A 56,975-nucleotide genomic window follows, 5' to 3' on the forward strand; every position below is an offset into this window, starting at 1 on the left:
TGAATCGGCCTGGTCTTCGTTCCGACTGCTATTCCTGTCCGGCGACTGCCGGGAGGGATGATTCGTGGTCAGCGTAGTATGCGTTCTCGACCTCGAGGGGAGTTCGCAGTCCGAGCTCGCCGTGGAGGCGTGAGTTGTTCCACCACCACACATACTCGAGGGTGGCGAGTTCGACTTGCTCGACGGTCCGCCAGGGGCCCTGGCGGCGGATCAGCTCGGTCTTGTAGAGCCCGTTCACGGCCTCGGCGAGAGCGTTGTCGTAGGAGTCACCGACCGTCCCGGTTGACGGTGTCGCGCCGAGCTCCATGATCCGCTCGGTGTAGACGAGCGACATGTAGTTCGATCCGTGGTCCGAGTGATGCGTCAGCCGATCGAGAGGACCGTCTGCATCCCAGGCGGCCATGTTCAGCGCCTGCAGCGGCAACACGTCTGCCTTCAACGTCGCCGCGACATTCCAGCCGACGATCCGCCGCGAGAACACGTCCGTCACGAACGCGACATACGCGAACCCGGACCAGGTGGCGACGTAGGTGATGTCCGCGACCCAGAGCCTGCGCGGGCCGTCGGCGATGAAGCGGCGCTGCACGAGGTCCTTCGGTCGGGAACCGGCCGGATCGGATCTCGTGGTGAACGTCTTCGCGGAGCGTTTCACGCCGGTCACCCCGGCGATCTTCATCAGCCGGGCCGTCTGATCACGGCCGATGTCCCAGCCCTGCCGGCGTAGGAGGGCGTGCATCTTGCGGCGACCGTAGACACCGTAGTTCTCCGCGTGCAGGCGGCGGAGCTCCGGGACGAGGAGATCCGCCCGCAGAGCGCGCGCCGAGCGGACACGGGTCTTCGCAGCGCGGTAGCCGCGGGAGGTGAGGAACCCCTCAACCGTGCCCCGAAGGACACGGCAGATGAGCTCGACCCCGAAACGATCACGGTGCATATCGATGAACCGGATCATCGCGTCGAGGGCCGGTCGAGCTCCTTCGCGAAAAACACGGACGCGGCTTTGAGAATCTCGTTCGCCTTCCGCAGTTCCGCGTTCTCGCGGCGCAGCCGGGCGTTCTCCTCGACCACGTCACCCGCGGTCGCGGAAGGGCTGCCGCCGACGATCTCGCGATGTGACCACGTGCGCAACGTCTCGGCGCTCATGCCCAGCAGACCCGCGACATGACGGACCGCGGTCATCCGGTTCGGGTGGTCGGGGCGGGCTTCATCAAGCATCCGCAGCGCACGGGCGCGGAACTCAGCATCGTACTTCTTGGGCATCAGTTCCATCCTTGGTCAACATCGGAACGAAACCCAGGCCGATTCACGGTTTCCTGCCCGGGACCGTACGCGATCGAGGGGGTAGCCGTTGAGCCTCCGAAATCCTGTGTTGTTACGGCCGAAGCCGAGGACTTTTCCCTGTTCATACTGCGGTTCTATCCACACAGCGGCAGGGCTGCACTATTGCACGCGTCCGAGAACTGATGTTGCACGGGTGTTGCACGAAGGATCCCGGAAACGACAAAACCCCCGGAAGACCGGGGGTTTCTGTTGTGCGCGATACTGGGATCGAACCAGTGACCTCTTCCGTGTCAGGGAAGCGCGCTACCGCTGCGCCAATCGCGCCTGTTCAGGCTATTCAGTTGAGAAGAGCGAGGTGGCGACGGGATTCGAACCCGTGTAAACGGCTTTGCAGGCCGGTGCCTAGCCTCTCGGCCACGCCACCATGTGGATTCGAACCCACATGCGGAAGCCCCCGAAGGGGCTCCTGCACTGGAGCGGATGACGAGACTCGAACTCGCGACCCCAACCTTGGCAAGGTTGTGCGCTACCAACTGCGCTACATCCGCGTTTTGTGTTTCCCCGGTGTCCCGGGCACTTGAAATACATTAGCCGAGGTTTGAGGCTTCGCCAAACCGGGGCCCGTTCTCGGGCGTGTCCGGCGGGATCCCGGAGGGGCGACGGCAACCGGGCGTCCTCCGGGATCGGCCTGTCTCGACCTCGACTCAGTCGACGAGCGCCCCTGCCGACAGATTCGCGATCGCACCCGTCATCGAGGACGCGCGGTCGGAGGCGGCGAACGCAAGATACTCCGCCACCTCATCCAGCAGTGGCAGACGGCCGAGCAGCGTCGTCCCGGCGAGCCCCCCGACCCAATCCCCCATCGGAACGCCCCCGGCCGCCGCGATGCGGCCGAACATCTCCCGGGTGTACGAGGTCTCCATCGCATCGGAGATGGCATTCGGACGCACGCACACGACGCGCACGCCCACGGGCCCGAGCTCACCCGCCAGCGCGCGCGAGAATCCCTCGAGCCCCGCGGACTGCGCCGCGTTGCCGATCAGCCCGCGTCCCGTGAGGCGGGCGCCCGGCGTGGAGATCGTCAGGATCACTCCACCGCCCTGCGCGATCATGTGGCGCGACACGGCCTTGGCCGTCACGAAGTTGGTCTGCAGGTAGCCCACGACGGGGCGCAGATAGTCCTCCAGCGATGTCTCGCCGATGGGCAGGCCCTGCACGTGGTCGAAGCCGACAGCGTTGAGCGCGACGTCGATGCGCCCGGCCTCCGCGACGACGTCATCGGCATGGCGGTCGACGGCGGCCTGGTCCATCGCATCGACGACGGTGACGGAGACCTCTCCCCCCTCGCTCCTGGCCGCGACTGCCGCGGCCTCGAGGCGAGGGAGCGACCGACCGGTCAGGAAGAGCCTCGCTCCCTCACGGGCGAACACTCGCGCGGCCGCCGCGCCGATCGACCCGCCACCGCCGTGGATCACTGCGACCTTGTTCTCGAGCAGCATGATGCCGCCTCCTCTCCTGTCCTGTTGTGCAACTTTAGAATTGCACAACAGGACAGGGTGCTGCAACCATTGAATTGCAGTAAGCGGATCTACAGTCCCTCGGCGATCTCCTTGATCGCGGCCAACCGGTGTTCCCATTGCCGCCCGATCGCATCGAGCCGTCGCGCGGTCGCACTGAGCTCCTCACCGACGACGCGGTATCGGACCTCGCGCCCCACGCGGACGGGCTCGACCAGAGCGACCTCCGCGAGAACAGTCAGGTGCTTGGCGATGGCCTGCCGCGACACGGGGAACCTCTCGGCAAGAGCGGACGCCGACGCGTCGCCTTCGCCGAGTGCGGCGAGAATGCTCCATCGCGTCTCGTCGCCGAGCGCGGCGAAGACGGGAACGAGGGTCGATGTCATGCGACACCCCCGAACAGGGCGATGAGCTTGTCGAGCTCGGCATCCCACCCGCGACGATGGCTGTCGACGTTCGCCAGCGGATCCGAGGTCTTCTCGAACCCCGACTCCACGACGGTGAGTCGCGTGCCTTCTCCCTCGGGGGCGAGGGTGAAGCGAAAGACGGTCGAGTTCTCCTCATCGAGCTCGACCGGCAGCCGGTCGAGGGCGTTGTCGTTGCTCCAGCGGTAGGTCACCGATCGAGGCGGGTCGATCGCCTCGACCCGGATCGGGACGGCACCATGCCCGTCGAACGTCATCGTCCCGACACCCGCTCCGTCGAGAACGGTGCGCCCGAACCAGAGCGAGAGATGCTCCGGTTCGGTGATCGCGCGCCACACCTTCTCCGCGGGCGCAGCGATCGAGATGCTTCGAGTGACGGTGAAGGCTCGGTCGTCCGCGATCGATGCCTCATTGCGTGTCATGCTCGTCATAGACGTGCCTCCCGTGGCCCTCCGGAGAGCCTGCGATACCCTCCTGCAACCCAGAGGTTACATCAGGAGTGTGGATCCGATCACGATGCCGGGTCCGCCGTGCGAGTCGACAAGCACCGGAACGACGAAAGCCCCTGGGTCTCCCAGGGGCTTTCTATGGTGGGCGATGCCGGACTCGAACCGACGACCTCTTCCGTGTGAAGGAAGCGCGCTACCAACTGCGCCAATCGCCCATCTGTGGTTTTCACGTGCCCTGAGGCACAGGTAAAGAGCATACCCGATCCCATGAGCACACGAGGACAGCGCCGGTCGGCCGGGCGTGGCGCACCGACCCCGGTCACCGATGTCGGAGGGCCCGGATACCGTCGGCCTCGTGAGCAGCACAGACGTGATCGAAGAGCTGGACGAGATGCAGCGGCGTGCCGTCGAGCATGGCGAGGGACCGCTCGTCGTCGCCACCGGCGCGGGGACCGGCAAGACGCGCGTGCTCACCAGCAGGGTGGCACGGCTGATCGATACGGGCGTGCCCCCGGAGCGGATCCTGCTTCTCACGTTCACCCGGCGCGCAGCCGCCGCGATGACCGCGCGTGCGGCGGCGATGGTCGGCGACACGGCGCTCGCCCAGCGCATCGCGGGAGGGACGTTCCACGCCGTGGCGCACCGCGTCGTCGCCGAGTACGCGCAGCATCTGGGCCTGGCGGACGTCTCTGTGCTGGCCCCCGACGACGTCGTCGACCTGATCGATCTGCTGCGTAGCGAGCACGGGCTGGACGGCACCGACCGGCGGATGCCTACGAGCAGGGCGATGGCCGACATCGCCTCCCGGGCCGTGAGCCTGGAGAAGCCGGGACGCGAGGTGATATCCGAGCAGTTCCCCTGGGCGCTCGGACACGCCGACGAGATCATGGGGCTGCTCCGCGCCTATGCGCAGCGCAAGCGCGCCCGCGGCCTTCTCGACCTCGACGACCTCCTGGTGGCGTGGCGCGCGCTCGTCCGCGACTCCCATGTGGGTGCGAGGCTGCGCACGCGCTGGGACTGGGTGCTCGTGGACGAATACCAGGACGTGAACCGCGTGCAGGCGGACATCGTGCACGGACTCGCTCCCGACGGGCGCGGCCTGACCGTCGTGGGTGACGATGCCCAGGCGATCTACGGCTTCCGCGGCGCCGCGGCCGGCCAGCTCCAGGAGGTGCTCGAGCGTCATCCCGACGCCGAACTCATTCGCCTCGAGCGGAACTTCCGCTCGACGCAGCCGATCCTCGACCTCGCGAACGCCACCCGGCCGGAGGACTTCCCGATCCGGCTCGTCGCGGATCGTGCGGGAACCGCGCCGCGCCCCGAACTCGTCCGATGCGAGAACGCCGACGACGAGGCCCGCGCCGTCGCAGATCGGATCCTGGCCGTCCATGCCGACGGGGTGCCCTTGCGGGAGCAGGCCGTGCTGATGCGCACCGGATCGCACAGTGCGATGCTCGAGGTCGAGCTCAAGGTCCGCGACATCCCGTTCGTCAAGTTCGGGGGCATCGGCTACCTCGAGACCGCCCACGTCCGAGACCTGCTCGCGGCATTCCGTGTGGTGCTCAATCCGGGTGACGAGATCGCCTGGTACCGCCTGCTCACCCGGCACCGGGGCCTCGGCAAGGTGAGCGCGCGGCGGCTCGCAGGCATCCTCGCGGATCAGGGCATCGCAGGAGGGTCCGAGGCGATCGCCGCCGCACCCCCGACCGCCCGCGTCGGGCTCGCGACCACGCTCTCACTGCTCGGCGTCGTCGATGCCCAGTCCCCCGTGCCGGATCTGGTGGAGGCCTGCCATGACGCCGTCTCGGCGCTGCTGGAGCAGCACTACCCCGACTGGCAGCGCAGAGCGTCCGATGTCCAGGAGATCGCCGAAGCCGCGGGGCGTCAGAGCGACCTCCGCACGTTCGTCGGCGAGCAGGCGATCGATCCGGTGACGCGGACAGGTGACTGGGCCGCGCAGCCGCATCTGGACGAGGACTGGGTGACGCTTTCCACGGTCCACTCGGCCAAGGGCCTGGAGTGGTCGCACGTGCACCTGCTTCGCGCCACGGACGGCGCGATGCCATCGGACATGGCCCTCACCTCGCCTGCCGGCCTGGAGGAGGAGCGGCGCCTGTTCTACGTCGGGCTCACCCGCGCACGCGACACGCTGAGCGTCTATGCACCGGCGACGCTGCCGACGCACCCGACGGCGTTCACCGCACGGCATGTGCAGACCAAGCCGAGCAGATTCCTGACGAGTGCGGCGCTCTCATTCATGACGGTGCTCGATTCGAGGATCCCCGAGCCGGGTCCGACGGCGGCCGCTCCCGGTCCTCGCGTGAGTCTGGGAGAGCTGGACGCCCTGTTCGCGTGACGCCCGGGGCGCGGCTGTTCAAGGCAGTGTCTGCACTGTCTGGCGGGCGATCTCGAGTTCCTCGTTCGTCGGCACCACCAGCACCGTCACTCGGGACGCATCCGTCGAGATGACGCGGATCCCCGCCCCGGACGCCTCGTTGCGCACCGGGTCGATCTCGACGCCCGCGAAGCCCAGCGTCGCCATCGCCTCCCGGCGGACCAGCGCGTTGTTCTCGCCCACCCCGGCGGTGAACGAGATGACGTCGACGCCGCCGAGCTGGGCGATGTACGCCCCCGCGTACCCGCGCAGACGGTGGATGTACACCTCGAACGCAAGGGCCGCGTGCTCGTCGCCCGACGCGGCGCGAGCGAGGACGTCGCGCATGTCCGAGACGCCCGCGAGCCCCTTGAGCCCGCTACGGGCATTGAGCAGCTCGTCGAGGTCGTGGGTCGTCATGTCGGCCCGACGGGCCAGCGTGAACAGCACGGAGGGGTCGATGTCGCCCGAGCGCGTGCCCATCACGAGCCCTTCCAGGGGCGTCATGCCCATCGACGTCTCCACCGAGCGTCCTCCGCGCACCGCGGTCACCGAGGCGCCGTTGCCGAGGTGGAACACGATCTGGCGCAGGTCGTCCCGCTCACCGCCGACGAACGCCGCGGCCGCCTCGGACACGTACTTGTGCGAGGTCCCGTGGAAGCCGTACCGGCGGATCCGGTGCGCCTCGGCGAGCTCGCGGTCGATCGCGTAGGTGTACGCGGCCGGCGCGAGGGTCTGGTGGAAAGCCGTGTCGAACACTGCGACATGCGGCACGTCCGGGAAGGCGGCCTTCGCCGCGCGGATGCCCTGGAGCGCGCCGGGATTGTGCAGCGGAGCGAGCGCGGAGAGCTCGTCGATGTTGATCTCCACGAGCGGGGTGATGAGCGTCGGCTCGAAGAAGCGCGCGCCGCCGTGCACTACCCTGTGCCCGAGCGCCGCGGGAGGGGCTTTCTCGAGGGACGGCCCGTGCGCCTCGAACGCGTCCAGCATCACCTGGAAGCCGGCGGTGTGGTCGGGGATCGGCAGAATCCGCTCGGTCTCGTGTCCTTGAGCATCGACATGGACCGCTCGACCCTCCGGCTGGCCGATGCGCTCGACCAGCCCCGAAGCCAGGGCGACACCGCCGGCGACGTCGACGAGCTGGTACTTGAAGGACGAGGATCCGCTGTTGATGACCAGGACGATGCTCACGAGGCGCTTCCCTGCTGGGCCTGGATCGCGGTGATCGCGATCGTGTTGACGATGTCCTCGACGAGAGCGCCGCGGGAGAGGTCGTTGATGGGCTTGTTGAGCCCTTGCAGCACCGGCCCCATCGCCACCGCGCCAGCGGATCGCTGCACGGCCTTGTACGTGTTGTTGCCGGTGTTCAGATCCGGGAACACGAACACGGTGGCCCGGCCGGCCACCGATGACCCGGGAAGCTTCGCCCTGGCGACCGCCGCGTCGGCCGCGGCATCGTACTGGATCGGTCCCTCCACGGGCAGCTCCGGCGCACGTTCACGCACCAAGTCGGTCGCGGCGCGCACCTTCTCGACTTCGGCGCCGGATCCGGAGTCCCCCGTCGAGTACGAGAGCATCGCGACCCGGGGCTCGATGCCGAACGCGGTCGCCGTCGCGGCCGAGGAGATCGCGATGTCGGCGAGCTGCTCGCTGGTCGGATCCGGGATCACCGCGCAGTCACCATAGACCAGGACGCGGTCCGCGAGAGCCATCAGGAAGACCGAGGACACCACGGAGACCCCGGGCCGCGTCTTGATGATCTCGAACGCGGGGCGGATCGTGTGCGCGGTGGTGTGCGCGGCACCGGACACCATGCCGTCGGCGAGGCCCAGGTGCACCATGAGGGTGCCGAAATAGGAGACGTCGGTGACGGTGTCGGCCGCCTGGGCGACGGTGACGCCCTTGTGCGCACGCAGCCGCGCGTACTCCTCCGCGAACCGCGGCACGAGCTCGGGATCCGTCGGCGACACGATACGCGCCGCGTCCAGGTCGACTCCGAGCTCCCTGGCGCGAGCCCGCACCGCCGCCTCCTCACCGAGGATCACCAGGTCTGCGATCCCACCGGCGAGGACCGCACCCGCAGCCCGGAGCACGCGATCGTCGCCCCCCTCCGGGAGCACGATCGTGCGGCGCTCGGTGCGCGCCCGGTCGAACAGCTCGTACTGGAACATCAGCGGCGTCACGACATCCGAGCGCGCGACGCCCAGCCGCGCGATGAGAGCCGGCACGTCGACGTTCTGCTCGAACATCGCCAGCGCCCGGCCCACCCTGTGCGGCGCGTCCACCGAGAGGCGGCCCGGCGCATTCATGATGCGCACGGTGGTGTCGTAGGTGCCGTGATCCGTCGCGATGATGGGCACCCGCGGCCCCAGCCCGTCGAGCAGGCGTTCGATCGGCTCTGGCAGCGCGAACGGCCCGTTCAGCACGATCGCGGCGATCGACGGGAAGGTTCCCGCCGCCTGCGCCAGCAGGGTGGCCAGCAGTACCTCCTCGCGATCGGCAGGCACCACGACCACCGACGACTCGATGAGCCGTGGCAGCACGTTCACCATGGACATGCCCGCGATCACCACGTCCAGTACCTCACGGTCGAGGAGCTCCTCATCACCGCGGACCATTCGCCCGTCCAGTGCCGTGCGCACACCGCGCACGGAGGGCGCAACGAGCGAGCGATCCTCCGGGATCACCCACACCGGCACCTCCTCGGCGCTCGGCGGCCGCTCCCTCAGCACCGCCGCGACGGCGGCCGCGATCTGATCGCGCTGCGCACCGTCGGCGCGGTTGACGACGATCGCGGAGAGCACGGCCCGCTCCTGTGCCAGCTCGGCCATGCCGAGCCTGGCGAGCTGGCCCACCTGCGCGGGTGTGCGCGCCTCGGTGACGCCGAGGCGCTCGCCGTGCCCCGCGGTGTCCCTTCCGCCCAGCACGAGCAGCACCGGCGCCCCGAGATTCGCCGCGATCCGCGCGTTGACCCCGAGTTCCGCGGGAGCCGCCACATCGGTGTAGTCGCTGCCCAGGATCACGACAGCGTCGCACTGCGCCTCCACGGCCCGATAACGCTGCAGGATCCGCCCGAGGGCCGCATCGGGGTCGGCGTGGAGCTCGTCATAGCCGACGCCGATGCACTCGGCCGCATCGAGCCCGACCTCGGTGCGGCTCAGCAGCATCTCCAGCACGTCGTCGGAGCCGTCGCTTGCACGGCTGACCGGACGGAACACGCCCACTCGGGCAGCGGCTCTGCTCAGCGCGTCGATCACACCCAGCGCGACAAGCGACTTGCCGGAGTGACCTTCGATGGACGTGATGAGGATGCTCTTCGCCACGCCCTCAGCCTACGTGCCCGCTCCCTCGCCGCCGCTCATGGCTTCTCGCTGAACGCGGCGAAGAGGCGATCCCGGAAAGCGTCCATGCGCCAGATCGGAGAGCCGTCACGCGGCTGAAGGCCGCGCGTCCACCCCCAGCCGTCGATCGCCGCGAACACCGCGGGGTCGCGGGCGATGACGCTGATCGGCACGTCGTGCGAGGCGTCGGCGCCGCTCACGATCGCGGCGGGCTGGTGATCGCCGAGGACGATGACCACGAGGTTCGGATCGTCGACGTTCTCGAGGAACGAAAGCAGGGATCCGAGCGAGTACTGCACCGACTGCCCGTAGAAGCGCTGGACCGTCTCCGCGCTCTGCCAGACCGTTCCTGCGGATTCGCTCTGACCCGGCTGCGGTTCGTAGACGGAGCCGTCGCCGATCTGCTCCCAGGGCACCAGTTGCGGCAGTGGCGCCCACGGGGTGTGCGACGACACCAGGTCGATCTCGGCCATCACGGGATCATGCGGACCCGTGAGCTCCGTGTCGGCGAAGTGCTTGAGTGTGAACTGGTCGGGAATGCGCGCGTAGCCGAAGCCAGGGCCGCGGTAACCGACGTCCGTCGCGTCGACCAGCGAGTCGTATCGATAGAAGGACGACCCGGTGCGCCAGGCCTCGGTGTCCGAGGGCACGTCGGACACCGTCCGCCACCCGGCTTCACCGAACGCCCGCGCCAAGGACAGGCGGTCGCTGGCGACGAGCTGATCGTATGCCTGCTGCGTCGGCGTCCACACGCCGGTTTGCAGGGTGCCGTGCGCGAGCCAGCTCAGCCCGCCGTAGGTGGGCGATGTGAGCCAGGCGCTTTGCGCAGCGTACCCGTCGGCGACCAGGGAGGCGTTCCCGGCCCGGAGCACATCCGTCACGCCGTCGGCGATCCCCGCGCCTTCCAGCGCGACCCGGCCGTAGCTCTCGACGAACGCGACCACGATGTCCTTGCCCCGGAGTCCGCTGAGCAGGCGAGACGAGGGCATGGCCGCGAACGGATCCTCCGCGATGGCATGCGCGACCGCCGCCTGCTCCGCGAGCACGCGCTCGGTGCGCGACACCGCGGTCGCGACGGAGCCGACCGAGGCGGCGGAGGCGAGGGGATCGCCGGTCGGCGGCGGCGCCACGACCCCTGCGACCAGCCACACCACCGCGAGTCCCGCGATCACGACTCGTCCCGCGGCACGTCGCTGCACCACTTCCGAGACGCGGAGGGAGGCCCAGGCCAGCAGCATCGCGCACGCGAGGGCCGCGCAGAGGAGGCCGACCAGCAGCAGCTCTGCGAGGAAGGGGCCCACCGAGTCGACGACGACCCCATAGGCGGATCCGAGCTGCGGCCAGTCCACGAGGACGAACGGGGTTCCGACGGCGGTACGGAATCCGCGGTCGATTCCGGCGAGAGCAAGGGCAGAGGTGACGAACACACCGAACACCCCGGCTAGGACACGGCGCACGGCGCGCCACGGAACGAGCAGGAGCAGAAGCACGATCAGGAGCGACTCCGCGGGGATTCCGAGGAGTCCGTTCAGCCCGGGAGCGGGCCGATCCGTCGCCAGCAGACCCGGCACGAGCGGGAGGACGACGAGCGCCACGATCGCGACGGCCAGACCGGCGCCCCCTCCCCTCTGCGCCGGGGCCGAACCGAGGCGCGACCCTCCTGAGGTTCGACGCCGGGCCGACGGGCTCATGACCATGCGGAAGCGGCGATGGCGCGATCCCGGACGGCGGGATCGCCGTCATCCGGGCGGACGTCGCAGCGATCCGACAGGGCGTAGCGCAACAGCACCACGTCGCCGATCTGCCGCGTACCCGCCAGACGGGCGCGACGGGACGCCGTCCAGGGGTACCGGCCCGCGGCCGCGGCCCGGGGTGCGCCCGGCTCGCCGACGAAGAACGGCGCGATCACGAGCTGCAGCTCATCGACCAGGTCCGCCTGGAGGAACTGGGTGAGCACGGCACCGCCTCCCTCGACCATGAGCCGGCGGACTGCGCGGCGTTCGCCGAGGTCGTCGAGCACGGCGGCCATGGTCACCTGCGCGCCGAGGCCGACCACCGTGGCCCGCTCGCCGAGCCGTGAGCGAAGACTGCGCACGCCCTGCAACGGGGTGTACACCAGACGCGGCACCTCCCCCGCGGTGAAGAACGCGGCGTCCGGGGACAGATCACCCGACGCCGTCACCGTCACCTTCATCGGAGACGCAGCGCATCCGGACGACAGCCGCCGCGCACGCCGCCCGGTATCGCGGACCAGCAGTCGAGGGTTGTCCCGCCGCACCGTCGACGCGCCCACCAGGATCGCGTCGTTGCGGGAGCGCACCTCGTCGACCCGGTCGAAGTCGGCCTCGTTCGACATCGCCAGGCGGCGCGGTGCGGAGCCGTCGAGGTACCCGTCGATCGACATCGCACAGCTGAGAGTGACGTACGGTCGCTCGCTCATGGCCTTCTCCTCTGCTCGACGAGAAGCACGATCGCGCCCGGCAGCACGCCGATGAGCGCCAGCGCGCCGAACGCGGCGGAGGCGGACACGCCGGCGGAGGCGCCGAGGCCGACGAGTGCGAATGCCGCGCCGGCCACGGCCTCCCTCGGGCCCCAGCCGCCGACGTTGAGCGGGATGGCGGAGGCTGCGAGCACGACGAGGCCGACCGCCGCGATCGCACCGTCGGGCCGCAGTCCGACGGCGAGGGACGCCACGAGGAACAGCGCGACGTGCGACGCCACGACCACGACCGATGCGGTGATGATCGCGAGCAGCGCGGCCGGTCTTGCCAGCACCGGGCGGAGCAGGAGGTACTCCTGCCGCAGGAGCCGCCGCGGGCGCGGCAGGGCGACCGCTGCGACCGCCATCACGACGATCCCGGCCGCGATCCCTCCCGCGCCCCAGACGAGCGGCACCAGCGAGTATCCGAACCCGAGCGGCAACAGGATCGCGAGCGTCAGCGCGACCTGCACGATCTGCCCGAGGATCCGTTCGAGGGCCACGGCACGAGCGGCGATGCCCAGGCGCGCCTGGTCCCGGCCGTGCGCCCAGGCGCGATGCACGTCGCCGAGGATGCCCGCCGGAAGCACGGCATTGAGGAACTGCGACCGGTAGTAGGCGGCGAATCCGGCGCGCCGGCTCAGCGTCAGCCCGTAGCCGGTGGCGACGACCCTCCAGCGCCACGCGGCGGCCGAGGTCGCGATCACCGCGAGCACGAGGGCCGCCAGCACGGACAGCGGCGAGATGGCGGCGAGGCCGCGCAGGAACGGGCCGAGTCCGACGATCAGCACCGTCGCGACCAGGATCGCGATTCCGGCGCCGACGCGGGCGGAGAAGCGGATCGGGGAGTGATCGCGCCGCCGATCCGCTGCGTCGGGCGCGTACGGGAGGGCGCCCTCCGAGAAGGGGCTCACCGCGGCCATGCGAGCACATCCTGGTGCGAGACGGCGACGCGCAGCGTTCCCTCGTCGAGCTGGGCACTTCTCCGGGCGAGATAGGCGGCGGCATCGTCTGCGAGTTCGGGACGCTGCTCGACGGCCGCATCGACCCAGCCGTCCAGCCACGCGGCGACCAGGGGCGCGTCCGCGGGGCCGAGATGCCACGGCGTCGAGCTCGTTCGGATCCTCCATCCGGCGTCGGCGAACAGCCTCGCCAGGACGGGAGCGGCATCCGGGCCCAGCAGCCGCCGTCCGTCGGCGTCCCGCCGCTGGTGCGCGTTGAACGCGTCTCCGAGGGTGGCGTCGATGTCATCGGGAGGATCGAGGACCACCACTCCCATGACGGAGAGGCTGAAGAACGCGGGAGCACCCGCCGCGACGCAGGCACGGACGATGCGGGCCGCCTCGTCGCGGGTGACGACGTCGAGCAGGGCGGAGGCAGTGACGGCGGACGCGCCGGCGAACGCCCGAGCATCCAGTGCTTCCAGTACCTCGACGCTCGTGAGGATGCGGATCGGCCTCCCGGCGTCGTCGGCGACCGCGTCGAGGTCGAGGTGCTCGAGGATCCCGGCGTCCCCGTCGCGCAGCACCCACTCCTGGGGGCCGGGCAGCCGAGGGGCGAGCCACCGGGTCATGCCGCCGGTGCCGGCACCGAGGTCGTGCAGCACGACCGGCCCGGACGGCAGCAGGCGCGCGAGCACGGCAGCGAGCTCCGTCGAGCGGGCGGCGTCATCCGCCGCGGAACGCAGCGCGAGCCACGACGGCGTGGCGGTCGAGACGGAGCTCATGGCGTCTCCAGCGCGACGGACACGGCATCCACCGTGTCCGACCAGCTCGGCAGGCTGTCGCGAGCGGCGCGGGTCTCGGCGCGCAGCCGCCGGCGCAGCGCCGGATCCGTCATCCAGCCGTCAAGAGCGGCCGCGAGGGCACCGGGATCCCCGGGTGGGACGAGGAGGGCCCCGCCTCCGGCCACGGTGTCGGGGATGCCTCCCACCGCCGCGGCCAGGACGGGCATGCCGTGCCCGCGGGCCTCGGCGATCGCCATGCCCGAGCTCTCCACGCGGGACGGCGCCACGAGCAACCCACTGCGGCGATACTCCGCGGCGAGCTCCGGCTCCTGGAGCACACCGGTGAGTCGCACCCTGCCGGAGAACCGCTGTGCCTCGCGTGCCACCGAGGAGGCGAAGCTGCCGGACGGTGGGGAGGATCCGACGATGCGGCACGTCCAGCCCCGTCCTGACAGCCGATCGAGTGCCGCGAGCAGCACGTCCTGTCCCTTGTGCGGTGCCACGATGCCGACGCAGAGAAGGTTCAGCGCGCTCGTCTCCGCGGCGGAGGACGCCTGAGCCCGGGGCACGTCGACTCCCGGCACCGCGATCGTCACGCGGTCGGAGTCCGCCAGCCCGCGCCGGCGGAGCTCCTCCGCTGTCCACCGGCTCGTCACGATCACGTGGTCCGCTGCCGTCAGGGCACGACGCTCCGCATCCGTCGTCCGCGCCGTCGCATCCGGGAACGCCGCCGCGACCATGTGCGCCAGGACCACTGTCCGCACCCGGGCCGACGCCTCGGCCAACGCCTCCGATGCCCTGAGGGCGACGAGCCCGTCCACGAGCACGGTCGCGCCGCGCGGAACCTCCCCGAGGGCCGCCGCCGCGTCGGAGGAGCCGCTCGTCTCGACGGTCGTGACGCGCCATCCGCGGGCGCCCAGGCCGTCGCGCACGCGCCGGTCGTACACGTTTCCGCCGCTCACCCGGGCGGGATCGTCGATCCCCTCGGGGACGAGGAAGGTGACGGCGCGGCCGGTCACATCGTCACCTCGTAGGAGGCCCACGCGATGTGCGATTCGTGCAGGGTCACGGCGATGCCGGTCAGCCTGGCATCGCCGAAGCCGCCGTCGCGCGCCCGCCCTGCGAGCCTGTCGCCGATGATCTGGCACAGCCGCTCGGTCGTGGTGTTGACGCCCTGCAGGTCGGGCTCGTCATCGAGGTTGCGGTACGAGAGCGCATCGACGATCTCGTGCAGCGCGGCCGAGGCCCGACCGATATCCACGACGATTCCGTCCGGATCGAGCTCCGCGGCGCGGAAAGAGGCGTCGACGACATAGGTCGCGCCATGCAGTCGCTGCGCGGGTCCGAAGACTTCGCCGCGAAGGCTGTGGGCGATCATCAGGTGGTCACGGACGGTCACGGCGAAGGTCATGGCCTGCTCCAATCGATGGTCTGGCAGAGCTCGGCCGCGGTGCCGTCGGCGAGGCCCGCAGTCACGTCCGGCAGCTGCCGCCACGATGCGGTCGCCCCGAGCAGGACGTCGAACGCGGGGTCCTGCAGAAGGCCGAGCGCGAGTGTGAGCCGATCCCGCGTGCTTCGCCGACCGCGACGGGTCGTGGCGACTGCGCCGACCTGGCTCGAGCGGATCCTCAGCCGGCGCGAGTGGAAGTCTGCACCCAACTCGAGCGACACCGCTTCGGCGCCATACCAGCTCGCCACGAGCACCTCGCCGTCCGTGGGCGCGCACCGCAGCGCCAACTGCAGTCCGGCACCGGATCCGCTGGCCTCGATCACCACGTCCGCGTCGCCGGGCGGAGCCGCAGCGCCGGCGAACCGCGCACCGAGCGCCTCGACGACGCTCCGCTTCTCGGGGTCGATGTCGACCACGGTGACCTCGACTCCGGGGATGCCGCTCGCCAGGCGTGCCACGGCGCAGCCGATCATCCCGGCCCCGACGATGAGCACGCGGTCGCCGATGGCGGGTGCTGCGTCCCAGAGCACGTTCACTGCGGTCTCCACCGCCCCCGCGAGCACCGCCCGCCGGGCCGGCACGCCCTCGGGCACGGGCACGACGGCTCCCTCCGGCGCGACGTACCCCGACTGGTGCGGGACCAGCGCGAACACCGTCCGTCCCCGCAGCGGCAGCGGGCCGTCCTCGACCACGCCGACGTTGAGGTAGCCGTACTTGACGGGGAAGGGGAAGTCGCCGTCCTGGAAGGGAGCGCGCATCCGCTCGTGCTCGGAGTCAGGCACCGCCCCGCGCGCGACGAGCGACTCCGTGCCGCGGCTGATCCCTGTCCACAGGGTGCGCACCGAGACCTCGCCCGGGGCGGCGGGCCGCACCTGTTCGCTGCGGAACTCGCCATGTCCCTGGCCCGTCGTCCACCACGCGGTCGCCGTCTCTGCGCGATCCGCGTGAACCTCGAGCGCCCGCTGCGTCGTGTCACCCATGACTACCATGAAAGTAACACGGAGGCCGGATGCGAAAGGTTCAGCTCACGCCCTGGCTGTGGGGGGCCGCAGGAGTCCTCGCGCTGCTCACGCTCGGTGCGTTCGAACCGCTGTCGCCGGCGGGTTGGACGGCTGCGCTCGGCTACCTGGCCGTGTCGTCCCTGCTGGTCTCACGCGGGCTCCGACGGCGCAGCAGCACGCGCTTCGGCGCCGCCAACGCCGTCACGGCCGCCCGATCGATGCTCGTCGGCATCGCGACGGGCCTCGTCGTGACCTCGTTCACGGATGGAATCTCCGTCGCGCTCTTCGCGACGATCGTGGCCGCAGCCCTCGCCCTCGACGGCGTCGACGGGTACGTCGCGCGCCGCACCGACAGCGTGAGCGAACTCGGAGCCCGCTTCGACATGGAGGTCGACGCGTTCCTGCTGCTTGTGCTGTGCGTGTACGACGTGCGATTCATCGGCGGCTGGGTGCTCGCGATCGGGCTCATGCGGTACGCCTTCGTCGCCGCGGCATGGGCGCTGCCGTTCCTCGGCCGCACACTCCCCTACCGGTACTGGCGGAAGGTCGTCGCTGCGGCGTGCGGCATCGCGCTGGCGCTGATCGCCACGCAGCTGCTGCCGCCTGTCGCGAACATCGCCATCGCGGCGGGAGCGCTCCTCCTGCTGTGCGAATCCTTCGGTCGCGATGTCGTCTGGCTCGTCCGGATGAACCGGACGAGCTCGCATCTCGTGTCACCCCAGAAGGCCTCGGCTCGAGACGGAAGCAGGTAGCACGATGACGTCGACCACCACCCCGGCGCTGCGGGTCATGCGGATCCTCAGCGCGCTCGTCCTCCTCACCACCGGCGGGATCCACCTCTTCCTCGTGTTCGCAGGAGTCGGCGGGATCCTCGGCGTGATGTTCGTGCTCAACGCCGTGGCGGCACTCGTGCTCGCGGTCGGGATGCTCGTGCTCCACGGCAGGCTCGCGCAGGCCGCGACGGTGCTGTCCCTGCTGTTCCTGATCGCCACACTGGGCGCGCTTCTGCTCGCACTCACCGTGGGTCTGTTCGGGATCACCGAGGTGTGGACCTTCACGCTCGTCCCGCAGACTGTCGTCGTGGAATCGATCGGGATCGTCGTCCTCGCGGTGACGACTGTGCTCGTGCTGCGAAGCGGATCGCCGGCGCGGCGCTGAGCAGTGCGTTCAGCCCGCCCTCAGGCGGCCGCGGTCCATCCGAACCGGCGCTCCAGCACGCTCGCCACGCGCTCGAAGCGGGCGCGGTCGAGAGCGGCCGCTTCGCGCCGCACACCGGAGATGTGCACGCTGTAGAGCTGGTCGATGTCGACCCAGCTCTCCCTGCCCTGCCCGTCCCAGGGTCCAGATCCGAGCGAGAGGAAGTCGCGGTCCCCGTCGTGCGACTTGCTGGTCAGCTTGACCGCGTACACCCGCTCCGCCGACTGCGCCGCGATCACGAGCACCGGCCGGTCCTTGCCCCGGCCGTCGCGCTCGGCGTACGGCACCCAGGTCCAGACGATCTCCCCCGCGTCCGGAGCTCCGTCGCGCCGCGGCGCGTAGGCGACGTGAAGGCCGCGCACCGAGCGGGGATCGAGCTCGAGGGTCTCGGTCGCTCCGCCGTGGCCCACCGTCGGCTCCAGCGTCGCGGTGCCTGTCGAGGCGCCTGCCGTCGTGCGAGCTGCGGGGCCCTGCGGCGCCTTCTCACGGGTGGAGGTGTTCGTGACTGCCTTCGCGATCGCCGCCACGGCGGCGAAGAGCGCGGACAGGATGCCGTTGCCATTGGTGGTCACAACGACACCCTATCCGCGCCTGTCCCGCATCCCCGCGGGCCTCAGGAGGTGAGCGCGTAGCCCTCCTCGCCGTGCACTACGAGGTCGACGCCGGCGATCTCGTCCTCGCTGGTGACACGGAAACCGACGGTCTTCTCGATGGCGAAGCCGATGACCAGCGCCACGACGAAGGAGTAGATCAGCACGCCGCCCGAAGCGAGCACCTGCACCACGAGCAGCCGGAGGTCGCCGCCCGTGAACAGGCCCTGCCCCGTCGCGAAGAAGCCGAGGTAGATGGTGCCGATGAAACCGCCGACCAGGTGCAGACCGACCACGTCGAGCGAGTCGTCGTAGCCGAGACGGAACTTCAGCTCCACCGCCAGCGCGCACACCGCGCCGGTCAGCGCCCCGAGCAGCAGTGCCCAGCCCGGCGTCAGGTTGGCGCACGCCGGCGTGATCGCCACGAGGCCCGCGACGGCACCGCTGGCGGCACCGATCGAGGTGGCCTTGCCGCCGCGGATCCGCTCGATCAGGATCCATCCGAGAATGCCCGCAGCGGCCGCTCCGAACGTATTGATCGTGATCAGCCCGACGCCGTCCATACCCTTCGTGGTCCACTGCGCGCCGGCGTTGAATCCGAACCAGCCGAACCACAGTAGCGCGGCACCGAGCAGCGTGAGGGGCACGTTGTGCGGCTTCTGGATGCCCTTCTGGAACCCGATCCGCTTGCCGAGCACGAGCGCGAGGGCGAAGGCCGCGGCGCCGGCGTTGATGTGCACCGCGGTGCCGCCGGCGTAGTCGATGAACTCGATGCCGCTGTCGGCTCCGAACAACATGGCGCCCAGATGCATGATCCAGCCGCCGCCCCACACCCACGCGGCGATCGGGAAGTAGCCGACGGTCGCGAAGACGCCGACGAAGATGAGCCACGGACCGAACTTCGCCCGGTCCGCGATGGCGCCGGAGATGAGGGCGACCGTGATGATCGCGAACGTGGCGCCGTACCCCACGGTGAGCAGCGCGACGTTGGATCCCTTGCCGCTCGCGAGCGAGGCCAGGCCGAAGTCGGCGAACGGGTCACCGGCGAACTGCGTCGGCGAGGACACACTCGCCATCGACGACCCGAACAGGATCCACAGCACGGCGACGAGCCCGATCGCGCCGAAGCTCATCATCATCATGCTGATGACGCTCTTGGCCTTGACAAGACCGCCGTAGAAGAACGCCACTCCTGGCGTCATGAGCAGTACCAGCGCCGTCGCCGTCACTCCCCAGGAGATGTTCCCTGTTGCTTCCATACTGTGCGCCTCCACCTGATCGCGTCGTGCGTTTCAGTGTGGCGGCGCTGTGTTTCGCGGGAGGGAGGCGCATGTTGCGCCGGTGTTACAGGATCCGCCGCTGTGTGAACAGCGTGTTTCGCGCGTCCGGATCAGCCGGCGACGGGGAGCTCGGCGTGCGAGAGAGCGTTCAGACGAGAGATCGCACGCAGGTACTTCTTGCGGTAGCCGCCGCCGAGCATCTCCTCGCTGAAGACCTCGTCCAGAGGACGTCCGGTCGCCAGGATCGGGATCTGCGCGTCATACGCGCGGTCGACGAAGGCGACGAACCGCAGCGCCTCGGACTGGTCGGTGAGCTGGCGCACATCGCGGATCCCCAGCGCCTCGACTCCGGCGATGAGGCGGATGTAGCGAGACGGGTGCACCTGCGCGAGGTGCTTGACGATGTCGTCGAACGCGTCGTCCGAGACGCGGTGACCTGTGCTCAGCACCGCGATCCGTTCGGCGTAGTCCTCGCCGGACAGCGCCACGGCGTGCCCGTCCAGCGCGCGCTGGCGGAAGTCGACGCCGTCGATGCGGATCGTCTCGAAGCTGTCCGACATCGCATGGATCTCGCGGAGGAAGTCCTGTGCGGCGAAACGGCCCTCCCCCAGCGCGTTCGGCGGGGTGTTGGAGGTGGCCGCGAGCTTCGTGCCGGTGCCGACGAGCTCGCCGAGCAGTCGGGTCATCACCATGGTGTCGCCCGGGTCGTCGAGCTCGAACTCGTCGATGCAGAGCAGATCGGATCCGCGGAGCAGGTCGACGGTGTTGCGATAGCCGAGCGCGCCGACGAGAGCCGTGTACTCGATGAAGGATCCGAAGTACTTCCGCCGGGCGGGCATCGCGTGATAGATCGACGCGAGAAGGTGGGTCTTGCCGACGCCGAAGCCGCCGTCGAGGTAGACACCGGGCTTCGTCTCGGGCACCTTAGGCGCCCGCCGGAACAGGCCGCCGCGCTTGACCGGCTGCGCGCCCGTCGCGAACGTCATGAGATGCTGCTTGGCCTCCTCTTGGGAAGGGTAGGCCGCGTCGGAGCGGTAGCTTTCGAACGTCGCGCCGTCGAACTGCGGCGGCGGCACGAGCCCCGTCAGCAGTTCTGCGCCGGTCATCTGCGGCTGGCGGTCGATGAGGTGGACGACGCCGGAGGTGGCGGCCTGATCGGTCATGCGGATCCTGTGTCGAAGTCTTACCCTGCGGGTGCGCAGGGGCGCACGGGGTTCTAGTGTCGAAGAGACGGATCAACCCTACGCCGTCGCCGTCACCGGTTTCACCGCGCGTCATCGCGCGCGACGGGCCGTTCACGGACATCGTCGCCCTGCATCACCACTTCCGAGGGAGCCCCCTGTGACCGTCGAATTCGACACCGCGTCCGCATCGTTCGCCGAGTACGCCGAGCCCGGACGGCTCGTCAGCACCGACTGGCTCGCCACGCACCTCGGCGAACCGGGCCTGGTCGTGGTGGAGTCCGACGAGGACGTGCTGCTCTACGAGACCGGGCACATCCCGGGTGCGGTCAAGGTCGACTGGCACACCGAACTGAACGACCCGGTCGTGCGCGACTACGTCGACGGCGCCGGGTTCGCCGCGCTCCTGAGCCGCAAGGGCATCTCCCGCGACGACACGGTCGTGATCTACGGCGACAAGAACAACTGGTGGGCCGCCTACGCCCTCTGGGTCTTCTCGCTGTTCGGTCACGAGGATGTACGCCTGCTGGACGGCGGGCGCGACCGCTGGATCTCCGAGGGCCGCGAGATCACCACCGAGCTCCCCGGCCGCGCGGCCACCGAGTACCCCGTCGTGGAACGCGACGACTCAGTGCTTCGCGCCTACAAGGACGACGTGCTCACGCATCTGGGCAACCCGCTCATCGACGTGCGCTCGCCGGAGGAGTACAACGGCTCGCGCACGTCGGCACCGGCCTATCCCGAGGAGGGCGCGCTGCGCGCCGGGCACATCCCGACCGCGCAGAACGTGCCATGGGCGAAGGCCGTCGCCGAGGACGGCGGGTTCAAGCCCCGTACCGAACTCGAAGCGATCTATCTCGATGGCGCCGGGCTCAAGGCCGGCGACGACGTGGTCGCGTACTGCCGCATCGGTGAGCGCTCCGCGCACACCTGGTTCGTGCTGAAGCACCTGCTCGGGTTCGAGAACGTGCGCAACTACGACGGATCCTGGACCGAGTGGGGCAGCGCCGTGCGGGTCCCGATCGTCACCGGCGAGGAGCCCGGGTCGCTCTGAGCATGGGAGGATTGCGGTGATGACTGACACCGCTGCCTTCGCCCTCCCCGACGCGCTCGCAGAGATCCGGGACGCGTTCCTGGAGCTCCCCGAAGCGGACCGGCTGCAGCTCCTTCTCGAGTTCTCGAACGAGTTGCCTGCGGTCTCCGAGGAGGTCGCCGCTCATCCCGAGATGGCTGAGCGCGTGGCCGAGTGCCAGTCGCCCGTCTACATCTACCTGGAGTTGGCGGGCGGCGCGGTGACGATGCACGCCACCGCGCCCGCAGAGGCTCCGACCACGCGCGGGTTCGCGAGCATCCTCGCGCAGGGTATCGCCGGTCTCAGCCCGGAGGCCGTGCTGGCGATCCCCGACGACTTCCCGCAGTCCATCGGTCTCACCCGCGTGGTGTCGCCGCTGCGCATCTCCGGCATGACAGGGATGCTCATGCGCGCCAAGCGGCAGGTGCGCGCCCGCCTCGCGGTCGCCTGACCGATACGCGGCGGAGCCGGCCGACGGAGCCCTCAGCCCAGGGAGCTGTCCTGCGCGAATCCCTGCTCGCCGAGCCAGTCGGCGATCGCGTCGGTCCAGCGGTTCTGGTCGTAGTTCCACAGCTTCGTGTGGCGCGCGCCGGTGAACGGCGGCATGGTCACCAGGTCCGGCCGCGCCTTCGCCAGGGCGTGCGAGGCGTCTGAGGGCACGAAGCCGTCGTCGTCGCTGTGCAGCAGAAGGATCGGCACGTCGAGCTCGGCGGAGCGGGCGACCATGTCCAGCGCATCGAACGGGATCGCCTGGTCCGCACCACTGAGCCGTGCGGACCAGGGCTGTTCCAGCGCGTCCATCGCGAGCTGCGGCAGCGGATCCGGCAGCTTCATCGCCTTCGCCTGGAAGCGCAGCACCGTCCGCCAATCCACGACCGGGGAGTCGAGGATCATGCCGACCACGGCGCCGCCGTGGTCCGAGCTCACCAGGGTCTGCAGCGCGATCGCGCCACCCATCGACCACCCCATGAGCAGGATCCGCTCCGCGCCGTGGCGGAGCGCGTACGCGATCGCCGTATCGACGTCGCGCCATTCCGTCGCGCCGAGGCCGTAGGAGCCCGGACGCGTGCGCGGCCCCTCCCCGTCGTTGCGGTAGGACGTGATGAGCACCGGCAGCCCCGCGGCATGCAGGACGGGAACGGCGCGAAGGCACTCGGAGCGGGTGGCACCCCGGCCGTGCACCTGGATCACCCAGGTTGCCGACTCCGCCGGGAACAGCCACGCAGGACACGGGCCCGCAGGCGTGCCGATCAGCACCGACTCGTACGGCAGGTGCAGCTCACCCGGTGCGAGGTAGTAGTAGCCGCTGAACCCGGCGCGGCGTCCCACCTCAGCGCCCGGCTCGATCTGCGTCAACAGCTTCCGGCGCACGCTGTCGGCGTCCGCATGCAGCACCGCGCCGAGCTTCACATAGCCGGGGGTGCCGTCGACGTAGAGGCCGTAGCGTCCGGGCAGCTCGGTGTCCGGCGTGCGCGAGAGTTCGATCGTCTGCGCGCCGGTGTCGATCCAGAGCACATCGGTGTCGTTCTTGCGAGGGGCGGGGGTGACCACCTGGCGCGCGATGCGCAGCACGAGGGCGCTGCCGATCGCCGCACCCAGAGCCGCGGCGCCTGCCAGCGCGATCGCGCCGACCGTCGCGGCGTGCCTGAGACTCTTCATCGCCTCCTGACTCTAGTCTGTCCGCGTGAGCGCTCATCCCGGATCCGACGGCGTCTTCGCGCATGCCGCCGAACAGCTGCGGGCGCTACGATTCCGCGACGACATCGTGGTGCGCGAGATCCCCGCACCGTCCGGCCTCGCGCCCGATGCCCTCGCCCTCGCAGCCGACGTGCGCCCCGACGATAACGGCGACTCGCTGTACGGCACCGGGCGCTTCGTGCTGCTGCACGATCCGTCGGAGCCGGACGCCTGGACGGGACCCTGGCGCATCGTGGCGTTCGCTCAGGCGCCTCTCGAGCCCGAGATCGGCACGGATCCGCTGCTCGCGGATGTAGCGTGGTCTTGGCTGATCGACGCGCTCGCGTCCCACGGCGCGACGCATCACTCCGCATCCGGAACCTCCACGAAGACCTTGTCCAGGGGCTTCGGCGGGCTGGCCGCGGAAGGAGACGGCGCGCAGATCGAACTCCGTGCGTCGTGGTCGCCGACCGGACCGCTCGCCCCGCATGCCGAGGCATGGGCGGAGCTGGTCGGAATGCTGGCGGGACTGCCGCCCGGCTCAGAGGACATCGCCGTGTTCGGCGCCAGGAGAAACATCCGTGACTGACTACGTCGTCATCGACAACGACGAGGACTTCGTCGCCGCGGTCCAGACTCTCGCCGCAGGAAGCGGCCCCGTCGCCGTAGACGTGGAACGCGCCTCCGGCTTCCGTTACTCGCAGCGGGCCTACCTGGTGCAGGCCTTCCGACGCGACGCCGGGGCGTTTCTGTTCGATCCGATCGCGATCAGCTCGTTCGCTCCGCTGCAGGAGGCCATCGGCGGTGAGGAGTGGGTGTTCCACGCCGCCAGCCAGGATCTGCCGTCCCTGCACGAGCTGGGGCTGGAGCCCGCGAGCGTGTTCGACACCGAGCTCGCCGCGCGTCTTCTCGGCTATGAGCGCGTGGGCCTCGCGGCCGTCGTCGAGCGCGCTCTGGGCATCGTGCTGGCCAAGGAGCACTCGGCCGCGGACTGGTCGACCAGGCCGCTGCCGAACGCCTGGCTCGAATACGCCGAGCTCGATGTGCTGCACCTCGTGGATGTGCGCGACTTCATCGCCGCCGAGCTCGCAGCGGCCGACAAGACGGCGTTCGCCGCCGAGGAGTTCGAGGCGACGCGCGTGCGCCTGCCCAAGCCTCCGCGTGAGGAGCCGTGGCGGCGCCTGAGCGGCCTGCACCAGGTGCGCGGTGCGAGGAATCTCGCTGTGGCCCGCGAGCTCTGGCTGGCCAGGGAGGACTTCGCCCGCGAATCCGATGTCTCCCCCGGTCGTCTCGTCCCCGATCGCGCGCTGATCGCCGCCGTGCAGGCGAACCCGCAGAACAAGGGCGCCCTCGCCGCCGTCTCGGCGTTCACCGGTCGCGCCAGTCGCAGCCAGTTGGACCGGTGGTGGGCGGCGATCGAGCGCGGACGCGAGCGCACCGACCTGCCGCGTGAGCGAGTGCCCAGCGACGCTCCCCCGCCGCCGCGCGCGTGGGCCGATCGCAACCCCGAAGCGGACATCCGGCTGAAGGCCGCACGTGCCGCCGTCGAGGCCCGTGCGGAAGAGCTCGGGATGCCCACGGAGAACCTGCTCACCCCGGACACGCTGCGCAGGATCGCGTGGGAGCCGCCGTCGGAGATCGATGCCGCATCGATCGGTTCCGCCCTCGCCGCACGCGATGCCAGACCCTGGCAGATTGAGGAAACCGCACAGCGGATCGCGGATGCTTTTGTGGAAGCCGCGCAAACGACCGACGAGGCGCCCGGAGACGCTTCGTAGGTTCAGCCCAACCGATTCATACTCCGTTCTGTGACCCCACCTAGGCTGAGGGGACACCCCTGGAATGCGCAGACCGCGATGACACTCGGTCTCACAAAATAGGGAACCGCGTTCCTCAGGACGTGCGAAACTGTAAGTCCGGCGTGCGTTGGCTGCCGGCAGAACAACGGAGGCCTTGTCCGCGCAGCGGACGGGGCATTGGAGGCAGAGTGGCCGAGATCTCGGACGTCTTCTTCGTCGATGGAGTGCGCACCCCCTTCGGGCGCGCCGGCGAGAAGGGCATGTACTGGAACACCCGCGCGGACGACCTGGCCGTCAAGGCCACGATCGGCCTGATGGAGCGGAACACGAACGTCCCGCTGGACCGGATCGACGACGTCGCCATCGCCGCGACGTCGCAGACCGGTGACCAGGGACTCACCCTTGGCCGTTCGGTGGCGATCCTCGCCGGACTCCCCCAGACCGTGCCAGGCCTGGCCGTCGAGCGGATGTGCGCCGGCGCGATGACCAGCGTCACCACGATGGGCGCATCGATCGGCGTCGGCATGTACGACCTCGCCCTCGCGGGCGGCGTCGAACACATGGGCCACCACCCGATCGGCGGCAACGCCGACCCCAATCCGCGGTTCGTCGCCGAGAAGATGGTCGACCCGGGAGCCCTGAACATGGGCGTCACCGCGGAGCGCATCTTCGATCGCTTCCCGCACCTCACCAAGGAGCGCTCGGACCGCTTCGGCATGCTGAGCCAGCACAAGGTGCAGGCCGCGTACGACGCCGGCAAGATCCAGCCCGACCTCGTGCCGGTCGCGATCAAGGGTTCCGACGGCGCCTGGGGTCTTGCGACCGAGGACGAGGGCCGCCGGCCGCAGACCACGATGGAGGACCTGGCAGCGCTGAAGACGCCGTTCCGCCCGCACGGGCGCGTCACGGCCGGAACCTCCTCGCCGCTCACCGACGGCGCGACCATGTCGCTGCTCGCCGGCGGCGGAGCCGTCAAGGAACTGGGTCTCACCCCGAAGATGCGCATGGTCTCGTTCGCGTTCGCCGGCGTCCAGCCGGAGATCATGGGCATCGGTCCGATCCCTTCCACCGAGAAGGCGCTCAAGAAGGCCGGCCTGACGATCTCCGACATCGGCCTCTTCGAACTGAACGAGGCGTTCGCGATCCAGGTCATCTCCCTGCTCGACCACTTCGGCATCGCCGACGACGACCCTCGTGTCAACCAGTGGGGCGGTGCGATCGCGCTCGGTCACCCGCTCGCTGCGAGTGGCGTGCGCCTGATGATCCAGCTCGCCGCGCAGTTCGCCGAGCGTCCCGACGTCCGTTACGGCCTCACCGCCATGTGCGTGGGGCTCGGCCAGGGCGGCTCGGTCATCTGGGAGAACCCCTACTTCGACGGCAAGAAGCGGAAGTGAGTGCCGGAATGACGAACTACGACGCGATCGACTTCTCGCCCATCATGGCCCTCACCGAGGGCGAGGTCGTCACGCACTCCCCCGTGCGTGACGTGCGCCTGCCCTCCGGCAAGGTGCTCGCCCTCATCACGCTGGACAACGGCCGCGACCACACCCGCCCGAACACGCTGGGACCTGCCACGCTCACCGAGCTCGGCGAGACGCTCGCCGGACTGCGTGCTCGCGCAGCGGCCGGCGAGATCGACGCGGTGGGCATCACCGGGAAGCAGTACATCCTCGCCGCCGGTGCCGACCTCTCCGACATCAGCCAGGTCGGATCCCGCGACAACGCGCGCCTCATCGCGCAGCTCGGCCACAAGGTGCTCGGTTCGCTGAGCACCCTCGGCGTGCCGTCGTTCGCATTCGTGAACGGCCTCGCGCTCGGCGGTGGCGTCGAGATCGCGCTGAACTCGAACTACCGCACGGTCGATTCGTCGGCCGCGGCCATCGCGCTGCCCGAGGTGTTCCTCGGAATCATCCCCGGCTGGGGCGGGGCGTACCTGCTGCCGAACCTCATCGGCATCGAGAACGCGCTCGAGGTCGTGATCTCGAACCCGCTCAAGCAGAACCGCATGCTCAAGCCGCAGCAGGCTTTCGAGATCGGCATGATGGACGCGATCTTCCCTGCCGCGAACTTCCTCGAGGATTCGCTGCGCTGGGCCGACGCGGTGCTTGGCGGCAAGAAGGTCGACCGCAAGAACGAGCCGGGCAAGATCGAGCGGCTCACCAAGTGGCCGATCGCCATCAAGATGGCCCGCGGCATGCTCGAGTCCAAGATCGGCACCGTGCCGCGCTCGCCGTACGTCGCGCTCGACCTGCTCGACAAGGCGAAGAGCGGTTCCCGCGAGGACGGCTTCGCCCGCGAGGACGAGGCGCTCGCCGACCTCGTCACGGGCGACCAGTTCGCCGCCTCGATGTACGCGTTCGACCTCGTGCAGAAGCGCGCGAAGCGTCCCGTCGGCGCACCCGACAAGGCCCTGGCCAAGAAAGTCACCAAGGTCGGCATCATCGGTGCGGGCCTCATGGCCAGCCAGTTCGCGCTGCTGTTCGTGCGCAAGCTGCAGGTGCCGGTGCTCATCACCGATCTCGACCAGGCGCGCGTGGACAAGGGCGTCGCCTACATCCACGACGAGATCGGCAAGCTCGAGGCCAAGGGCCGCCTGGACGCGGACAGCGCGAACAAGCTGCGCGGCCTGGTCACCGGCACGACCGACAAGTCCCTCTACGCAGACTGCGACTTCGTCATCGAGGCCGTGTTCGAGGAGGTCGGCGTCAAGCAGGCGGTGTTCGGCGAGATCGAGAAGATCGTCGCCGAGGACGCGATCCTTGCGACCAACACGTCCTCGCTCTCCGTCGAGGAGATCGGCTCCCAGCTCGCCCACCCCGAGCGCCTGGTCGGCTTCCACTTCTTCAACCCGGTGGCGGTCATGCCGCTCATCGAGATCGTGAAGACGCCGTCCACCACCGACGCCGCACTGTCGACGGCGTTCGTGGTCGCGAAGGGCCTGGGCAAGAACGCCGTGCTCACCGCCGACGCCCCCGGCTTCGTGGTGAACCGCCTGCTCGCCAAGGTCATGGGCGAGGCCGCCCGTGCCGTGTACGAGGGCACACCCGTCGCCGACGTCGAGAAGGCCTTCGGTCCGCTCGGACTGCCCATGGGGCCGTTCCAGCTCATCGATCTGGTCGGCTGGAAGGTCGCCGCGCACGTGCAGGACACCATGGTGCACGCGTTCCCGGATCGCTTCTACGCGAACGAGAATTTCCATGCCCTGGCGGATCTGGCCGAGGTCGTCGAGAAGGACAAGGGCGGCCGTGTGACCGGCTTCACCAAGGCCGCGGACAAGCTCGTGAAGCAGGCCGCCGGTTCCACCCCGACGCCGGCCGCGGAGATCCTCCGGCGCGTGCAGGACGGGCTCGCGCACGAAATCAGGCTCATGCTCGACGAGGGCGTGGTGCCGGAGGTCGAGGACATCGACCTGTGCCTCATCCTCGGCGCGGGCTGGCCGTTCATCGACGGTGGGGCCTCGCCATACCTCGACCGCGAAGGCGCCTCGGAGCGCGTGTTCGGCGCGACGTTCCACACACCCGTGATCCGCGGGATCGCGAACGCCTGAGAGTTGCGCGACCGATCCGCACGACGAAGGCCGTCTCCCGAGGGAGGCGGCCTTCGTCGCTTGTTCAGGCCTGTTCCGGCCTCGGATCCGCCTCACCCCGTCGCGGCCAGTACGACATCGCGCGTTCGGCGAGGGCCGTGATCGTGAGAGACGGGTTGACGCCGGGGTTCGCCGGGACCGCAGATCCGTCCACGACCGACAGCCCGGGATGCCCCCACACGCGGTGGTACGGATCGACGACGCCGCGCTCAGGCGCATCCGAGAGCACCGCCCCGCCGAGGAAGTGAGCGGTGAGCGGGATCCCGAAGACCTCGGGCCAGGATCCGCGCGCGGACGCCGGGACGCCGGTCTCCCGCGTCATGCGGGCGGCGATCGCCTCGGCCGCGCGATGCGCCTCGGGCAGATGGCTCGGGTTCGGGGCGCCGTGGCCCTGGGCGCTCGTCAGCACATCGCGCCCGAACCGACGGCGCATGGAGAGCGTGAGCGAGTTGTCGGCGGTCTGCATGACGAGTGCGATGATGCCGCGCTCGCTCCAGCGACGCAGCGTCCCGAGTCGGAATTGTCGGATCGGATGACCCGCGACGGCTCCGAGGAGCGCGCCCAGGCGGCGATGCAGCGGCACGTCGCCCGGCACGAGGACGGTCGCGAGCGCCCCCATGAGGTTGGATCCGGGGCCGTACCGCACGTTCTCCACGTGCGTGCGATCGTCGACGTGGAATGACGTCGTGATGGCCACGCCGTGGGCGAAGCCGGCCTTTTCCGGCACCGCGGTCGAGACTGCGCCGTCCAGCGCCTCCGAGTTGGTGCGTGTGAGCCGGCCGAGCGCGTCCGGGATCCGCGGCAGGGCGCCGGAAGCCTTCATCCGGTGCAGGAGCTGCTGGCTCCCCCAGGTACCCGCGGCGAGCACGACGCGCTCCGCGGTGACGGTGCGCCGACGCCCTCGCCCCCACGCGCCGCTGCGCCGCGTCGTGACCGAGAAGCCGCCGCCCGCGAGCTCGCGGACCTCGACGACGGTGCGCAGAGCCTCGATCACCGCACCCCGCCGCTCCGCGAGGGCGAGGTAGTTCTTCATAAGGGTGTTCTTCGCCCCGACCCGGCAGCCCACCATGCAGTTGCCGCACAGCGTGCAGCCCGTGCGCGCGGGTCCCTCGCCGCCGAAGAACGGATCCGGCACGGTCACGCCGGGTGCGCCGAAGTACACGCCGACCGGAGCCCGGCGGAAGGTCTTCGCGACGCCGAGGTCCTCGGCCGCTCCGGCCATGATCCGCTCCACCGGCCCGGTGTGCGGATAGTGCTCCACGACGCCGAGCATGCGCTTGGCGGTGGCGTAATGCGGCGCGAGTTCCTCCTGCCACGGTGCGATACCGGCCCACTGCGGATCCTCGAAGAATGCGGCGCCGGGCTGATACAGCGTGTTCGCGTAGTTCAGGGATCCGCCGCCGACGCCCGCGCCCGCGAGGATCATGACGTGCGGCAGCCGGTGGATGCGCTGCACGCCGAAGCACCCGAACGCGGGAGCCCACAGGTAGCGACGGACGTTCCAGTTCGTCTTCGCGAAGTCCTCATCCTCGAAGCGGCGGCCCGCCTCGTACACGCGGACCCGGTACCCCTTCTCCACCAGCCGGAGCGCGGCGACGGAGCCGCCGAAGCCGGACCCGATCACGACGACGTCCTCGTCGAAGTCGCTCATGCCGCTTCTCCCTTCGGGACCATCACGGTCAGCGACGCCGGACGCACCCGGATGGTGCACTCCCGCTCCGCGATCCGCTCTCCGTCTGCGTAGACCACGAGATCCGGCGCGGAGACGGTGATCTGGCGCACCCGGCGATGCGTCACTTCCGACCGCATCAGATGCCGTCCGCGCAACAGCAGGGGGAACAGTGTGAGCAGCCGGGCGCGACGCAGCGGCGCAACGTGCACGACGTCCAGCAGGCCGTCGTCGGGGCGCGCATCGGGGCAGATCGGCATGCCGCCACCGTAGCTGACGGTGTTGCCCACAGCGACGAGGGTGCCGGGGGCGTCGCGCAGGGGCTCGCCGTCGCAGGCCAGCCGGAACCGGGTGGGCCTCAGCCGCACGACCTCGATCACGATCGCCAGGTAGTAACGCGCAGCTCCCCGGGGCCACCGCAGCAGATTGGTGCGGTCGCTGACCTTGGCGTCGAAGCCGAGCGCCGCCACCGTGAGGAACGGCGTGGCCCGCCCGTCTGCCGCGATCTCCCCGACGTCGATCCGGCGCGGAACACCGTGCAGCGCGAGCAGCGCGGCGCCCGCCGGGTCGCGCCGAGGCACGCCCAGGGCTCGGGCGAGGTCATTGCCGGTGCCGGCCGGCACGAGCGTCATCGGCACCTCGGTGCCCGCGATCTCGGGCAGGATCTCCGACACGGTGCCGTCACCGCCGACCACGACGAGCGCGTCCGGCGGTTCGGCGAGGGCGATCCCGACCAGGCGTCGCGTGTCCGCCGCCGAGGACCCGATGTGCACCTCGACCTGGGCACCGGCCTCTCGCAGCGCGGCCACGGCCTTGTCCGTGGCGGAAGCGCCCCGCCCCTTGCCGGAGCGCGGGTTGGCGATCAGCGCGATCCTCGGCACGTCTCAGGCTCCCGCGGACGGGGCGGGAATCGGCGTCGCCGCGCCGAGCACCGCCCCCGGGTTCATGATCCCGCGCGGGTCCAGTTCGCGTTTGACGGCCGCGAGGATCCGGATTCCCGTCTCTCCGATCTCGTCCGCGAGCCACGGCGCGTGATCGCGCCCCACCGCGTGGTGGTGACTGATCGTGCCGCCGGCCGCCATGATCGCGTCACCGGCACGATGCTTGATGTCGGCCCATGCCTCCAGCGCATCGACGCCGCGCGGGGCCAGCACGGTGAAATACAGCGATGCCCCGGTCGGGTACAGGTGCGAGACGTGGCACATCACGAACGACCTGCGCCCCGCCTCGGCGAACCCGGTCTTGAGCGCCGCCGTGACCGCATCGCGCAAGCCCGCGAGCCGGGACCACGTCGTCGCGGTCTCCAGCGTCTCGCAGAACACGCCCGCATCCAGCAGCGCATCGCGCAGGTACGGCCCGTCGAAGCGGGTACGCAGCCAGTCCTCCGAGGCGCCCTCGCCCTGCGAGGTGCCGCCGGCTGCCTGCAGCAGTGCGGCCGTGCGCGCGCGACGCGCCGCTACGTCGACGCCCTCGAACACGGTGACCGCGCTCGCGCCTTTGGCGAGGGCCTTGCCGATCTTCCCCACCTGGGCGAGGCTCACGCTGGTCTCGGCCTCGTCGGACAAGCGCATCACGGTGGGTCCATCGCCGTGCTGCGCCACGGCCCGCAGCGCTGCGGCTCCGGTCGCGAAGTCGGGGAACGTCCACGACTCCATCACGCGTTCGGCCGGCATCGGGTGCACGCGTACCGTGACTTCGGTGATGACGCCGTAGATGCCCTCGGATCCGAGGAAGAGGCGGATGAGATCCGGTCCCGCGGCGCTCCCCGGCGACCGTCCCAGCGCGATGTCGCCCGTCGGGGTCGCGACCCTGATACCGGTGACCATCGTGTCGAACCGCCCGTATCCGGCCGAGTTCTGCCCCGATGAGCGCGCGGCGGCGAATCCGCCGATCGTCGCGTAGCGGAAGCTCTGCGGGTAGTGCCCCAGCTCCATGCCGTGCCCCGCGAGGAACCGTTCCGCCTCCGGCCCGGTCGTTCCGGCGGCGAGCACCGCCTCCGCGCTCACGGCGTCGTAGCGCAGCAGGCCGGTCATCCGGCCGAGATCCAGGCTCACGACGCACCTGTGCGCACCGCGCTCGGGGTCGAGGGCGCCGACGACGCTCGTCCCGCCGCCGAACGGGATCACAGCGATGTCGCGCTCCGCGGCCAGGCGCAGACACGCGACGACCTGGTCGTGGTCGGCAGGGCGAAGCACGGCATCGGGGGTCGCCTGGTCCCGTTCGCGGCGGCGCAGCAGGTCGGGGGTGGAACGCCCCCCGGCGTGCCGGATGCGGGACTCCGCATCCGTCCGCACGTTGTCGGCGCCGAGCACCTCGGCGAACGTCTCGACATCGTCGGATGTGAAGGCGGAACGGCTCAGCCGTACGTCGGCGAGGGCGATCGCCGGCTGGGGCCGCCGGATGCGCCCGAGCAGGAGCGGCAACAGGGAACGCACGGCGAAAGGCAGGTCCTCGGCCCGCTCGGGGTCTCCCCAGCCATTCCAGCGCATCGGCGCCGTCTCGTCGATCGGATCGTCGGCGTCTCTGCCGCTCGGGTTCGTCATGCGTTACAGTGTGACAGATCATGACAAAACGTCAACCCGCGTTCGATGTCCCCCTGCCGACCTGGGACCCGACGCAGACCCGGATCCTCGAGTCCGCTGAGGCGCTCATCGCGTCGCGAGGCGTACACGGCGTGACGATCGCCGAGCTCGCCCGCCGCGCGCGAGTGAGTCGCCCGACGATCTACCGCCACTGGTCGGATGCCGACGACGTGGTCCGCGCCGCCCTGTTGCGCCGCGTGGCGAGCATCCTCGACCAGTTCCCCGAGCCGGCGACGACCCGCGCCGAGATCATCGAGGACGTGCTCCGGTTCTCCACGCTGTTCCGCGGGGACCCGGTCTACCGGCACCTGCTGACGGATGAGCCCGAGGCGTTCACGCGCTACACCCTGGAGCGGGTCGGATCCAGCCAGCGTGCGATCCTGGCCTGGATCGCGGTCTCCATCTCGGCGGCCCAGGATGATGGATCCGTCCGCCGCGATGATCCGCAGGCGATGGCGGTGATGCTGCTGCTGATCGCGCAGTCCGCACTGCTCTCCCACGGCACGGTGAGCGAACTCATCGACGAGCTCTCCTTCGAACGCGAGCTGCGCACCGCCATCGACGGGCTGCTGCGGCCATGAGCGGCTCTTCGCAACTGAACGCGCGGCGCCGGAGCGAGGAACTGCTCCGCACTGCCGAGGACCGTGTCGACCTGCTCGTCGTCGGGGGCGGGATCACCGGCGCCGGAGTGGCCATGGACGCGGCGAGCCGCGGACTGTCGGTCGTGCTCATCGAGGCCGAGGACCTCGCCTTTGGCACCAGCCGGTTCAGTTCGAAGCTCGTGCACGGCGGGCTGCGCTACCTCGCGACCGGTGACGTCGCCACGGCGCGGGAGAGCGCGGTCGAGCGCCACCTGCTGATGACGCGGATCGCCCCTCATCTCATCCGCCCGATGGCTCAGCTGCTGCCGTTCTCCCCCGCTGCCACCCCGAAGCAGCGGCTGACAGGCGCCGTGGGGTTCGCACTCGGGGATCTGCTGCGGCTGCGGGCGGGCACTCCGCACGCCGTCCTGCCCGCACCTCACCTCATCACGGCGCGCACCGCGGCTCGGTTGGTTCCGACCCTGCAGGCGGAGCGGCTGCGGGGCGCCGTGCTCGCCGCCGACGGTCAGCTCGTCGATGACGCCCGGCTCGTCGTCGCCGTCGCGCGGACAGCCGCATCCCTCGGCGCCCGGATCCTCACGCGGGTGCGGGCACTCGCGCTGCGCGCCGACGGCGCCCACGTCGAGGACGCCCTCAACGGCGAGAGGTTCGAGATCCGCGCCCGTGCCGTGGTGAACGCCACGGGCGTCTGGGCCGGAGATCTCGATGACGCCATCCGCATGCGGCCGAGCCGGGGCACGCATCTCGTGCTCGACGCCGCGGCGCTCGGGAACCCGACAGCGGCCCTCACCCTGCCGCATCCCGGATCCATCAGCCGCTTCGTGTTCGCTCTGCCGCAGCAGCTCGGCCGCGTCGTGGTCGGTCTCACCGATGAAGACGCGCCGGGGCCGGTGCCCTCGGTCGCCGTCCCCACGGAGCCGGAGATCGCGCTCCTGCTCGAGGTCCTCAACCGCGCCCTCACCACGCCGATCCGGCGCGACCAGGTCCGCGGTGCATACGCGGGGCTGCGGCCGCTCGTCGACAGCGGCGGATCCTCCACTGCGGACATCTCTCGACGCCATCTCGTAGCCGTCTCCGAGAGCGGTTTCGTGAACGTGCTCGGAGGAAAGCTCACCACCTATCGCCGCATGGCAGAGGATGCGGTCGATCGAGCAGTCGCGATCGCAGGTCTCCCCGCGGGGCCGTGCCGCACCGCCACGCTGCCTCTCGTCGGCGCGATTGCGGCTCCTTCGCGCCCCTCGGACGATCTGCACTGGCGTTACGGAGCGGAGGCCGGCCTGGTGCTGGCCCGCGCGCGCTGTGCGGATCCGCGGGAGCGCATCGCCCCGGGCATCGACGTGACACGCGCTGAGATCGAGTTCGCGGTGCGGGCCGAAGGCGCGCTGACCACCGACGACGTGCTGGACAGGCGAACCCGGATCGGCCTCGTGGACGATGACCGCTCCCTCGCCCACGACCAGGTGTCGCGCCTCGTGGCCGAGACGCTCGCCGACCCCGCCTGAATCCATCCCCCAGCTTGCGCGACCTGGCGATGGACGCGTGCCTTGCTTCGCGCTATTCTTTGAACATGTTCAGTTCAGAGTCGGACGCCACGTCGAAGCCGCTCACCCCGAAGGCCGAAGCGACAAGAGCGCGGATCCGCGCGGCCGCAATGGCCTCATTCGTCGAGCGCGGCTACCCCGACACCACCATCCGACTGATCGCCAAGGAGGCAGGCGTCTCGGTCGGGAACGCCTACTACTACTTCCCTTCCAAGGAGCACCTGGTCCAGGAGCTCTACGACCAGCAGCAGCGGGATCACGGAGCAGTAGCGCGTCCACGGCTCGAGGGTGTGACCGGCCTCGTCGATCGTCTGCGCATCTTCCTCGAGACCGGCCTGGAGACCGTCGGCGCGTATCGCGCCGTCGCACCGGGCTTCCTCAGCGCGATGGTCTCCCCCGACTCCCCGATCAACCCCCTGTCCGTGGAGTCCTCTCCCGCGCGCGAGATGACGATCGGCCTGCTCCGCGAAGTCGTCCAAGGCGCGTCGCATCGTGTGCCGGACGATATCGCCGAGCGTCTGCCCGAGGCGATCTTCCCGATGTATCTCGCGCTCATCCTCCGGTGGACCTATGACGAGTCTCCCGACCAGGCGAAGACCACCCGCCTCCTCGATACCGGACTCAGATTGTTCGCCGTCGCACTTCCGTTCCTGCGCGTCCCCGGTGTCCGCGGTGTGACCCGCGACCTCCTCGACCAGATCGCGGACGTGCGGCCATGAACGCCGAGCGGGCTGTTTCGCCCCGCACACCGCAACGGCCTATGGCGTTCACCAGGGAGGAATTGGCGCGCGGCGGAGTCTGGACCTGGCTCGTCTTCCTCGCACTGGTGGCCCTGGTCATCGTCGTCCCGGAGTTGGCGTCGACGTTCGCGGCGGGGTGGGCCGGTATCTGGTCAGGGGACGACGCGGGCGCGATCTTGTCCTCCCGCATCGTCGACCTCTTCGCGGGGCTCCCCGTCCTGCTGATTGCGCTCGTCGTCTGCGGCATGCTCTCCGGGCTCGTGGCGCTCGTTGTCACACCGCTCGCCGGTCTGGTCGGACGCGGTCTCGCGCGTGTTCGGCAACGTGCGATCCATCTGTGCGCCCAACTCGCACTGGGCGCGGTCGTGGGCGCCGGCGTCGCCCTCGGGATCGGAGCCCTGAGCGGCTGGTGGTACCCGCCCCTCCTGGTGGCGACCACGGCCACCACCGCTGTCGCCACCGCCACCGGCTGGTGGCTCACGTCGCACAAGGCGCTGCGCGATGACGCCCGAGCCACCGCGGCGCGCTCGGATCCGTCCTAGCGTCGCCGGCGCTCCTCGGCGTCCGCGTCGACAGTGCGCCCCGCCACGATCTCGACCGTGCCCGTGTGCAGCGGCACCTCGCCCGTGGGGCGCGCGATCGGCACGCGGGTGCCGAGCACCTGCGCGACCACGTCCTGTGCGATCTTGCCGGCGGTGAGACCGGCGTCCTCGAGGATCTGGTCGCGGCTGGCGTGGTCGAGGTACTCGTCGGGCAGACCCAGCTCGTCGACGGCGGTGTCGATGCCAGCCTCGCGGAGCACCTGCCGCACGCGCGTGCCGACACCGCCCACACGGATGCCGTCCTCGAGGGTGATGACGAGGCGGTGCCGGGCGGCGAGCTCGACCACTGAGGGCTGCACCGGGATCGCCCAACGAGGGTCGATCACGGTCGCGCCGATCCCCTGGGCCTTGAGCCGTTCCGCCACGTCGAGCGCCAGCGTCGCGAACGGGCCGATCCCGATGAGCAGCACGTCCTCGTCCTCATCACGGGACAACACGTCCACGCCATCGTGCAGGCGCTCGAGCGCCGGGATCTCGGGGGTCACCGCACCCTTCGGGAAGCGGATCACGGTCGGCGCGTCGTCGACGGCCACCGCCTCCTCGAGCTCCTCGCGCAGGCGCTCGGCGTCACGGGGCGCCGCGATGCGGATCCCCGGCACGATCTGCAGCATGGACAGGTCCCACAGACCGTGGTGGCTCGGGCCATCGGGTCCGGTGACGCCCGCCCGGTCCAGCACGAACGTCACCCCGGCGCGGTGCAGTCCGACGTCCATCAGCACCTGGTCGAACGCGCGGCCCATGAACGTGGCGTAGAGCGCAACCACCGGATGCAGACCGCCGTAGGCGAGCCCCGCGGCCGCGGTCACCGCGTGCTGCTCTGCGATGCCGACATCGTAGACGCGGTCGGGGAACCGCTCCGCGAACGGCGCGAGACCCGTGGGCCGCAGCATCGCCGCCGTCATCGCGATGACCTTCGGGGTGCGCGAACCGACGTCGACCAGCGCGTCGGCGAACACGTCGGTCCAGCCGGTGCCGCTCGCCGAGAGGGGGGCCCCGGTCTTCGGATCGATCTTGTTGACCGCGTGGAACTGATCCGCCTCGTCATCGAGCGCGGGCTGATAGCCCCGGCCCTTCTCGGTGATGACGTGCACGATGACCGGCGCGCCATAGTCCTTCGCGAGCTGCAGCGTCTCGAGGAGGGACGGGATGTCGTGTCCGTCGATCGGGCCCAGGTACTTGATGTCGAGATTGGAATACAGCTCCTCGTTGTTCGAGAAGCGCGAGAGGAAGCCGTGCGTTCCTCCGCGCACGCCGCGGTAGAACGCGCGCCCGACCGGACCGAACGCCCGGAAGAACCGGTCCGACTTGCGATGCAGGTCGCGGTACACGCCCGCCGTGCGCACCCGGTTCATGTACCGGGCCATACCGCCGATCGTCGGCGCGTAGGAGCGCCCATTGTCGTTCACGACGATGACCAGGTTGCGCTCGTTGTCATCGGAGATGTTGTTGAGCGCCTCCCACGTCATGCCGCCGGTGAGCGCGCCGTCGCCGACGACCGCGACGACGTGACGGTCCCCGCGACCCGTCGCGGTGAAGGCGCGGGAGATCCCGTCGGCCCAGCTCAGCGAGCTCGAGGCGTGCGAGGACTCGACCACGTCGTGGGCGCTCTCCGAGCGCTGCGGGTAGCCGGCCAGTCCCCCGCGCGACCGCAGAGCGGAGAAGTCCTGACGCCCGGTGAGCAGCTTGTGCACGTACGACTGATGCCCGGTGTCGAAGATGATCGGGTCATCCGGGGAGGAGAACACCCGGTGCAGGGCGATGGTGAGCTCCACGACTCCGAGGTTCGGCCCCAGGTGTCCGCCGGTGCGGGCGACGTTCTCGATCAGGAATGAGCGGACCTCCGCGGCCAGCTCGACGAGCTGTTCGGGGGTGAGCCGATCGAGGTCGCGGGGACCGGAGATGCCGGAAAGGATCGCCACCGTGTCTGCCTCCTGAAGCCAATCGTGCGCGACGAGTCAGAACCCGCAGCACCGAGCCAGCCTACCGAGCAATGCTGCCGGACCGCTGGACATCCGCCGCATCCGGGCCGACGTAGCGCCCGATCGGACGCAACCGCAACGGCGCGCGCCTGTACTCGTCCAGCGCATGCCCGCACCAGCCGGCGGAGCGAGCAACAGCGAAAACGGTCTCCCCGGCGTCCGCGGGCATCTCCCAGGCCAGCGCCATCACGGCCAGCGCGAGATCGACCGTGGGATGAAGACCGGTCCGGGAATGCACGACGGCGGTGACTTGATCGGCCACGTGCAACGCCGCTTCGGCCTGCGGATCCGCCGTCTCCCGCAACAGGCGCAGCAGCAGCCTCGCCCGCGGGTCGCCGTCCGGGTAGAGCAGCTGACCGAATCCGGGGATCCCCGCTCCGCCCAGGCGTGTCGCGGTCGCCACCGCGGCCGCAGGATCCGCGCCGTCCTGCACCTGCCGCAGGAGGGCGTGCACGGCGGCGCTCACGGCGCCGTGCAGGGCCGAGTCGAGCGCACCGAACCCGGCCGCCACGACGGCGTAGGGATGGGCTCGCGCCGACGCTGCGGCCCGCGCGGCGAGGGTCGATACCGCCATGTCGTGGTCGACGAGGAGCACGAGTGCGGCGTCCAGCACCCGCACGCGGGCCGGCGTCGCCGGCAGCGCGGTGAGCCGGGGCCAGAGCCGCGCTGCCACCGGTCCACCCGTCGTCCCGCTGGTCGACGCCCCACCGTCGTTCTCCTGACCGACAACGAGCAGCGGGAGCGCATCCACGAGTCCGGCGACGAGACGCGTCGCGACGCGTGCCACGGTCTCCGCACGGAGGTCGTAGCGCTCCGGGTCCTCCGCCGCGAGAGCCGCGACCGCCGCGAGCAGTCGGCTGAACGCCCCGGCAGCGGGCGGAAGGGCTGCGACCACGCGGCTCGGCGCTGCGCTCCCGGGCCCTTCCAGCGGCAACGCGTCCCGCTGCGGCAGGTCCGTGCGCGCGAAGAGCCACCGTACGATCGCGTCGAATCTCAGCGGCTCGCCCTCCCCCGCGACCAGCTCGTCGATCGGCACCCCCCGGATCCAGAGCTCCCCGTCCTCGATCAGCGCGATGTCCGTGTCGATGACCGCCAGCGGGCTCCCGTCCGCGCCGGCCGCGCGAGCCGCGCCGTGCGAGGGCGAGGTCGCACGGCGGCGGGCACGGGCGAAGCGCTCGACCTCGAGCGGGTCGAACAACGAGCCGTGCGCCCCGCGCTCGCGCGCGATCAGGCCCCGAGAGACATACGCGTAGAGCGTCTCCGTCCGCACACCGAGGCGCGCCGCCGTCTGCGCCGCCGTGAGTACGTCCATCGCGGGCTCCTTCATTGATCCGATCAACATTGACGATATCCGGATCCATTAGCCATCGTGAGCGAAGAGCCGCCATCCGCGACTCGCCAGAGAGGAGCCGACATGGCCATCACCATCGATCGCAACGACACGCATCTCATCGATGTCCCGCGAGGACTCACCAACGTCGTCGTCGCGGAGACCACGATCGGCGACGTCCGCGGCGCGGAGGGCTTCTTCCAGTACCGCGGCGTCTCGGGTGTGGAGCTGGCCGCCGAAGCCCGATTCGAGGACGCCTGGAGGCTGGTCGCACTCGGCGAGCTGCCCCAGAGCGGAGCGGACGCCGCAGAATTCCGTGCCCGCACCGCCACGGCCCGCACCATCCCGGAGAGACTGCACGGAGCGTTGGCGACCATCGCCTCCTCGGGCCTGGATCCCATGGCACAGCTGCGCACTGGACTCGCCCTGATCTCGGCCGCCGACGGCCGACGCCCGCTCTATGACGAGACGGAATCCGAGCGCACCGAGGACACGATCCGGCTCGCCGCGGTCGCGCCGGCCCTGGTCGCCGCGCTGCACCGGTGGAGCAGAGGTCAGGATCCGATCGAGCCGGACGGCGATCTCGACCCCGTCACGGACTATCTGCGCATGCTCACGGGCGCCGCACCCGACGCCCGCCTCTCCATTGCCCTCGCCACGTATCTGACGGCGGCGATCGATCACGGCTTCAACGCGTCAACGTTCACGGCGCGGGTCATCGCGTCCACCGGCGCCGACCTCGCCTCGTGCGTCGGCGGTGCACTCGGCGCGCTCTCCGGGCCGCTGCACGGAGGCGCACCCGCGCGCACGCTCGACATGCTGGACGAGATCGGGACACCCGATCGTGCGGACGCCTGGGTGCGCGAGCGCGTGCAGAACGGCCGGCGGATCATGGGGTTCGGGCACGCGGTGTATCGCACGGAGGATCCCCGCTCGCGCTTGCTGCGCGGCGTCGCTCAGCGGTTGCGCACCGACGGACTCGCGTCGGACCGCGTCGACCTCGCCGTGACGGTGGAGCAGACCGTGCTGCGGGTGCTGGACGAGCTCAAGCCAGGCCGCGCCCTGCGCACGAACGTCGAACTCTACGCCGCAGTCGTCATGGAGGCGTGCGGGATTCCGCGCGAGCTGTTCACTCCGACGTTCGCATCGGCACGCCTGATCGGCTGGGGCGCGCACGCCTGCGAGCAGGTGCAGGACGGCAAGATCCTCCGCCCCTCGTCCCGCTACATCGGAGCGTCGTCACACTCTCGTTGATCGCCACCGACCCCGGGTCTATGCTCGGCGGCAGGCGGGCACGGGGACGCGAGCGATCGTCCCCGTGCGCCCGAAGGACCGGACCCGAACGGCCCGCCGGTGCGCTTGGACATTCCGCGATCGTGGATCCGAGGAGACGAACGTGAACGCGCAGACACCGGCATCCCGCGGCACCGCGCGGCGAAGGACGATCGTCGTCATTGCAGGCGCTGCTGCCATCGCACTGCTCGTGGTCATCGCCTGGATCGTGTGGCGGCCGGCGGGCGGGGCCGCTCCCGCAGCGATCGCGTCGTCCGCACGTCCGGACGTCCAGAACGCACGGGTCGACTCGATCATCCGAGAGGCCATGAAGGCCGACAGTCTCAAGGCGGTGATCGTGCGGGTCACGATCGATGGCAAGGTCGTCTCGATGCAGGCGTACGGCGACTCGATGACCGGCGTCCCCGCCACCACCGACATGCATTTCCGCAACGGTGCGGTGGCGTTCGAGTACGTCTCCACGTTGTTGCTGGAGTACGTCGACGAGGGGAAGATCACCCTCGACAACACGGTCGACAAGTGGATGCCCAGCCTGCCCGAGGCGAACAAGGTCACGCTCAGGATGCTGACGAACCAGACCACCGGATATCCCGACTTCGAGACGGATCCGGAGTGGACCGCGGCCTACAACGCCGACCCGTTCCACGAGTTCACGTTCGACGAGCGATTGAAGGACGCGTTCAATCGCCCTCTGCAGTTCGAGCCCGGCACAAACTGGAGCTACGCGCACACCAACTTCATGATCCTCGGCCACATCCTCTCCATGATCGGAGGGGCTCCCCTCGACCAGCTGCTGCAGAAGAAGGTCCTCGGCCCGATGGGTCTGACGCAGACGGCGGCGTACAGCACGGCGACCGTGCCGGAGCCGGTGCTGCATGCGTACAGCTCCGAACGCCGCGTGGCCCTCGGCATCCCTCCGTCGATGCCGTTCACGGAGGAGTCGACGTTCTGGAACCCCGCCTGGGGCACGCCGATCGGAGCGGCCGAGACGACCACGATCACCGACATGGCGACGACCGCGGTCGCCGTCGGCACCGGCACGCTGCTCTCACCGAAGAGCTTCCACGAGATGACCGATTCGACGTTGATCGGTTTCGGCACACCGCTCCCGGTCTGCGCCGGGTCGTGCTTCACCCAGGTCACCGGTTACAACTACGGGCTCGGGGTGGTGCGATCCGGATCCTGGCAACTGCAGAATCCTCTGCTGAGCGGCTACAGCGCCACAGAGGCGCATCTGCCCTCGAAGAAGATCGCGATCGCGGTGGCGACGACGTTCCTGCCGGGTGCCTTTGACGCGAACGGCATCTACGACAACTCGAGCGACCGACTGTTCCGGCAGATCGCCACAGAACTCGCCCCGGACGACCCGCCGCCGACGCTTCCGGCGAAGAAGAGCTGACGAGATACGCGAACGGGGCCGGCTCCCGAAGGAACCGGCCCCGTTGTGGTGCGCGTGGATCAGACCAGCGAGCGCAGCACGTACTGCAGGATGCCGCCGTTGCGGTAGTAGTCGGCCTCACCGGGGGTGTCGATGCGGACGACCGCGTCGAACTCGACCGTCGGCTTGCCCTCGGGAGAGAACTCGCTCGGCGCCGCGGTCACGCGGACCGTCTTGGGCGTGGTGCCCTCGTTGAGCTCCTCGAGGCCCGCGATCGAGACGATCTCGGTGCCGTCCAGGCCCAGCGACTCCCAGGACTCGCCCGCGGGGAACTGCAGCGGCACGACGCCCATGCCGATGAGGTTCGAGCGGTGGATGCGCTCGAAGCTCTCGGTGATGACAGCCTTCACGCCGAGGAGGTTGGTGCCCTTCGCCGCCCAGTCACGGGAGGATCCGGATCCGTACTCCTTGCCGCCGAAGATCACCAGCGGGGTGCCCTGGGCCTGGTAGTTCGTGGAGGCGTCGAAGATGTACGCCTGCGGGCCGCCGGGCTGGGTGAAGTCGCGGGTGTATCCGCCCTCGATCTGCTCGCCGCCGTTGACGGCCTTGACCAGCGCGTTCTTCAGGCGGATGTTCGCGAACGTGCCGCGGATCATCACCTCGTGGTTGCCACGACGCGAGCCGTAGGAGTTGAAGTCCTTCTGCGCCACGCCGTGCTCGGTGAGGTACTGGGCGGCGGGCGTGCCCGCCTTGATGTTGCCGGCCGGGGAGATGTGGTCGGTGGTGACCGAGTCTCCCAGAGTCGCCAGCACACGAGCACCTGAGATGTCGGTGACCGGAGCCGGGGTCGCCTGCATGCCGTCGAAGTACGGCGCCTTGCGCACGTAGGTCGAGTCGGCGTCCCACTCGAAGACCGGACCGGTCGGCGTGGGCAGGCTCGTCCAGCGCTCGTCGCCGTCGAACACCGTGGCGTACTGCTTGATGAACTGGTCGCGCGAGATCGACGAATCGATGATCTGCTGCACCTCAGCGGGGTCGGGCCAGACGTCCTTGAGGAACACGTCGTTGCCCTCGCCGTCGGTGCCCAGCGCCTGGGTGTCGAAGTCGAAATTCATCGACCCGGCCAGGGCGTAGGCGACGACCAGCGGCGGGCTCGCGAGGTAGTTCATCTTCACGTCGGGACTGATCCGGCCCTCGAAGTTGCGGTTGCCGGAGAGCACCGCGGTGACGGCGAGGTCGTGCTCGTTGATCGCGGCCGAGACCTCGTCGATCAGCGGGCCCGAGTTACCGATGCAGATCGTGCAGCCGTAGCCGACCGTGTAGAAGCCGAGGCCCTCGAGGTCCTTGTCGAGACCCGACTTCTCGTAGTAGTCGGTGACGACCTTGGAGCCCGGGCCGAGCGTGGTCTTGACCCACGGCTTCTGCTTCAGGCCCTTGGCGAGGGCGTTGCGGGCGAGAAGGCCGGCGGCGATCATGACGGACGGGTTCGAGGTGTTGGTGCACGAAGTGATCGCGGCCAGCGTCACGGCGCCGTTGTCGAGGATGTACTTCTGCCCGTCCGGCGTCTTGACCTTGACCGGCTTGGACGCGGCCTTCGGGGACCCCGAGGACAGCGTGGGGATCTCGTTGGTCTCGACCTCTTCCCCCGGGACGGATCCCGGGTCCGACGCCGGGAAGGATCCGGAGTCGTTGATGTCGATCGGACCCGTGACGTAGTTCAGGATGTCCTTCTCGAACTGCGCCTTCGACTCGGACAGGAGGATGCGGTCCTGCGGGCGCTTCGGTCCGGCGATCGAGGGCACGACCGTAGAGAGGTCGAGCTCGAGGTACTCGCTGAAGCTGGGCTCCTTGGCTGCGTCGTGCCAGAGCGACTGCTGCTTGGCGTAGGCCTCGACGAGGGCCACGGCCTGCTCGTCGCGACCGGTCAGGCGCAGGTAGTCGAGGGTGACGTCGTCGATCGGGAAGATCGCAGCGGTGGAGCCGAACTCCGGCGACATGTTGCCGATCGTGGCGCGGTTCGCGAGGGGCACCGAGGCGACGCCGGCGCCGTAGAACTCGACGAACTTGCCGACCACGCCGTGCTTGCGGAGCATGTCGGTGATCGTCAGCACGACGTCGGTCGCGGTGACGCCGGCGGGGATCGCGCCGGTCAGCTTGAAGCCGACGACGCGCGGGATCAGCATCGACACGGGCTGGCCGAGCATAGCGGCCTCGGCCTCGATGCCGCCGACGCCCCAGCCCAGCACGCCCAGGCCGTTGACCATGGTGGTGTGCGAGTCGGTGCCGACGCAGGTGTCGGGGTAGGCGCGCAGCACGCCGTCGACGGAGCGGTCGTAGACGACCTTGGCGAGGTGCTCGATGTTCACCTGGTGCACGATGCCGGTGCCCGGGGGGACGACCTTGAAGTCGTCGAAGGCGGTCTGGCCCCAGCGCAGGAACTGGTAGCGCTCGCCGTTGCGCTCGTACTCGATCTCGACGTTGCGCTCGATCGCGTCCGGGCGGCCGAACAGGTCGGCGATGACGGAGTGGTCGATGACCATCTCAGCCGGGGACAGCGGGTTGATCTTGTTCGGGTCGCCGCCGAGGGCGGTGACGGCCTCGCGCATGGTGGCGAGGTCGACGATGCAGGGCACGCCGGTGAAGTCCTGCATGACCACGCGCGCCGGCGTGAACTGGATCTCGGTGTCAGGCTGGGCCGCCGGGTCCCAGGATCCGAGAGCCTCGATCTGCGCCTTCGTCACATTCGCGCCATCCTCGGTGCGAAGCAGGTTCTCCAGGAGGACCTTGAGGCTGAACGGGAGCTTCTCGTATCCGGGGACCGTGTCGATCCGGAAGATCTCGTAGTCGGTGCTGCCGACCGTCAGGGTGCTCTTGGCACCGAAGCTGTTCACCGTGGACACGGATCCGTCTCCTTCTGTTCGGATGGAAGCGACAGTCGACACCATCTTGCTCGCCCGCTCCCCCGCGCGGCTAGCAAGGCGGGCCTTACCAGTCTGCTCTCGCGGACGGGCGAGCGAAAGGTGCTGATTTATCTTGACGTCAAGATAAATCTAGCACGGTGCGGGCGGCGCCGACTCACCCCTGACGCGTGTCGGCGTCGTGCTTCGGCGGGTACAGCGCACGCACCAGCAACCACGTCACAGCGACCATCGGCGCGAACAGCGGGAGCCCCATCACGAGCTTGAGCGTGCCCAGCGCCTGCACGTTGCCGGAGAAGTACAGCGGCAGCTGCACGGCCAGGCGCGCGAAGAACAGGGCGGCCCACGCGATCGTGATCCAGAAGAAGGCGCGGCGCTTGCGCTTGTCCGTTCGCCAGCCGCGCACGTCGCCCATGAGGAATCCGGCGGCGAGGCCGATGAGCGCCCATCCGACGAGGGCCGAGATGAGCAGCACCGTGCCGTAGAGCGCGTTGGTGAAGAAGCCGGGCACGAAGTTGTCCTGGCCGCGCCCCGTCCACAGCGCGAGTCCCGCGGCGACCGCGACGGCGACGAGTCCGCCGAGCGCCGAAGCAGCGGGCGAACGCTGCAGCAGGCGGACCACGGAGAAGATCGCGGCGAGCCCGACCGACACGATCAGCGAGAGCCAGAGCGGATCCGGTCGCAGCGTGTAGATGATGAGAAATGCAGCGCTGGGCAGCACGGACTCGAGCACTCCGCGCCAACCTCCCATCGCGCTCCACACGACGTGCCCCGTGCTGGCACCGGAGTTCGGATCGATGCCGAGACGCTGCGCGGCGCCGCCGAGCGCGGCCCCGAGGCTCTGCGCGGCGTCGGGCGCCGGGGGCGGCGCGTACCGATCCTCGGGAGCACCCTCGGACCCGCGCTCCGCGTCGTCCGGCCGCGACGTGCTCACGCCGTGCCGGGGGCCGCGGGCATGCGCAGGGGGATGAGATCGCGCGGGGGCATGGGGGCTCCGCCGCGCACCACGACGATCGAGCGGAACAGGTCCTCGACGGCAGCGGCCGCAGTCTCGTCGGATGCCGCGGCTCCGCCGATCACGCCCCGCAGGAACCAGCGCGGACCGTCGACGCCCACGAACCGGGCGAGACGCGTGACAGCTGCGTCGCCGGCGACAGCGGGGATCTCCGCCAGCAGTTCGGCACCCAGGGCGCCTTCACGCTCGGTGACGGTGCCGCCCTGCTGCGAGATCTGCTCCTGGATCTGCGCGCGCGTCTCGTCCCACAGCCCACTCGAGCGGGGCGCCGCGAACGGCTGCACCTGCAGGGTCGAGTCGGCGTAGTCGAGGCCCACGGCGACGATGCGCTGCGTCTGCTCCTCCACTTCGAGGCGGAGGTTCAGCCCCTCACGCGGAAGGATCTTGATGGCGCCGAGGTCGATGTAGGGACGGACCGGGTTGGCCTCGCTCTCGTCGAACGGGCCGTCGACCGCGCGGTCGCGGACGGGCGCCTCCGAGGCGTCCTCCACGGGCTCGATCCCGGACGTGGTGTCGTCGCTCATGCGTTCTCCTGGCTCTGGGTCTGATAGCCGGTGGATCCGAATCCGCCTGCTCCGCGCACCGATTCGTCCAGTGCGTCGACCGGGATGAACCGGGCTCGGGTGACGGGCATGACGATCAGCTGGGCGATCCGATCACCGACCGCGACATCGTACGCCGCATTGCTGTCGGTGTTCAGCAGGCTCACCTTGATCTCCCCGCGATAGCCGGCGTCCACTGTGCCCGGGGCGTTGACGACGGTGATGCCGTGCTTGGCCGCGAGACCGCTGCGCGGGACGACGAACGCGGCGAAACCCTCGGGAAGCGCGATGCTCACGCCGGTGCCGACCAGCGCGCGCTGCCCGGGCTCGAGCCGCAGCGCCTCGGTCGAGACGAGGTCGGCTCCGGCGTCGCCGGGGTGGGCGTAGACGGGAAGCTGGGGCGCGATAATGGGAACGTCCACGGATTCGGTCACGGAAAGAGGCTAATGCAGAACGCAGCACGCGATGCCGGGACCGCCCCGACGGCCACCCGCTACCGCGAACGTCTCGCGCCGAGTCTGTGGCTGTTCCTCGCCGCGGCCCTCGGCGGCCCCATGCTCGCGCTGGTGTTCGTGCCGGCCGGATCGGGCGTCGCGCTGATCATCGGCATCGCCGCGACCGTCGCGATCATCGTCCTGATGATCGCCGGGTCGCCGCGCGTGGCGGTAGAGAAGCACGTACTACGCGCCGGCCGGGCCTGGATCGATGCCTCCTGGCTGGGCGAGCCGGAGGTCCGCACCGGGGAGGATGCGCGTCAGGCGCGCGGCCCCGGCCTTCCCGCCCGCGGCTGGCATCTGATCCGCGGCGGCATCGACGGCGTGGTGATCGTGCCGAATACGGATCCGGCAGACCCGGCGCCGAGCTGGACGATCTCCTCGCGCACGCCGGACCGATTGGCCGCTGCGATCGACGCCGCTCGCGCCGCGGCGAACCCGCAGGCCTGAGCAGAAACCTGCACGACTCCGCCGTCTCGGATCCGCTTTCGCTGACGGCGGACGCCCGTGAACGCAGAACGCGCCCGGAACCGAGAAGGTCCGGGCGCGAGCAGCGAAGGGGAATCAGGCCGCGCATTCCTTGCAGATGGGGCCTGCCTTGTCCTCGTGGTCCAGCTGCGAACGGTGCTTCACGAGGAAGCAGCTGACACAGGTGAACTCGTCCTCCTGCGGGGGCAGCACCACGACGTCGAGCTCGACGTCGGAGAGGTCGGCTCCCGGAAGGTCGAATCCGCCCGGGTTGTCCGAATCCTCAGCGTCGATCGATCCCGACAGCTTGTCGGGGACGCGCTCCTTGAGAGCCTCGATCGACTCGCTCTCGTCTTCGTTCTTGCGCGGAGCGTCGTAATCGGTTGCCATGGGTTTGGATCTCCAGTCTCATCCTGCGAGCGGCTTGGCATCCTGCGTGTGCCGGGCGCCGGGGGTGTTCGGCGGCCCATAGTTTGCATGACGCGCGTGCAAATCGCAAATGCCGCTCTGTCTGCGCATCAGAACTCACGGCACGCCCGCGATATTCCCGGCGGCGCGCACACCGCATGACACCATGAACCGACACTCATTCTGAGGGGCTGAAGCCATGGAACACGTCACGATCGTCGGCGCGGAAGACGACGTCCTCGTTCTCGCCACCGAATCGGGAGAGCGATTCGCCCTCCCGATCGACGAGGTGCTGCGCGCCGAACTGCGCCGGGCCAAGGCCGGTCGCGAGGAGAAGGCTCCTCCGCTGGCTGCGAGTCCCCGCGAGATCCAGTCGCACATCCGCGCCGGGTTGTCCGCGACTGAGGTCGCCGAACTCCTCGGGGTGGACCTCGAAGTGGTGCAGCGCTTCGAGAGCCCCGTGCTCGCCGAGCGCGAGCACATCGTCGGTCAGGCCCTCGCCGTTCCGGTGCTGATCGGCAGCGAGGTCGAGCCCGATGCACAGCCGACGTTCGGCGTCGCGATCCGCGCCAAGCTCTCGGAGCTGGCCGCCGCCGACGAGCGGTGGGCGAGCTGGAAGGATGACACCGGCTGGGTCATCAAGCTCGAGTTCACCGCGAACGACGTCGAGCACGATGCGCGATGGTCGTTCGATCCGCGCCGCAGCGCGCTGGCGCCGCTCAATTCCGACGCCACGCAGCTGTCCCGCCAGGGCGCTCTGCCGGAGGGGCTGATCCCCCGTCTGCGTGCACTCGACAAGGACCGCTCGTCGCCGTACAAGGACGACACCCGATTCGATTCGGGCGCGTTCGGCCCGCGCCTGGTGCCCGCCCCCGCCGAGCCCGTCGAGGCGGAGGAGGACGGCCCGACCGTCGCACAGGAACCCCGGTCTGCGCGGCACCCTCAGACCGCATCCAATGCCCAGGAGGCGGCGACGCGCAGCGCGTCCTTCGCGCCTGCGACGCCATCCGACACGGCTGACCTGCTGGAGGCTCTGCGCCGCCGGCGCGGGCAGCGCGAGGTCCGACCCACCGTGGAGGAAGAGCCCGAGGAGTCCCGCCCGCTCGCCTTGTTCGAGGCCCTCGAGCCCGGATACGAGCCGGAGCCCGAGCAGTCGACGACGGCCCCCGTCTCGATCGACGGCGACTCCACCCCGCGCCGACGCCGGCGTGAGATGCCGTCCTGGGACGAGATCGTGTTCGGAGCCCGCAGCGACGACTGACCACGGCTGCAGCCGCTGATCGGCCCCGGTCGATCAGCGCGCGAAGGCGCCGAACCGGAGCGACGGCACGCGCAGCTCCTCCGAGCTGAGCGATCCGTGTTGACCGATCATGCCCTGTGAACGCTGATCCTCAGCGGTCCCGTCGTACAGCGCCCAAAGGCCACGGGCGGGTACCACGAGATCGCCGATCCGCTCCTGTGCCTCAGCGGTCGGAGCGGATCCGAACAGGCCGCCGTCGATCGCCTGCGCGCGCGTGAGCACGTCCGCAGCGCCCTCGACCCCCGCGGCCCAGGCCGCAGCGATCTCGTCGCGCCTGGCCGGATCCTCCACGTAGACGTGCAGCATGCGAGGCTCCCCCGCGATCGCTGCGACCCCGTCATGCAGGCGGCTGCGCTCGTCGAGGATGAGATGCCTGGTGCGCGGCACGTCGACCATGCCGTGGTCGGCGGTGATCAGCATGCCCACGCCGTCGGGCGTCCCGGCGGGGATCGCCGCATCCAGCTCCTCGAGCGCGCGGACCCATTCCGCTGAGGCCATGCCGTGCTTGTGTCCGGCCTTGTCCGCCTCCGGGAGGTAGCAGTACACGAGTGACCCCTCGTGCTCCTCGGCGAGGCTCAGGGCCAATGCGACGCGCTCGGCCGCCGTGCGGGCGGAGCGGAACTCGGCACCCCGCAGGGTCGCTGCGGAGAAGCCGCTGCCGGCATACTCGGCCAGTCCCACGGCGAACGCCGGACGTCCTGCCGCGGTTGCGGTCTCGAACACGGTCGGCGTGCGCTGCCATTCGGTCGGATCGACGCGCGCCTTCTCCCAGCCTGCCAGCTGGTTGACCAGCGCGCCGGTGCGCGGGTCCCTGACCTCGTAGCCGACCAGTCCGTGCCGGCCCGGATCCACGCCGGTCAGCAGGCTCGTGAGGGCGGCCGCGGTCGTGGACGGGAAGACGCTGGAGAGCACGTCCTTCTTCGCCATGGCCCCTGCCAGGCGGCGGGCATGGCCCGCATGCGCGCGCAGCGGGATCGCGCCCAGCCCGTCCATGACGACCAGTACCGCCGACCGCACCCCCGGCAGCACGCCATCGCGGCCGTCCAGAGCGTTGAACAGGTCGTGCGCCACCCCGGTGATGCTCCGGAGTGAGGGCGGGATCGCCGGTAGCATGAGGGTCATCCGAGTCAGTCTCGCACAGAGCCCGGCACGGATCCGGCGTCGAGAACCGCTCCGCCGCCACCCGAACCCGCAGGAAGCCCATGCCCCGCACCACCACGCCGCCCGAGCCGATCGAAGAGCGCATCCAGGACATCGATCTCTCGAGCGAGATGCAGGGATCGTTCCTGGAGTACGCCTACTCGGTCATCTACTCCCGCGCGCTGCCGGACGCGCGCGACGGGCTCAAGCCGGTGCAGCGCCGGATCCTGTTCCAGATGGCGGAGATGGGCCTGCGCCCCGACCGCGGCCACGTCAAGAGCGCCCGCGTCGTGGGCGACGTGATGGGCAAGCTGCACCCGCACGGCGACTCCGCGATCTACGACGCTCTGGTCCGCCTCGCGCAGCCCTTCGCGCTGCGCCTGCCTCTCGTGGACGGACACGGCAACTTCGGCTCCCTGGACGACGGTCCCGCCGCCTCCCGCTACACCGAGGCGCGCCTCGCCCCCTCCTCTCTCGCGCTGACCGAGAGCCTGGACGAGGACGTCGTCGACTTCGTGCCGAACTACGACGGCCAGTTCCAGCAGCCCTCCGTGCTGCCCGCCGCGTTCCCGAACCTGCTGGTCAACGGCGCGAGCGGCATCGCGGTCGGCATGGCCACCAACATGGCGCCGCACAACCTCATCGAGGTCGTGGCAGCGGCCATCCACCTCCTCGAGCACCCGGAGGCGTCCACCGAGGAGCTCATGGAGTTCGTCCCGGGTCCCGACTTCCCGTCGGGCGGCATCGTGATGGGCCTCGACGGTGTCCGCGACGCCTACGCGAACGGTCGCGGAGCGTTCAAGGTGCGGGGCAAGGTCTCCATCGAGCCGCTCGGGCCGCGTCGCACCGGCATCGTGGTCACCGAGCTGCCCTACATGGTCGGGCCCGAACGGGTGATCGAGAAGATCCGCGACGCCGTGCAGGCGAAGAAGCTCCAGGGCATCAGCGATGTCAACGATCTGACCGACCGCAATCACGGTCTGCGGATCCAGATCGGCATCAAGACCGGCTTCGACCCGAATGCGGTGCTGGAGCAGCTGTACCGGCTGACGCCGATCGAGGATTCCTTCAGCATCAACAACGTCGCCCTCGTCGACGGCCAGCCGCGCACGCTCGGGCTCAAGGAACTCCTCAGCGTCTACGTGCGGCACCGTCTCGAGGTCGTGACCCGCCGCAGCCGGTACCGCCTGGCCCGCCGCGAGGAGCGCCTGCACCTCGTCGAAGGCCTCCTCATCGCGATCCTCGACATCGACGAGGTCATCCAGGTCATCCGCTCCTCCGACGACTCGGAGCAGGCCCGCAGCCGCCTGCAGAGCGTCTTCGACCTCAGCGAGCGGCAGGCCGAGTACATCCTCGAGCTGCGCCTGCGTCGGCTCACCAAATTCTCCCGCATCGAGCTGGAGACCGAGCGCGACGCGCTCCTCGCGGAGATCGCGGCGCTGCAGGAGCTGCTCGGCAGCGAGGCCCTGCTGCGCGGCCAGGTCGCGACCGAGCTCGATGCGGCGGCCGAGGCCTACGGCACCCCGCGGCGCACCCTGCTGCTCAATGCCGCGCCGCCCAAGGCACGCGCCGCCAAGGGCCCTGTGGACACGCAGATCGCCGATGCGCCGACCGTCGTGGTCCTGTCCACCACCGGCCGCGCCGTGCGGGTGGATCTCGAGCCCGGTCAGGAGCTCTCCCCCGCCTCCCGGCGCAGCAAGCACGATGCGATCCTCGCCACTTTGGACACCACCACCCGCACCGAGATCGGTGCGGTCACCACGGCGGGCCGGGTCCTGCGCTTCACCGCGATGGACCTGCCCTCCGTGCCGTCCGCCTCGGTGCACCTTGCGGCGGGCGTGCCGCTGCGCGACTACATCGGGCTGCTCGACAAGAGTGAGCGGATCCTCGCGCTCGTGCGCTTCGACGATGACACGCCGATCGCGCTGGGCACCCGCACCGGCGTCGTGAAGCGGGTCGTGCCGTCTTCCCTCCCCGTGAAGCCCGAGCTCGAGATCATCGGCTTGAAGCCCGGCGATGCGGTCGTCGGCGCGGGCGCGGCCCCCGACGACGCCGAACTCGTGTTCGTCACGAGCGACGCCCAGCTGCTGCACTTCGCCGCGTCGGGAGTGCGCCCCCAGGGAGCACCCGCGGGTGGCATGGCCGGCATCAAGCTCGGCGCCAAGGCCGAGGTGATCGCCTTCTCCGTGCTCGCCGCCGATGCGGAGGCGATCGTGGTGACCGTGTCCGGCGCGACCGGGATGATCGCCGGCACCGACGCGGGCCGCGCGAAGTCGTCCCGGTTCTCCGAGTTCCCCGGCAAGGGGCGCGCCACCGGCGGTGTCCGCGCGCACGCCTTCCTCAAGGGCGAGGACCGGCTGATGCTGGCCTGGGTCGGCACGGAGCCCGCGCTCGCGGTCGGCCCGGACGGATCGGCCCGGGCTCTACCAGAGGCCGGCGCCAAGCGCGACGGATCCGGACAGCCCATCGACGGCGTGATCGGGTCGATCGGCGGTGTGCTCGGCGCCTGATGGCCGGGTGCCGTCGCCTACAGCCGCAGCGCGAGCGCGTTGGCCGTGAGGCCGGCCGCCGTGCCGCACAGCACGACGGTGTCGCCCGTGCCGACGCGGCCGGATTCCAGGGCACGGGTCAGCATGAACGGCACCGACGCCGACACCATGTTGCCGAACGCCTCGACCTCGTCGACGCGCCGGTCACCGGGCACGCCGATCCGGTCGAGCATCGGACCGAGCGCCGCCGACGCCTGATGCGGGATCCACAGCGCGATGTCGTCGTGGGCGAGTCCGGCCCTCCGCAGGAACCGGTCGAAGAAGTCGGGCAGCACGCGCATCATGCCGAGCAGCGCCCGTCGGCCGTCCATATCGAACAGGTAGTCGGCCGGATCCGTGACGGCGTACTGCTGGGCGGGCGAGTGCGACAACCCTCCGCGCAGCTCGGTGTCGTGCGCGTGCGCGGGCCAGGTCTGCTGCTGGCTGGCCACCACGCCCCGATCCGGCGCGGTCGCGCGACGGAGCAGGACCGCCACGGCGGCATCGCTGAAGAGTTCGAAGCTCTCCCGCTGGTCGGGGTTGAGGAACCGCGACGCGACGTCGCCCGCCACGACCAGCACGGTCTGGTGGTCGCCGCCCTCCAGATAGCGGGAGGCGATGTCGAGAGCGGTCACGAAGCTCGTGCATGTCGAGTTGACGTCGAATGCGGCTGCATGGCCGGCCGAGGTGAGGCGCTCCCACACGAGCGCCGCCGTGCACGGGATCGGCTGGACGCCGGCGGCGGATGCGCCGAGCACCAGATCGATGTCATCGGTCGTCAGGCCCGCATGTTCGATGGCGCGCCGCCCGGCTTCGGCGAGCATGTCGAGGTGCGACACGTCATCCTCGACCCGATATCGCACGCTCTCGCCGAACCGTACCGTGCGGCTCGGGAGCACCCTGCCCCATCCCGCGATCTCACAGCTCCGCATCGTCACGATCCCCCCTCCAGCGCCGCTCCACGCGCCGCAGCTTCCGTCCCGGCTCCGGTGCATACGGCACGAAACGCAGCTCTGCGCGGTCGGCACCGAGACGGTCCGCCAAGGTTCCCAGTTCCGCCGCGACGTTCGCCTGCACCAGGGCGAGCGGTGTGTCCGTCGCCGCTTCGATGCCGACCTCGAGCTCGCGACGGCCAGTCTGCACGATCCGGTACTCCGCCACGCCGTCCGCATACACCAGGGCGCGGGACACGAGATCGGCGAACACGTCGACGACGCCGCCGTCCTGCCCGGGCAGTCGCAGCGTGTCGCCTTCGCGTCCCTCGATCCGAGCCAACGCGGTCAAAGCGCTCCCGCACGGACAAGGCGCCTCGCGCTCGCGCAACACGTCGCCGAGGCGATAGCGCACGATCGGCTGCGCCCGGCGGCGCAGATCCGTCACGATGGGCGCGAACCTGTCGTCGCCCAGCGGCTCGCGCTCGATGAGCACGCCGTCTTCGTTGAGGTGCAGCACGCCCTCCTCGCACGTGTGCGCGAGGAACCCTTCGGTGCACTGATACAGCTGATGGATCCGCTCCTGCCAGAGACCGGCCGCGATCCTGCGCGCATCCGAGACCTCGAGCACCTCGGCGACGGCGTAGACCTTCTCCGGGCGCACGGCGATGGCGCCGCTCTCCGCAGCGCGTGCGATCGCCAGCAGCACCGAGGGCGGTGCGACCAGGATCGTCGGCGCGTACCGGGCCAGGCGCTCGAGGTTCTCCGTCATCTCCGCGAACACGTCGAAGTAGGAAAAGGAGACGGCGCGAGATCGGACCGCCTCGTACAGCGTGTTGTCGGCCCGAAGGAACAGCGCGATGCGGTGTCCGAGGATGCGCCCTCGCGGCAGGGTGCGCGCGAGCACCGTCCCCGCCCATGCCTCCCGCTCCGCACGGCTCACGAGGAACAGGCCGCGGTGTCCGCTCGTGCCGCTGGACAGCCCGATCGAGCAGCCCTCGAGGTCGGCCGCGAAGTCGCGGGAGCGCTCGTTCGCGAGAGCGATCCGCATCGCCTCGTCGCGATGGACGCCGACCGTGTTCAGCTCGTCGAAGCGTTCCATCATGACGCGCTTGTCCATGAGCGGCAGGTCGACGAGACCGGCGGGGTTCGCTCCGATGAGCGGGCGGAAGTACGCGGATCTGCGCCGCAGGAACCGCAGGTGACGGCGCAGCAGGCGCCGCTGCCGGCGTTCCACGGCCGCGCGCGTGCGCAACGGCCGCAGCCAGCGTGCGGCGGCGAACTCCGCAACGATGCGCAGCCGGCTCATCGCGGGAGCAGCTCTCGGTCACCGATCGGATCGTGACTGCACACCACTCTGATGCCCGCGCGCGAGAGCGCGACAAGTCGACGTGCGGTGTCGCGGTACGCATCGCCGTCGTGCTGCAGCGCTCGCGGCAGCGCTCTCATGCGCGGCTCCTCTGCGAGCAGATCCGACCCCCAGGCGGCGTCCCCGGCGAGCAGCACCCGGTCGTCCACCAGCGCCCCGATGTGCCCCTGCGCGTGCCCAGGGAGGTCGACGATCCTCAGTCCCGCCCCGGGGAACGGATCCGCGATGTGCAGCGTCACGCCCGCGACGTGCGCCTGAGTGAAGTCCGCCCGATCGAGGATGAGCGGATCGACCCCGGGGAACCATGTCGGCAGCAGTCCGGGCAGGATCGCGTCGCGCAGACGCGCACGCCGCAGTGTCTCCAGCTGTCCGGCCGTCGCTACGATGCGCGCCGACGGGAACCGCGCGATCCCGCCGATGTGGTCGGGATGCAGATGAGTGAGCACGACATGCGTCACGCTCTCCGGTGCGACGCCGTCGTCCGTGAGCTGGCGCGCGACGTCGTCGGGCGCGGACATCGTGGGCGGCAGGATGCGCCGGTACACGGCGCCACGCCAGCCCGTGTCCCAGGGCTCCGGGGCATAACCCGTGTCGACAAGGATCCGGCGTCCGTCCCCGGGCTCGTACAGGAACACCCCCGACGGGAACCCGCGCACCTCGCGTCCGCCGCCGCGGAAGAGGATGCCGATGTCGTGCACCGTGCTCCCGCACGCGTAGTGACGCAGCCGTCGCGTCATGCGGCCGCATCCGTTCGCGCGCGCAGGTCGGCGACGGCACGGTCCAGCGCCTCGTCGAGCGACACCCCGGGTGCATAGCCGAGTTCCTCCCGGGCGCGGGAGATGTCGAGGGTCTGCGCGAACGCGATGGTCGAGAGCGTGTAGCGGGTCAGCGGCGGCTCAGGACGGCCGGGAAGCACGCGGCAGATCCCCTCGAGCGCCGACGCGAGCGCCCATGCACCCCGGCGCGGCAGCCGCCGGAACCGGGGCGTCTCGCCGAGCCGCGACAGCAGTCCCTCGAGCAGCTCTCGGAACGGCCGGGGATCGCCGTTGCTGATGTTGTACACGCCGCCGGTCGGATCCCCTTCGCTCAACGCGAGGCGAAGTGCGGTGGCCACGTTCTCCACCGCAGTCACATCGATGAGGTTGCGCCCCTCATCGAAGAGCGGCACGCCGATGCGGCGATGCACGGCGAGCAGGCGCGGGAGGAGGCTCGGATCACCGGCGCCGATGAGTCCGCGCGGGCGCAGGATCACGAGTTCCCGGATCCGCCCGGCCCGCTGCGCCCGGTGCAGCAGCTGCTCGGCGGCGAGTTTCGAGCGGATGTAGTCGTTCAGGCGATTGCCCGGATCCACCTCTTCCTCACGGATGCCGATCCGATCGCGCGCGGCCGCGTACACGCTCGGCGACGACACGAAGACGAACCGGCGCGCCCCGCCCTTCTCGGCGAAACGCAGGACCGCCTCCGTTCCCTCGACGTTGGCGGCCAGGAAGTCGCGCGGACGTCCCCACGGCGTCGACAGCGCTGCGCAGTGCACGACCGCCTCGACGGGGCGTGCCGCATCCGGAAGATCGGCCAGAGCGGAGATCAGGGTCTCCTCCGGGGCCGCGATCCGGGCGAGCGCTTCCGCATTGCGCCCCGAGGCCAGGACCGGAAGGCCGTGCGCCCTGAGCTCTCGCACGACGTATCCGCCGAGGAAGCCGCCGGCGCCGGTCACGAGCACGGG

The 56,975-nt window shown here is 70.1% G+C and carries 50 protein-coding genes and 4 tRNA genes (1 of these 54 running past the window's edge); 18 read left to right on the top strand and 36 right to left on the bottom strand.

Annotated features, from left to right (window positions below):
* Positions 1 to 28: 28 nt before the first annotated feature.
* The 8 genes from AB4078_RS14840 to AB4078_RS14875 all read right to left on the bottom strand — a co-directional run bounded on the left by AB4078_RS14840 (position 29) and on the right by AB4078_RS14875 (position 3,884).
* Positions 29 to 1,257 (bottom strand): IS3 family transposase gene (locus AB4078_RS14840; protein WP_441977772.1). Its coding sequence is split into 2 segments (ribosomal slippage): positions 29 to 975 and positions 975 to 1,257, totalling 1,230 coding nucleotides; the frame shifts between segments, so codons are not numbered across the junction.
* 273 nt (positions 1,258 to 1,530) lie between these two features.
* Positions 1,531 to 1,602 (bottom strand) — tRNA-Val (locus tag AB4078_RS14845).
* A gap of 29 nt (positions 1,603 to 1,631) precedes the next feature.
* Positions 1,632 to 1,702, bottom strand: a tRNA-Cys gene (locus AB4078_RS14850).
* Between the two features lie 48 nt (positions 1,703 to 1,750).
* Positions 1,751 to 1,826, bottom strand: a tRNA-Gly gene (locus tag AB4078_RS14855).
* Between the two features lie 156 nt (positions 1,827 to 1,982).
* Positions 1,983 to 2,777, bottom strand: a complete 795-nt coding sequence (locus tag AB4078_RS14860) for an SDR family NAD(P)-dependent oxidoreductase (protein WP_441977773.1) — start codon at positions 2,775 to 2,777, stop codon at positions 1,983 to 1,985.
* A gap of 89 nt (positions 2,778 to 2,866) precedes the next feature.
* Positions 2,867 to 3,181, bottom strand: a complete 315-nt coding sequence (locus AB4078_RS14865; RefSeq protein ID WP_440731815.1) for an ArsR/SmtB family transcription factor — start codon at positions 3,179 to 3,181, stop codon at positions 2,867 to 2,869.
* The gene (locus AB4078_RS14870; RefSeq protein WP_441977774.1) at positions 3,178 to 3,651 is read right to left on the bottom strand and encodes an SRPBCC domain-containing protein; all 474 of its coding nucleotides are present in this window, start codon (positions 3,649 to 3,651) and stop codon (positions 3,178 to 3,180) included. Before AB4078_RS14870 ends, AB4078_RS14865 begins: the two co-directional genes overlap by 4 nt.
* Positions 3,652 to 3,808: 157 nt before the next feature.
* Positions 3,809 to 3,884 (bottom strand) — tRNA-Val (locus tag AB4078_RS14875).
* A gap of 140 nt (positions 3,885 to 4,024) precedes the next feature.
* On the opposite strand from AB4078_RS14875, the gene AB4078_RS14880 reads away from it, so the two are divergent.
* Positions 4,025 to 6,025 carry an ATP-dependent helicase gene (locus AB4078_RS14880; RefSeq protein WP_441977775.1) on the top strand — a complete coding sequence of 667 codons (2,001 nt, stop codon included), beginning with the start codon at positions 4,025 to 4,027 and terminating at the stop codon, positions 6,023 to 6,025.
* An 18-nt stretch (positions 6,026 to 6,043) separates the two neighbouring features.
* On the opposite strand, the gene AB4078_RS14885 is transcribed toward AB4078_RS14880, so the two are convergent.
* From AB4078_RS14885 to AB4078_RS14925, 9 genes are all read right to left on the bottom strand, one after another.
* Positions 6,044 to 7,234, bottom strand: a complete 1,191-nt coding sequence (locus AB4078_RS14885) for an acetate/propionate family kinase (RefSeq protein WP_441977776.1) — start codon at positions 7,232 to 7,234, stop codon at positions 6,044 to 6,046.
* Positions 7,231 to 9,366, bottom strand: coding sequence for a phosphate acetyltransferase (gene pta / locus AB4078_RS14890; RefSeq protein ID WP_441977777.1), 2,136 nt, complete (start codon positions 9,364 to 9,366; stop codon positions 7,231 to 7,233). The genes AB4078_RS14885 and pta overlap by 4 nt, the downstream gene beginning before the upstream one ends.
* A gap of 35 nt (positions 9,367 to 9,401) precedes the next feature.
* The gene (locus tag AB4078_RS14895; protein ID WP_441977778.1) at positions 9,402 to 10,979 is read right to left on the bottom strand and encodes a CDP-alcohol phosphatidyltransferase; all 1,578 of its coding nucleotides are present in this window, start codon (positions 10,977 to 10,979) and stop codon (positions 9,402 to 9,404) included.
* A 92-nt stretch (positions 10,980 to 11,071) separates the two neighbouring features.
* Positions 11,072 to 11,824, bottom strand: a complete 753-nt coding sequence (locus AB4078_RS14900) for a RibD family protein (protein WP_441977779.1) — start codon at positions 11,822 to 11,824, stop codon at positions 11,072 to 11,074.
* A complete protein-coding gene (locus AB4078_RS14905) occupies positions 11,821 to 12,786 on the bottom strand; it encodes a lysylphosphatidylglycerol synthase transmembrane domain-containing protein (protein WP_441977780.1) in 966 nt (321 codons plus the stop codon). The genes AB4078_RS14900 and AB4078_RS14905 overlap by 4 nt, the downstream gene beginning before the upstream one ends.
* The gene (locus AB4078_RS14910; protein ID WP_441977781.1) at positions 12,774 to 13,589 is read right to left on the bottom strand and encodes an SAM-dependent methyltransferase; all 816 of its coding nucleotides are present in this window, start codon (positions 13,587 to 13,589) and stop codon (positions 12,774 to 12,776) included. Before AB4078_RS14910 ends, AB4078_RS14905 begins: the two co-directional genes overlap by 13 nt.
* A complete protein-coding gene (locus AB4078_RS14915; RefSeq protein ID WP_441977782.1) occupies positions 13,586 to 14,608 on the bottom strand; it encodes a glycosyltransferase family 4 protein in 1,023 nt (340 codons plus the stop codon). Before AB4078_RS14915 ends, AB4078_RS14910 begins: the two co-directional genes overlap by 4 nt.
* Positions 14,605 to 15,000, bottom strand: coding sequence for a 6-pyruvoyl trahydropterin synthase family protein (locus AB4078_RS14920; RefSeq protein ID WP_440731825.1), 396 nt, complete (start codon positions 14,998 to 15,000; stop codon positions 14,605 to 14,607). Before AB4078_RS14920 ends, AB4078_RS14915 begins: the two co-directional genes overlap by 4 nt.
* Entirely contained in the window at positions 14,997 to 16,019 is a 1,023-nt protein-coding gene (locus AB4078_RS14925) for a zinc-dependent alcohol dehydrogenase (RefSeq protein ID WP_441977783.1), read from the bottom strand. The genes AB4078_RS14920 and AB4078_RS14925 overlap by 4 nt, the downstream gene beginning before the upstream one ends.
* A gap of 29 nt (positions 16,020 to 16,048) precedes the next feature.
* On the opposite strand from AB4078_RS14925, the gene AB4078_RS14930 reads away from it, so the two are divergent.
* Together AB4078_RS14930 and AB4078_RS14935 are read left to right on the top strand one after the other, a co-directional pair.
* On the top strand, positions 16,049 to 16,792 hold the full coding sequence (locus AB4078_RS14930; protein ID WP_441977784.1) for a CDP-alcohol phosphatidyltransferase family protein: 744 nt from the start codon (positions 16,049 to 16,051) through the stop codon (positions 16,790 to 16,792).
* A gap of 4 nt (positions 16,793 to 16,796) precedes the next feature.
* Complete coding sequence (locus AB4078_RS14935) at positions 16,797 to 17,198, top strand: hypothetical protein (RefSeq protein WP_441977785.1); 402 nt, start codon at positions 16,797 to 16,799, stop codon at positions 17,196 to 17,198.
* A gap of 20 nt (positions 17,199 to 17,218) precedes the next feature.
* On the opposite strand, the gene AB4078_RS14940 is transcribed toward AB4078_RS14935, so the two are convergent.
* From AB4078_RS14940 to zapE, 3 genes are all read right to left on the bottom strand, one after another.
* Positions 17,219 to 17,809: a type II toxin-antitoxin system PemK/MazF family toxin gene (locus AB4078_RS14940; protein ID WP_441977786.1), complete on the bottom strand. Its 591-nt coding sequence runs from the start codon at positions 17,807 to 17,809 to the stop codon at positions 17,219 to 17,221.
* Positions 17,810 to 17,850: 41 nt separating this feature from the next.
* A complete protein-coding gene (locus AB4078_RS14945) occupies positions 17,851 to 19,086 on the bottom strand; it encodes an ammonium transporter (RefSeq protein WP_440731830.1) in 1,236 nt (411 codons plus the stop codon).
* A 131-nt stretch (positions 19,087 to 19,217) separates the two neighbouring features.
* Positions 19,218 to 20,270 (bottom strand): cell division protein ZapE, encoded by a 1,053-nt coding sequence (gene zapE, locus AB4078_RS14950; RefSeq protein WP_440731831.1) that lies wholly within the window; start codon positions 20,268 to 20,270, stop codon positions 19,218 to 19,220.
* 178 nt (positions 20,271 to 20,448) lie between these two features.
* Here zapE and AB4078_RS14955 point away from each other — a divergent pair, with 178 nt between their 5' ends.
* Positions 20,449 to 21,342, top strand: a complete 894-nt coding sequence (locus AB4078_RS14955; RefSeq protein WP_440731832.1) for a sulfurtransferase — start codon at positions 20,449 to 20,451, stop codon at positions 21,340 to 21,342.
* Between the two features lie 19 nt (positions 21,343 to 21,361).
* Positions 21,362 to 21,811, top strand: a complete 450-nt coding sequence (locus tag AB4078_RS14960) for a SufE family protein (protein ID WP_441977787.1) — start codon at positions 21,362 to 21,364, stop codon at positions 21,809 to 21,811.
* A gap of 32 nt (positions 21,812 to 21,843) precedes the next feature.
* Here the strand turns inward: AB4078_RS14960 and AB4078_RS14965 are convergent, their stop codons facing one another.
* The gene (locus AB4078_RS14965; protein WP_441977788.1) at positions 21,844 to 23,019 is read right to left on the bottom strand and encodes an alpha/beta hydrolase family protein; all 1,176 of its coding nucleotides are present in this window, start codon (positions 23,017 to 23,019) and stop codon (positions 21,844 to 21,846) included.
* Positions 23,020 to 23,044: 25 nt separating this feature from the next.
* On the opposite strand from AB4078_RS14965, the gene AB4078_RS14970 reads away from it, so the two are divergent.
* The 4 genes from AB4078_RS14970 (at position 23,045) to AB4078_RS14985 (ending at position 28,383) form a co-directional block, all read left to right on the top strand.
* Positions 23,045 to 23,626 carry a DUF3000 domain-containing protein gene (locus AB4078_RS14970; RefSeq protein ID WP_441977789.1) on the top strand — a complete coding sequence of 194 codons (582 nt, stop codon included), beginning with the start codon at positions 23,045 to 23,047 and terminating at the stop codon, positions 23,624 to 23,626.
* The gene (locus AB4078_RS14975) at positions 23,619 to 24,815 is read left to right on the top strand and encodes an HRDC domain-containing protein (RefSeq protein ID WP_440731836.1); all 1,197 of its coding nucleotides are present in this window, start codon (positions 23,619 to 23,621) and stop codon (positions 24,813 to 24,815) included. Before AB4078_RS14970 ends, AB4078_RS14975 begins: the two co-directional genes overlap by 8 nt.
* A 209-nt stretch (positions 24,816 to 25,024) precedes the next feature.
* A complete protein-coding gene (locus tag AB4078_RS14980; RefSeq protein ID WP_441977790.1) occupies positions 25,025 to 26,230 on the top strand; it encodes a thiolase family protein in 1,206 nt (401 codons plus the stop codon).
* An 8-nt stretch (positions 26,231 to 26,238) separates the two neighbouring features.
* Positions 26,239 to 28,383, top strand: coding sequence for a 3-hydroxyacyl-CoA dehydrogenase NAD-binding domain-containing protein (locus AB4078_RS14985; RefSeq protein ID WP_441977853.1), 2,145 nt, complete (start codon positions 26,239 to 26,241; stop codon positions 28,381 to 28,383).
* Between the two features lie 64 nt (positions 28,384 to 28,447).
* On the opposite strand, the gene AB4078_RS14990 is transcribed toward AB4078_RS14985, so the two are convergent.
* Genes AB4078_RS14990 through AB4078_RS15000 form a run of 3 tightly spaced genes read right to left on the bottom strand, consistent with a single transcriptional unit; the run spans position 28,448 to position 32,634 of the window.
* Complete coding sequence (locus tag AB4078_RS14990; protein WP_441977791.1) at positions 28,448 to 30,073, bottom strand: GMC oxidoreductase; 1,626 nt, start codon at positions 30,071 to 30,073, stop codon at positions 28,448 to 28,450.
* Complete coding sequence (locus tag AB4078_RS14995; protein ID WP_441977792.1) at positions 30,070 to 30,972, bottom strand: diacylglycerol/lipid kinase family protein; 903 nt, start codon at positions 30,970 to 30,972, stop codon at positions 30,070 to 30,072. The genes AB4078_RS14990 and AB4078_RS14995 overlap by 4 nt, the downstream gene beginning before the upstream one ends.
* A gap of 3 nt (positions 30,973 to 30,975) precedes the next feature.
* Positions 30,976 to 32,634, bottom strand: coding sequence for an FAD-binding oxidoreductase (locus AB4078_RS15000; RefSeq protein WP_441977793.1), 1,659 nt, complete (start codon positions 32,632 to 32,634; stop codon positions 30,976 to 30,978).
* Positions 32,635 to 32,654: 20 nt separating this feature from the next.
* On the opposite strand from AB4078_RS15000, the gene AB4078_RS15005 reads away from it, so the two are divergent.
* The 4 genes from AB4078_RS15005 (at position 32,655) to AB4078_RS15020 (ending at position 36,098) form a co-directional block, all read left to right on the top strand.
* Entirely contained in the window at positions 32,655 to 33,254 is a 600-nt protein-coding gene (locus AB4078_RS15005; protein WP_441977794.1) for a TetR/AcrR family transcriptional regulator, read from the top strand.
* Positions 33,251 to 34,777, top strand: coding sequence for an FAD-dependent oxidoreductase (locus tag AB4078_RS15010; RefSeq protein WP_441977795.1), 1,527 nt, complete (start codon positions 33,251 to 33,253; stop codon positions 34,775 to 34,777). Before AB4078_RS15005 ends, AB4078_RS15010 begins: the two co-directional genes overlap by 4 nt.
* A gap of 65 nt (positions 34,778 to 34,842) precedes the next feature.
* Entirely contained in the window at positions 34,843 to 35,535 is a 693-nt protein-coding gene (locus AB4078_RS15015; protein WP_441977796.1) for a TetR family transcriptional regulator, read from the top strand.
* Positions 35,536 to 35,576: 41 nt separating this feature from the next.
* On the top strand, positions 35,577 to 36,098 hold the full coding sequence (locus tag AB4078_RS15020; protein ID WP_441977797.1) for a hypothetical protein: 522 nt from the start codon (positions 35,577 to 35,579) through the stop codon (positions 36,096 to 36,098).
* On the opposite strand, the gene dxs is transcribed toward AB4078_RS15020, so the two are convergent.
* Complete coding sequence (gene dxs / locus AB4078_RS15025) at positions 36,095 to 38,077, bottom strand: 1-deoxy-D-xylulose-5-phosphate synthase (protein WP_440731847.1); 1,983 nt, start codon at positions 38,075 to 38,077, stop codon at positions 36,095 to 36,097. The genes AB4078_RS15020 and dxs overlap by 4 nt on opposite strands.
* 61 nt (positions 38,078 to 38,138) lie before the next feature.
* Complete coding sequence (locus AB4078_RS15030) at positions 38,139 to 39,449, bottom strand: citrate/2-methylcitrate synthase (protein WP_441977798.1); 1,311 nt, start codon at positions 39,447 to 39,449, stop codon at positions 38,139 to 38,141.
* A gap of 102 nt (positions 39,450 to 39,551) precedes the next feature.
* On the opposite strand from AB4078_RS15030, the gene AB4078_RS15035 reads away from it, so the two are divergent.
* Complete coding sequence (locus AB4078_RS15035) at positions 39,552 to 40,721, top strand: citrate synthase (RefSeq protein ID WP_441977799.1); 1,170 nt, start codon at positions 39,552 to 39,554, stop codon at positions 40,719 to 40,721.
* A gap of 142 nt (positions 40,722 to 40,863) precedes the next feature.
* Entirely contained in the window at positions 40,864 to 42,159 is a 1,296-nt protein-coding gene (locus AB4078_RS15040) for a serine hydrolase domain-containing protein (RefSeq protein ID WP_441977800.1), read from the top strand.
* A 59-nt stretch (positions 42,160 to 42,218) separates the two neighbouring features.
* Here AB4078_RS15040 and acnA read toward each other — a convergent pair whose 3' ends face one another.
* From acnA to dut, 4 genes are all read right to left on the bottom strand, one after another.
* A complete protein-coding gene (gene acnA, locus AB4078_RS15045; RefSeq protein ID WP_441977801.1) occupies positions 42,219 to 45,038 on the bottom strand; it encodes an aconitate hydratase AcnA in 2,820 nt (939 codons plus the stop codon).
* Between the two features lie 175 nt (positions 45,039 to 45,213).
* Positions 45,214 to 45,990, bottom strand: coding sequence for a DUF3159 domain-containing protein (locus tag AB4078_RS15050; protein ID WP_441977802.1), 777 nt, complete (start codon positions 45,988 to 45,990; stop codon positions 45,214 to 45,216).
* Positions 45,987 to 46,595, bottom strand: a complete 609-nt coding sequence (locus AB4078_RS15055) for a DUF3710 domain-containing protein (protein WP_440731853.1) — start codon at positions 46,593 to 46,595, stop codon at positions 45,987 to 45,989. The genes AB4078_RS15050 and AB4078_RS15055 overlap by 4 nt, the downstream gene beginning before the upstream one ends.
* Entirely contained in the window at positions 46,592 to 47,047 is a 456-nt protein-coding gene (gene dut / locus AB4078_RS15060; RefSeq protein ID WP_440731854.1) for a dUTP diphosphatase, read from the bottom strand. The genes AB4078_RS15055 and dut overlap by 4 nt, the downstream gene beginning before the upstream one ends.
* A gap of 12 nt (positions 47,048 to 47,059) precedes the next feature.
* Here dut and AB4078_RS15065 point away from each other — a divergent pair, with 12 nt between their 5' ends.
* Positions 47,060 to 47,557, top strand: a complete 498-nt coding sequence (locus AB4078_RS15065) for a DUF3093 domain-containing protein (RefSeq protein ID WP_441977803.1) — start codon at positions 47,060 to 47,062, stop codon at positions 47,555 to 47,557.
* A 114-nt stretch (positions 47,558 to 47,671) separates the two neighbouring features.
* Here the strand turns inward: AB4078_RS15065 and AB4078_RS15070 are convergent, their stop codons facing one another.
* A complete protein-coding gene (locus tag AB4078_RS15070) occupies positions 47,672 to 47,965 on the bottom strand; it encodes a DUF4193 domain-containing protein (RefSeq protein ID WP_440731856.1) in 294 nt (97 codons plus the stop codon).
* 217 nt (positions 47,966 to 48,182) lie between these two features.
* Here AB4078_RS15070 and sepH point away from each other — a divergent pair, with 217 nt between their 5' ends.
* On the top strand, positions 48,183 to 49,244 hold the full coding sequence (gene sepH, locus AB4078_RS15075; RefSeq protein WP_441977804.1) for a septation protein SepH: 1,062 nt from the start codon (positions 48,183 to 48,185) through the stop codon (positions 49,242 to 49,244).
* A 33-nt stretch (positions 49,245 to 49,277) separates the two neighbouring features.
* Here the strand turns inward: sepH and AB4078_RS15080 are convergent, their stop codons facing one another.
* Positions 49,278 to 50,405 (bottom strand): alkaline phosphatase family protein, encoded by a 1,128-nt coding sequence (locus AB4078_RS15080; protein ID WP_441977805.1) that lies wholly within the window; start codon positions 50,403 to 50,405, stop codon positions 49,278 to 49,280.
* 80 nt (positions 50,406 to 50,485) lie between these two features.
* On the opposite strand from AB4078_RS15080, the gene AB4078_RS15085 reads away from it, so the two are divergent.
* The gene (locus AB4078_RS15085) at positions 50,486 to 52,933 is read left to right on the top strand and encodes a DNA gyrase/topoisomerase IV subunit A (RefSeq protein WP_441977806.1); all 2,448 of its coding nucleotides are present in this window, start codon (positions 50,486 to 50,488) and stop codon (positions 52,931 to 52,933) included.
* Between the two features lie 17 nt (positions 52,934 to 52,950).
* Here the strand turns inward: AB4078_RS15085 and AB4078_RS15090 are convergent, their stop codons facing one another.
* The 4 genes from AB4078_RS15090 to AB4078_RS15105 all read right to left on the bottom strand — a co-directional run.
* Positions 52,951 to 53,790 carry a 3-oxoacyl-ACP synthase III family protein gene (locus AB4078_RS15090; RefSeq protein ID WP_440731860.1) on the bottom strand — a complete coding sequence of 280 codons (840 nt, stop codon included), beginning with the start codon at positions 53,788 to 53,790 and terminating at the stop codon, positions 52,951 to 52,953.
* Between the two features lie 79 nt (positions 53,791 to 53,869).
* Positions 53,870 to 55,192, bottom strand: a complete 1,323-nt coding sequence (locus AB4078_RS15095; protein WP_441977807.1) for a F390 synthetase-related protein — start codon at positions 55,190 to 55,192, stop codon at positions 53,870 to 53,872.
* Positions 55,189 to 55,989 carry an MBL fold metallo-hydrolase gene (locus tag AB4078_RS15100; RefSeq protein ID WP_441977808.1) on the bottom strand — a complete coding sequence of 267 codons (801 nt, stop codon included), beginning with the start codon at positions 55,987 to 55,989 and terminating at the stop codon, positions 55,189 to 55,191. The genes AB4078_RS15095 and AB4078_RS15100 overlap by 4 nt, the downstream gene beginning before the upstream one ends.
* On the bottom strand, positions 55,986 to 56,975 hold the 3' portion of the coding sequence (locus AB4078_RS15105) for an NAD-dependent epimerase/dehydratase family protein (protein WP_441977809.1). Its footprint extends 18 nt past the window's final position; 990 of the gene's 1,008 nt are visible here — the last part of the coding sequence; its start codon lies beyond the right edge, outside the window; it ends in the stop codon at positions 55,986 to 55,988. Before AB4078_RS15105 ends, AB4078_RS15100 begins: the two co-directional genes overlap by 4 nt.

This window comes from Microbacterium sp. 2MCAF23 (genome assembly GCF_052115565.1).
Taxonomy (GTDB): Bacteria; Actinomycetota; Actinomycetes; order Actinomycetales; family Microbacteriaceae; genus Microbacterium.

What these genes read in the sequence shown, in the direction of transcription:
- AB4078_RS14870 (WP_441977774.1), bottom strand. Translation starts at nt 3,651, where the DNA reads ATGACGAGCATGACACGCAATGAGGCATCGATCGCGGACGACCGAGCC.
- AB4078_RS15035 (WP_441977799.1), top strand. Translation starts at nt 39,552, where the DNA reads ATGGCCATCACCATCGATCGCAACGACACGCATCTCATCGATGTCCCG.
- AB4078_RS14925 (WP_441977783.1), bottom strand. Translation starts at nt 16,019, where the DNA reads ATGGGTGACACGACGCAGCGGGCGCTCGAGGTTCACGCGGATCGCGCA.
- AB4078_RS14945 (WP_440731830.1), bottom strand. Translation starts at nt 19,086, where the DNA reads ATGGAAGCAACAGGGAACATCTCCTGGGGAGTGACGGCGACGGCGCTG.
- AB4078_RS14900 (WP_441977779.1), bottom strand. Translation starts at nt 11,824, where the DNA reads ATGAGCGAGCGACCGTACGTCACTCTCAGCTGTGCGATGTCGATCGAC.
- AB4078_RS14920 (WP_440731825.1), bottom strand. Translation starts at nt 15,000, where the DNA reads ATGACCTTCGCCGTGACCGTCCGTGACCACCTGATGATCGCCCACAGC.
- AB4078_RS15000 (WP_441977793.1), bottom strand. Translation starts at nt 32,634, where the DNA reads ATGACGAACCCGAGCGGCAGAGACGCCGACGATCCGATCGACGAGACG.
- AB4078_RS14930 (WP_441977784.1), top strand. Translation starts at nt 16,049, where the DNA reads ATGCGAAAGGTTCAGCTCACGCCCTGGCTGTGGGGGGCCGCAGGAGTC.
- AB4078_RS14910 (WP_441977781.1), bottom strand. Translation starts at nt 13,589, where the DNA reads ATGAGCTCCGTCTCGACCGCCACGCCGTCGTGGCTCGCGCTGCGTTCC.
- sepH (WP_441977804.1), top strand. Translation starts at nt 48,183, where the DNA reads ATGGAACACGTCACGATCGTCGGCGCGGAAGACGACGTCCTCGTTCTC.
- AB4078_RS15015 (WP_441977796.1), top strand. Translation starts at nt 34,843, where the DNA reads ATGTTCAGTTCAGAGTCGGACGCCACGTCGAAGCCGCTCACCCCGAAG.
- AB4078_RS14990 (WP_441977791.1), bottom strand. Translation starts at nt 30,073, where the DNA reads ATGAGCGACTTCGACGAGGACGTCGTCGTGATCGGGTCCGGCTTCGGC.
- AB4078_RS14865 (WP_440731815.1), bottom strand. Translation starts at nt 3,181, where the DNA reads ATGACATCGACCCTCGTTCCCGTCTTCGCCGCGCTCGGCGACGAGACG.
- AB4078_RS15095 (WP_441977807.1), bottom strand. Translation starts at nt 55,192, where the DNA reads ATGAGCCGGCTGCGCATCGTTGCGGAGTTCGCCGCCGCACGCTGGCTG.
- AB4078_RS15100 (WP_441977808.1), bottom strand. Translation starts at nt 55,989, where the DNA reads ATGACGCGACGGCTGCGTCACTACGCGTGCGGGAGCACGGTGCACGAC.
- AB4078_RS15085 (WP_441977806.1), top strand. Translation starts at nt 50,486, where the DNA reads ATGCCCCGCACCACCACGCCGCCCGAGCCGATCGAAGAGCGCATCCAG.
- AB4078_RS15065 (WP_441977803.1), top strand. Translation starts at nt 47,060, where the DNA reads ATGCAGAACGCAGCACGCGATGCCGGGACCGCCCCGACGGCCACCCGC.
- AB4078_RS15030 (WP_441977798.1), bottom strand. Translation starts at nt 39,449, where the DNA reads ATGGACGTACTCACGGCGGCGCAGACGGCGGCGCGCCTCGGTGTGCGG.
- AB4078_RS14965 (WP_441977788.1), bottom strand. Translation starts at nt 23,019, where the DNA reads ATGAAGAGTCTCAGGCACGCCGCGACGGTCGGCGCGATCGCGCTGGCA.
- AB4078_RS14985 (WP_441977853.1), top strand. Translation starts at nt 26,239, where the DNA reads ATGACGAACTACGACGCGATCGACTTCTCGCCCATCATGGCCCTCACC.
- zapE (WP_440731831.1), bottom strand. Translation starts at nt 20,270, where the DNA reads ATGACCGATCAGGCCGCCACCTCCGGCGTCGTCCACCTCATCGACCGC.
- AB4078_RS14860 (WP_441977773.1), bottom strand. Translation starts at nt 2,777, where the DNA reads ATGCTGCTCGAGAACAAGGTCGCAGTGATCCACGGCGGTGGCGGGTCG.
- AB4078_RS15070 (WP_440731856.1), bottom strand. Translation starts at nt 47,965, where the DNA reads ATGGCAACCGATTACGACGCTCCGCGCAAGAACGAAGACGAGAGCGAG.
- AB4078_RS15080 (WP_441977805.1), bottom strand. Translation starts at nt 50,405, where the DNA reads ATGACCCTCATGCTACCGGCGATCCCGCCCTCACTCCGGAGCATCACC.
- AB4078_RS15020 (WP_441977797.1), top strand. Translation starts at nt 35,577, where the DNA reads ATGGCGTTCACCAGGGAGGAATTGGCGCGCGGCGGAGTCTGGACCTGG.
- AB4078_RS14905 (WP_441977780.1), bottom strand. Translation starts at nt 12,786, where the DNA reads ATGGCCGCGGTGAGCCCCTTCTCGGAGGGCGCCCTCCCGTACGCGCCC.
- AB4078_RS15055 (WP_440731853.1), bottom strand. Translation starts at nt 46,595, where the DNA reads ATGAGCGACGACACCACGTCCGGGATCGAGCCCGTGGAGGACGCCTCG.
- AB4078_RS14935 (WP_441977785.1), top strand. Translation starts at nt 16,797, where the DNA reads ATGACGTCGACCACCACCCCGGCGCTGCGGGTCATGCGGATCCTCAGC.
- AB4078_RS14960 (WP_441977787.1), top strand. Translation starts at nt 21,362, where the DNA reads ATGACTGACACCGCTGCCTTCGCCCTCCCCGACGCGCTCGCAGAGATC.
- AB4078_RS15005 (WP_441977794.1), top strand. Translation starts at nt 32,655, where the DNA reads ATGACAAAACGTCAACCCGCGTTCGATGTCCCCCTGCCGACCTGGGAC.
- AB4078_RS15010 (WP_441977795.1), top strand. Translation starts at nt 33,251, where the DNA reads ATGAGCGGCTCTTCGCAACTGAACGCGCGGCGCCGGAGCGAGGAACTG.